Origin of the sequence: Kribbella qitaiheensis (assembly GCF_014217565.1) — a bacterium.
In the GTDB taxonomy this organism is placed as follows: domain Bacteria; phylum Actinomycetota; class Actinomycetes; order Propionibacteriales; family Kribbellaceae; genus Kribbella; species Kribbella qitaiheensis_A.
Genome location: NZ_CP043661.1, coordinates 2,511,142 through 2,566,782 on the forward strand (window position 1 = coordinate 2,511,142; position 55,641 = coordinate 2,566,782).

Below are 55,641 nucleotides of genomic sequence, written 5' to 3' on the forward strand. Positions count from 1 at the left end.
GCATAGCTCAACGCCATTACTTTCGCGCCGCCCAGCATCAACGCCATTTTGTCGGCCCACATAGACACACCCAGCGCACTAACAACCGTCATCTCGCTCAACCTCCCGTACCTCGAAGACTAGGACACGGAAGGGAGCGTCTACCGAAAGTGGACAGTGGTGGACTTCCCCGCCCCGTTCGGGCCGATGTAGCCGACCACCTCGCCGGGCTCGACGGTGAAGGACAGCCCGTCCACCGCGCGGACCTCACGCCGGGTACGCCGCAGTCCGGACCGGCTCGACACGGTGAAAGCGCGGGACACGTTCTCCAGTTCGATGACGCTCAAGCTCAGCTCCCAGTACTTCGATAGCGACGCAGACCACCACGCCAGGCGAGTGCCGCCAGCGCGATCATGACGACGGCGACGGCCGGTGCGAGCAGGCCGATCCAGCCCGGCAGCCCGAGCGGCGCCGGCTTGTCCAGCACGTAGAGCACCGGGTAGTAGTTGACGAAGGCGAGCGGTACGACGAAGGTGACGGCCCGGACGATGTTCTTGCCGAAGATCGACAACGGGTACTGCGTGAGCTGCTGGCCGCCGTAGGTGAAGGAGTTGGCCAGTTCGGCCGAGTCGATCGAGACGAACTGGAACGCGGCGCCGAGGACGAAGATCGCGCCGAAGATGACCGACCCGCTGATCAGCGAGATCGCCAGCAGACCCACCTTCGGCGCCGTCCAGTCGATCTGGAGGTTGCCGAGGGCAACCACCATCACGAGCAGCGCCTGCAGCGGGCGACCCAGCCGACGCAGGGCGAAGTTGTCCGTGACGGCCTGCAGGAACGCCGGAACCGGCCGGATCAGCCAGACATCGAGGTCGCCCGACCGGATCCGCTGCCCGATCCGCTCGACCGATCCGGTGGCGAGATCCGCCAGTCCGAGCGTCATCGACGCCGTCCCGTAGAGCAGGGCCATCTCGGCCAGGCTGAACCCGCCGAAGGACTTGAGGTGGCTGAACATCAGCAGTACGGCGATGAAGTCGGTGCCCGTGATGAGGGCCTGGCTCACCAGCATCAACAGGAACGAAGCCGGGTACGCCAGCGACGACCGCACCCACATCGCCACCAGCATCCAGTACTGCCCGGGGGCGCGTCGCAACATCTCAACCACCGGCGATCACCACCTTCCGGGTCGCGAACACGGTCGCCAGCCGGCCGGCCAGGAACAGCACGACGATCCAGAACAACTGGAACCCCAGTCCGGAGGTGGTCCCACCCGGGTTGCGCCCGAGCCAGATGTCGATCGGCACCTGCAGCGTCGCCGCCCACGGGGTCGCCCGGGCCACCGCGCCGATCCAGCCGGGGAACACGACCAGCGGCAGGATGGTGCCGGAGAAGAACAGCGACAGCACCATCGCCAGGCTCTCCAGCCCGCGCGAGTCGGTGATCCAGAATCCCGACAGCGCGACCAGGTACCGGACCCCGAAACTCACCAGGATGCCGAACGCCAGCCCGACGACGACCGCCAGCCATTGGCCAACGGACGACGGGAAGTTCAGGTCGAACACGATTGCCCCGACCAGCAGCGGAGCGCCGCCCCGGGTCAGCAACTGAAACCAGGCCCGGCCGGCGTCGACCGAGAGCCACCAGATCATCAGCTGGGTCGGCCGGTACAGATCCACCGCGATCTCACCGGTCCGGACCCGCTCGCCGAGCTCCATCGTGGTGGTCGCGCCGAAGATCCCGATCGGCGCCAGCAATCCCTGCTGCAGCCAGACGAACGTGAGCGCGTCGGACACGTCGTACCCGCCGAGGCCCGGAGAAGAATGCCACAGGGTCAGGTAGACCCCGCAGAAGATGAACCCGAACACGGTATTGGTGAACGCGCCGGACAGGGTGGCGATCCGGTACGTCGAGAATCGCCGAAACGACCGCACCGCGATCGCCCAGTACACCCCCACGCCGTACCTCCTCTCTTTCTCGAGGTGGCATCCGACGGTCCCAGCGGCACGCAGAACTACCCCGGATCCGTCGGGACCCGGGGGTTCGGACACCACTGTGGCGGCATGCTGAACATGCCGTTGTCAAGGGAAGGAGAGCGACGGTACGCCGGGGCGCGGGCGGGCGTCAACTCGATTAGCTGAGCTCCGCCTCCAGCACCTGGGCGAGCAGGGTGGCGAACTGGATCGGGTGGCTGGCATACCCGTTGTGGCCGCCGGGGAAGCTGACCACGGGCCAGCCGATGGCGTCGGAGAGCACCATCACCGGCTGGGCCGGCAGGTGTCTGGCGGCGGCCACCCCAGCAGCCGGGACCACCTTGTCCGCAACCTCCTTCAACGCTCGCAGGTCCGGCCGATAGCGGGTGAACGGCAACATCTTGTGCGCGAAGAAGTTGCCGGCGTTCGCCTCGGTCCGGTCCAGCAGCTCGCGGAACTCCGGTCGCAGGTCCTCGGGTGCAGGCAGGTCGTCCTCGTCCAGCCCGGTCCCGCCCGCGTACAGCAGCTGCGCCATCGGCACGCCCTCGCGGCGGCAGGTGTCGTACACCTCGGCGAAGAACTCCCGCGAGTTCGCCGCCTCGGCCAGCAGTTCGACGGCCGGCGGTTCGTGCGCCACCAGCATCCGGACCCGGTCCGGATACCGGCTCATCAGGTCCATCCCGGTGATCGCGCCCGTCCCGGTGCCGAAGACGAAGGCAGGGTGGTCGGGCGACAGCAGGTCCATCAGAGCCAGCGCGTCCGCCGATGAGACTTCCACCTGCTCGTCAACCGGCTCCTCGCCGACTGCCAGCCCGGCGTACGGGCTGCGGGAGTTGCCGCGCGGGTCGTAGGCGACCACCGTGTACTCCGCGGCGAGCGGGCCGACGATGCTGTCGAACGCGCCCGAGTCCGACTCGCCGTCGGCGATCAGCAACAGCAGCGGACCGGACCCGGTCACCTCGTAGTGCAGGGTCGCGCCCGGCACGGCCAGTTTGCTCAGCGTCTTGGCGCTCATCGCGCGACCTTCCCTGCCAGCACCCGCAACAGCAGGGTGGCGAACTCGAACGGGTCAGTGGTGTAGCCGGCGTGACCACCGGGGAACGCGACCACGGACCAGCCGAGCCGCTCGGACAGGGCGAGGATCGGCTCGGCCGGGAGCACCTTCGACGACTCGCTGCCGACGGCCGGGACGATCTTGTCCTCGAGCTCGGCCAACGCCGCCACGTCCGGGCGATAGGTGGTGAACGGCAGCAACTTGTGCTCGAAGAACACGTCGCTGTTGGCGTCCATCCGCTCCATCACCTCGCGGAACTCCGGTGGCAGCTCCGTCAGCGGCGGCAGCTCGTCGGCCTCGTCCATCCCGATCCCGCCGAGGAACAGCCGGTCGGCCGCGACCCGGCCGTCGCGCCGGTAGGTCTCGTACACCTGGAAGAAGAACTCCCGCGAAGATGTTGCGTCCGGCAACAGTTCGACCGCCGGCGGCTCGTGCGCGACCAGCAACCGGACCCGGTCCGGGTGCCGGACGAGCAGCTCCATCCCGGTGATCGCCCCGGAGCTACTGCCGAACACGTAGGCCGGCGAGTAAGGCGTGACCAGGTCCAGGATGGCAAGCCCATCCTCGGCCGCCTGGTCGACGCGCTCGTCGGCCGGCTCCCCGGCGTACGGACTGCGTGAGTTGCCGCGCGGATCGTAGGTGACCACGGTGTACTGCTCGGCGAGCTGTGGCACGATCCCGTCGAAGGCTGCCGCGTCGGTGGCGCCACCGGAGATGAGCAACAGGACCGGGCCGCTGCCAGTGACCTCGTAATGCAGCGTGGCGCCGGGGACGGACACCTGATTGAGCGTCTTGGTGGTCATTGCGGTCACCTTTCTTCTTCGGTGACCTCAGCCAAGACTCCCCCGCTGGCACGCCGCGCACATCCCGCTGACACGCGGATCTCAGCCGGCCCCGCGCGGTGTCAGCCGGCCCTGCCGGCCAGCCTCGGTCAGCCTGCTTCGGCGATCTCCGGAGCGGGCAGGCCGTCGGTTTCGTCGAGGGCGGCCCAGGGGTCGCGAGGTGGGGCGACGCGACGGCCCTCGGGGCAGATCCGGGCGAAGTCGCACCAGCCGCAGAGCGCGGACGGCTCGGGCGGAAAGGCTTCATCGGCTTCGGCAGGTGTCAGGCCCTGCTTCCACTCGGCCTCGGCGGCAGCCGCGTCATCGGCGATCGATTCGGCGCGGCGCCGGTGCCGGGCCAGCGACTCCTCGTCGTGGTCGGCGACCGCGATCGTGTTCGTCGGCAGGTGGTGCAACTCGACCCGCGTGCACGGGCGATGCATGACCCGGCGCGCGCCGAGGACATACAGCGCCAGGGCCAGCGACGACTTGGCATCCGCGCTGGTCAGCGGCCGGCGACCGGTCTTGTAGTCGACGATCGCGAGCTCCGTACCGCCGCTGCCGTCCCGGGCCGGGCGCTCGTCGATCCGGTCGACCCGGCCGCGCAGGCTCGCCCGCTCCGTGCTGAACGACACGGTCCGCTCCACGCCGCGCGGCTCGAAGTACGGGTCGGCGTTGTGCAGGTAGGTGGCGACCATGTCCGCCGAACGTTCGCGCCAGACGGCCGACTGCTCCGGATCGCGGAACCCCTCGTGCCGCCAGCTCGAGCGGACCAGGTTCACCGCCTCCACCCCCGTACGCCGGGAGGCGGGCCGGCGCCAGAACTCGGCCAGCACTTCGTGGACGATCGCGCCGACCGTGTTGTGCGCCCAGGGCGGACCCTTCGGCGGCCGCGGCGTCTCCAGGTAGGTGTAGCGGTACCTTCGCTTGCAGTCGGCGAAGTTGAGCAGCTTCGTCGGGGTCGCGACGAACAGCTTCGTCGGCATTCCCGGCAGCATGTCGTTCATCGGGCGATTCTCGGCATCTCGTGGATCTTCTGGACCGTCAGCCGGCGTTGATGAAATCGGTGACGGCATCGGCCACCAGCTGGACCGCGATCGCGCTCAGCAACAGACCGGCGATCCGGGTGACCAGCAGGACGCCGTTCTCGCCCAGGATCCGCATGATCACGCCGGAGAAGCGCAACGTCAGCCACATCACCACGTGGATCAGCACGATGCCGACCGAGATCGCGACGACGTCGGCCAGCTTCCCGTCGGCGCGCTGCACGAACACCATGGTGGCGACGATCGCGCCAGGCCCCGCGAGCAACGGCGTACCGAGTGGGACGAAGGCGATGTTGACGTTCTTCGTCTGGACCGGGTCCTCGGCCGTGTCGGTCAGCAACTGCAAGGCGATCAGCAGGAGCAGCAGGCCGCCCGCGCACTGCAGGGCGGGCAGCGTGATGCCCAGGTGATGCAGGATCTGCTGGCCGAAGGCGGCGAAGACCACGATCACGCCGAACGCGACCAGCACGGCCTGCCAGGCGGCCTTCTTCCGCACCGCGCGGGACTGACCGGCCGTCAGCGAGATGAACACCGGCACCGTGCCGGGCGGATCCATGATCACGAACAGCGTGACGAAAACCGAGCTGAGCAGCGAGAAATTGATGATGCTGTTCACGGCAGGTACGCCTCGGGAACGGTCGCCTCGCTGGCCGCGGCGTTCGTCTTGGCGACCTCGAGCAGCGCTTGGAACTGCTCCGGCTCGGTGCTGTTCACACCCAGCTCGTGGTTGATCTTGCCGGCGCCGTGGTGGTCGCTGGAGCCGGTGTAGATGATGCCGAGGTTCTGCGCGATTCCCCGCAGCGCAGTACGCGAAGCGGCGGAATGGTCCTGGTGGTCGACCTCGATTCCGGCGAGGCCGTGCTCGTCGACGAAGCGCGCGATGGTCTCCTCGGTGATGACCTTGTAGCTCGACCGCCCCCACGGATGCGCGATCACCGGCACGCCGCCGGCCTCGCGGACCAGGTCGATCGCGCGACCGGGGTCGATCGCGTAGTGGGACACGTGTCCCGGGCGGCCGTCGGCCAGGAACCGGTCGAACGCCTCACCGCGGTCGGCGACCACACCCTTGGCGACGAGGGCGTCGGCGACGTGCGGGCGGCCGACGGACGGCGTACCGGTCGCTTGGGCCAGCACCTCGTCGACGGTGAGCTCGACGCCCATGGCGTTGATCCGGCCCACGATCGACGGAATCCGGTCGGTCCGGCCGTCGCGGACCGTGGCGAGCTCGACGGCCAGCGGCTCGTACGACGGGTCCAGCAGGTACGCGAGGAGGTGGACGCTGATGCCGTTCAGCTTGCAGGAGATCTCGATCCCGGGGACGAAACCGACCGCGAGGTCCTCGGCAGCCCGGCGACCCTCGGCCCAGCCGTCGGCCGTGTCGTGATCGGTGAGCGCGATCACGTCCAGGCCGTCCCGCTTCGCCTGCGCGATCAGGACGTCGACCGGATCGGTGCCGTCCGAGCGGTTCGAATGGGTGTGCAGATCGATACGCACGAGCGATCGGGATCCCTTCTCTGGACAACTGTCAGCAGCGATGCTATCCGGGCGGGCTGGCAGCGCGCCGTACCGGACATTCCGTTAGCGATGGCGGTGTCCAGGTGCGTGCCCGGGCGCCGGTGGCGCAACGGAATGTCCGGTACGGCGCGTTCGACTTATGGTTCTCCACATGGATGGGGACCGCGTCGAGTGTGTCGGAGCCCTCGTGTACGACGAACAGCGCCGGTTGCTGGTCGTCCAGCGAGCGAACGAACCCGGTCGCGGGCTGTGGTCGCTGCCTGGTGGCCGGGTCGAAGCCGGTGAGGACGACCCGACCGCGCTGACCCGCGAGGTGGCGGAGGAAACCGGCCTCGCGGTCGAGATCGGCCCGCTCGTCGGCGAGGTGGAACGCGGGGCACCCGGCGGCCGGGTCTACGTCATCCGTGACTACCAGGCGTCGGCCGTCGGCGGGGTGCTGGCGGCAGGCGACGACGCCAGCGCCGCCAAATTCGTCAGCCGCGAGGAATTCGAGGACCTCCCCACCACCACTCTCCTGGCCTCCACCCTGGCCCAATGGAACGCCCTACCAGGCTGATCCCGCGCCGCTGGTTGAAAATCGCGGGACCGTCAGCGGGGTGGGGTTGCAGACTGGGCAGGTGGACGAGGCTGAGCTGGTAGAGGCGATCGAGACGAACGCGGCTGAGCTGCTGATGACGATGGGGGCAGCCGGAGGCGGGGAGCAGCGGGAGGACGGTGGGGTGCGCTGGACGATCGGCGGCTCACCGATCGACTACCACAATGCTGTTGTCGAGGCTGAGCTCGAGGACTCGGCAACTGCGGATCAGGTGGTCGGTGAGTCCCTTGCCCGGATGAAAGAGCTGGGTGTGCCCGGGTGCTGGCACGTGGGTCCGTCGATGCGCCCGGCGGATCTGGGTGAGCGGTTGGTGCGGGCGGGGTTCACGTACGGGGGCGCAGAGCCGGGCATGGCAGTCGAACTGGCCAACCTGATCGAGCCGACGGCTACGGGTGGGCTGGAGATTGTTCGGGTGGCGGACGACGAGACGCTGGCGGTTTGGGCGGAGACGTTGGGGCGAGGGTTTGGGGAGGGTGAGAAGGAAGCGCGGTGGGTGGCGGAGGTCTATCGGCGGGAGGGGTACGGGGATCCGTGGCGGCATTACCTTGGCCTGCTTGACGGTGAGCCTGTCGCGACCACCACCGTCTTCCTCGCCGCCGGAGTCGCCGGCGTGTACTTCGTGATGACCGTTCCTGAGGCGCGGCGACGCGGGATCGGGGCTGCGATCACGCTCGCCGCACTGCGGGAGGCGCGGGACTCTGGGTTCGCGTACGGCGTACTGGGGTCGTCGCCGGCAGGGAAGTCCGTCTACGAGAGCCTCGGGTTTCGCGAGTACTGCTCGATCGACCTCTATGAGTGGTCAGCCGCAACGGACTGAGTTCCACTCGACTCGAGGGCGGCGGCGGCTTCCGTCGGCTTGATGGTGCGGAAGAGGAGGTAGGCGTCGGCGGCGACGATCAGGGCGGTGAGGCCGTGGATGCCGAGGGCGGTGGCAGCGGAACCGCCGTGGGTGAAGACGGTGATCATGTCCACGATCGGGACCATGGTGACGAGTGCCATCGCGATCGCCGTCGCGCGCCGCTCACGGAGGGCGAACAGGACCAGCAGGACGATTCCCATGAACAGGTCGCGCCCCGCCTTCACGAGGAAGTAGCCGGCCGCGTTGCCCGTCGGCCAGGGGTCGATACCGAAGCCGCTCGCGGCACCGTGCGGGTCGAGCAGGAAGCGCAGCCCGAAGGAGATCGGGGCGAGCGCGAGGACGACGGTGAGGATGGAAGTGAAACGGCGAAGAGACATCGGAAGCTCCAGTTTCTAGCGTTGCTAGCATTTCGATCTACACTAGCACCTTGGTGCCAGTGGGCAATGCTATCGCTAGATTGTCTAGCAATGCTAGTTTAGGTAGATGCCAGCACAGTCGAGGAAAGAGCGGGAGCGCACCGAGCGGGAGAACATGGACGCCATCGCCACGACGGTCGCCCTCGAAGGGTTCGAGGAACTGGCCGGCGTGCTGCGTGCGGCCACCTCCGCGGCGAGTTCACCAACTGAGGCGCTAAGAAGTCTGGCGCACGCCTACTGCGCCTTCCGCCGAGCATCCTGCGCTGTACGACGCGATGTTCGTCCGGCGGACCGACCTGACGTTCGGTACCGGTGAAATCCCGGCGCCGCTGAGGGCCGCCTTCGAGGCTTTCCACCAGACGGCCGAACCGTTCGCCGGAGCCGAGCACGAAGCGCTCACCGAACTCTTCTGGAGTTCACTGCACGGGCTGATCACTCTCGGCCGCGGCAATCGGCTCCGCCCCGACCACCACGAGGACCGCATCGACCTCCTCATCGACCTGATCGTGAGTTAGGGGTCGCCGCTCTGGACTCCTGATGGCTGAGGCTGGTCGCTGAGGTCCTGGGGCCTCGATCAGCTGTTCCAGTGGTGGATTACCGGGGAGCCGCGTTCCCAGCCGAGGACTGAGACGGTCGCGGTATTCAGGACGAAGTGGCGGCCTTCGGTGACGTCGAGTTCGAGCCAGCGGGCGGTCAGGGCGCGGAGGGCGTGCGAGTGGCCGAAGACCAGGACGTCTCCGTCGACGGCGGCGATCCGGGCGTTGACGCGGTCGAGCCGGGCGGCGACCTGGGCGGGCGTTTCGCCGTTGGGTACGGACTTCGCCCAGACTGTCCAGCCGGGCACGGTCTTGCGGATCTCCGCGGTGGTGATCCCTTCGTAGTCTCCGTAATCCCACTCGACCAGATCGTCGTCGACCTCGGCAGCCGGGAAGCCGGCGAGTTCCGCCGTACGCCGCGCGCGCGTGCGTGGGCTGGTCAGCACCAGGTCGAACTGCTCGGCCGCAAGCCGCTCCTTCAGCGACGCGGCGATCCGCTCCCCTTCCGCCGTCAGCGGCAGGTCGGTCGTCGATGTGTGCCGCCCCGACTTGCTCCACTCGGTTTCGCCGTGCCGGACCAGCCAGAGCCGGTCCTCCCGTTCGCCTGACAGTCCGTGTGCGGTCACCGGCTCATCGTCGCAGACCGCAGGTGCTCACTGCTCCGAGCCGAGCGACTCCGAGCCGGACCACTCAGCGTGATGAAGGCGGCCGAGGGGTTGACCGATCGGGTCAGGACAGGGCAGGGTCGAAAGTGTAAGCGCTTCCACTTTTGCGTGGGAGCTCATCAGCAGCCAGCTCGGGAGGACTCGCCAGATGGCATCCGGGACCAGCAGGCCGACGACGATCTACGACGTCGCCGCGCTCGCGAAGCTGTCGATCGCGACGGTTTCGCGTGTCCTGCAAGGGACCGGTCCGGTGTCGGCTAAGGCGAAGGCCCGGGTCGATCAGGCGGCGCGCGAGCTGAACTACGTGCCACTGCGAGCCGCCCGAAGTCTCGCGGTGCAGCGTCATGAGGCGCACGGCCTCGTGTTGCCCGACCTCGCCGGCCCGTTCTACGGCGATCTGCTGATGGGGTACGAACGGTGGGCCGGTGAGCACGGGCAGAGCGTGATCCTGACCGTCACCCACGGCAACGCGGATCCGCAGCGCAGTCTGCGTGACCTGGCTGGACGCGTGGACGGGATTGTTGTGCACGGCAACGCTCTCGATCTGCCGGCGGTGGAGGATCTACGGCGCGCCGGCGTACCGATCGTGCTGGTGGCGCATCCGCCGGTGAAGGGTTGCGACTCGGTCCGGAGCGAGAGCGCTGTGAGTGCGGAGCAACTGACGAGCCGGTTACTGGACCACGGTCGCGAGAACTTGCTCTTCGTGGGTGATCCGGCGAGCTCGTACGACGTGTCGGAGCGGTACGCCGGGTACTCGGCCGCACTTCGTGCGCATGGGTTGCCTGTCAACGAGCCTGAGCGGGTGCCGTTGACCGAAGAGTCCGGCACCGCACAGGCCATGAAGTTGCTGAAGGCAAGGGAAAGTGGAGAAAGCCGCGCGGGTGGGTCGGGAGTCAATCGCCCGGGTGGGTTGGTTTGTGCCAATGACGAGCTGGCGCTGGCGGTCTTGAAGGGGCTGGCCGCAGGCGGGGTCGTCGTACCTGACGAGCTTGTCGTCACCGGGTGGGACGACGTGATGGCGGCGCGGTATGTGTCGCCGGGTTTGACGACTGTGCGGCAGCCGATGGCGGAGCTAGGCCGGCTGGCTGCTCAAAGACTGCATGAGCGCGTCACCGGGGAACGGACCCGGGCGCGGAACGACGTACTGGCAACAGAGCTTGTGCTGCGGGACAGCTGTGGCACCGGACCGGGGGACGCGATGACAGCAGCAACCGAGTGAGGAGACACAGAATGACCACCCTGACAACTCGCCGCCGACTGGTGATCGGCGGTGCCGCGCTCACCGCGACGGCACTGGCGCTGACCGGTTGTGGCCGGTCCGCCGACTCCCCCGATTCGGCGCCGAAGGCAACGAGCAGTGTCGGCGGCGATCCCGCCACCGGGAACATCACCATCTGGGCGATGGGCACCGAGGGCGAGAACCTGCCCAAGCTGACCAAGGAGTTCGAGCAGGCCAACCCCGGCGTCAAGGTGACGGTCACGCCGATCCCGTGGGACGCCGCGCACAACAAGTTCACCACCGCGATCACCGCGCAGTCGTTGCCGGATGCCGCGATGGTCGGCACCACCTGGATGGGCGAGTTCGCCGACCTCGGCGCACTGGACCCGACGCCGACCGGCATCGACACCTCGGGCTTCTTCCCGGGCGCACTGGACACCACGAAGGTGGGCGGCACGTCGTACGGGGTGCCTTGGTACGTCGAGACGCGGGTGGTCTTCTACCGCAAGGATCTCGCCGCGAAGGCCGGCATCACCACTCCCCCGACCGACTGGGACGGGCTGAAGTCGATGGCCAAGGCGATGCAGGACAAGGCCGGCGCGAAGTACGGGATCAACCTGCAGCCGGGCGGCACCGGGTCCTGGCAGACGGTGATGCCGTTCGCTTGGTCGGCCGGCGCGAGTATCACCAGCGACGACGACAAGCAGTTCACTCTCGACACTCCCGAGGTGCAGGAGGGGCTGAAGTACTACCAGAGCTTCTTCACCGACAAGGTGGCCGGCACCGACCTGCCGCCGAACCAGACCGAGGCGCAGTTCGTCAGCGGTCAGGTGCCGATGTTCATCTCCGGCCCGTGGATGGTCGGCTCGATCGCCAAGCTCGGCGGCGAGAAGATGAAGCAGAACATCGGTGTCTTCCAGTTGCCGAAGAACAAGTCCGCGACCTCGTTCGTCGGCGGCAGCAACTTCGTCGTCTTCAAGGGCGGCAAGAACAAGGACAGCGCCTGGAAGCTGGTCAAGTGGCTGTCCGACGCCAAGACGCAGGCCTCGTGGTTCAAGCTGTCCACCGACCTTCCGGCTGTGAAGGCCGCTTGGGACGACCCGAGCATTGCCAGCGACCCGCTGCTACCGGTGTTCGGCAAGCAGCTCGACGACGCCAAGGCGCCGCCGGCGATCGTGAACTGGGAGCAGGTCGCGACCGCCTTCGACACCGAGGTGGAGAAGATGGCCAAGTCCGGGCAGTCCCCCGCCGACACGGCGAAGGCGATCCAGACCAAGGCGTCGTCGATCGGCACGGGTAGCTGATCGGCGATGAGTTCAGCGACGCTGAAGGGACCGGCCACGCCTGTGGCCGGCCCCGCCCCCAAACCTCGCCCACCGACGAAGCGCTCCGGCGCGGTCGGCCGGCAGACGGCCGCCGCGTGGATCCTGACGCTCCCGTTCGCAGTACTGTTCCTGGCCTTCACGGCCGGGCCGGTGCTGGGGTCGCTCGGAATGAGCTTCACCGACCTGAAGCAGCGTGACCTCCGGACGCCGTTCGCGGTGAACGGGGTCGGCTTCGACAACTACGTGAAAGCCCTGTCCGACGAGACCTTCCGCAAGGCGGCGTTCAACACGGCGTACTTCGTGGTGATCGGCGTCCCGTTGACTCTCATCATGGCGCTGGCCGCGGCGGTCCTGCTGGACAAGGGCGTGAAGAAGTTCCAGAGCCTGTTCCGGGTCGGCTACTACCTGCCGGTAGTGACCTCGATCGTCGCGGTCGCGGTGATCTGGCGGTTCGTACTGGCACCCGACTCAGGGCTGCTGAACACGGTGCTCGGCTGGGTCGGCATCGACGGGCCGAACTGGCTGGCGTCGAAGACCTGGGCGATGCCGTCGCTGATCATGATGGCCGTCTGGCGCAACTTCGGCTCCGCGATGATCATCTTCCTGGCCGGTCTACAGGGCATCCTGCATACCGTCGAGGAGGCCGGGCAGCTCGACGGGGCGAGCGCCTGGCAGCGGTTCCGGTACCTGATCGTGCCGTTGCTGCGACCGACCATCCTGTTCACCAGCGTCACCACCGGGATCGGCTACCTGCAGTTCTTCGAGGAACCGTTCGTGATGACCCAGGGCGGCCCGCTGAACAGCACCATCTCGGTGTCGATGTACACGTACCAGCAGTTCGGCTTCGGCAACTACTCGCTGGCCGCGTCGATGAGCTACATCCTGTTCGTCGTCATCGCGGTGATGACCTTCATCCAGTTCCGGCTGCTGAGGGAGAAATGATGCGCCGCTGGTGGATCTACCTGATCGCCGTGGTCGGCCTGATCGCGGTCGCGGCCCCGTTCCTGTGGATGCTGCTCGGGTCCTTCAAGACCGACGGCGAGCTGCTCCGGGTGCCGCCGACCTGGTTGCCGGAGGCACCGACCAGCGGCAACTACAGCGAGCTGTTCGGCAAGGCGAACTTCCCGCGCTACTTCCTCAACTCCACGCTGGTCGCGCTCGTCGTCACGGCGGGCAATCTGACCTTCTGCTCGATGCTCGGCTACGCCCTGGCGAAGCTGAACTTCAAGGGCAAGAACCCGTTGTTCATCCTGGTACTGGGGACCTTGATGGTGCCGGGGATGGTCACCTTCGTGCCGCTGTTCGTGCTGGTCACCAACGCCGGCCTGGCGAACAGCTACCCCGGCCTGATCCTGCCGTTCCTGGTCTCGCCGTTCGGCGTCTTCCTGATGCGGCAGTTCTTCGCCGGTCTGCCGGACGACCTGATGGACGCCGCCCGGGTCGACGGGACCAGCGAGCTGGGCATCTTCGGCCGGATCATGCTTCCACTCACGCGGCCCGCACTGGCCACCCTCGGGATCCTCACCTTCCTCGGCTCCTGGAACAACTTCCTCTGGCCGCTGGTGATCGCCCAGACCGAGGACAAGTACACCCTGCCCGTCGCCCTTGCCCTGTACTCGACCGGACAGAACGCGCAGCACTACGGCCTGCTGATGGCCGGCGCGGTCGTCGTCGTAGTACCGGTGCTGGTGATCTTCCTGGCCTTCCAGCGCCACGTCACCAAGGGCATCGCCATTACCGGCCTGAAATGACCGACACCGTAAATAGGAGGCTCAGATGACCGCCACCATCAGCCGACGCACGCTTCTAGCAGCAACCGGCTCGGCCGCATTGATCAGTACTACGGGCGCCTCGTACGCCGGCGCTTCGGCAGATCCCGGCCAGCTTCTCAAAGGCGGCTGGCACCCCGATCGCCACGACCGCGCGCTGGTCGGCCGGTGGGCCCGCGACACCTGGCGCAGCCTGGTCGCGATGACCGACGAGCACACCGGCCTGCCCGCCGACAACATCGGCGAGTCGGTGAGTTCCCCCGTCCGCAGCAAGTACACCTCCCCCACCAACATCGGCGGCTACCTGTGGAGCACGGTCGTCGCCCGCCGGCTCGGCGTCATCTCGCCGCACGAGGCGCTGCGCCGGATCACCCAGACCCTCACCACGATGTCCCGCGTCGAGCACCACGAGCCGAGCGGGATGTACTTCAACTGGTACGACGAGTCGACCGGCGAGGTGCTGCACGTCGATCCGGACGGCACGAAGGCGATCACCCCGTTCGTCTCGAGCGTCGACAACGGCTGGTTCGCGGCCGCGTTGATGGTGGTCCGCAACGCCGAGCCGGGAGCGCGCAGGCTGGCGGACTCCCTGCTCGACAAGATGAATTTCGGCTACTACTACAACCCGGCAGCACGGCCGGGAGTCGCGGCCGGACTCCTCCGCGGTGGCTTCTTCGTCACTCCGCCGCCGGACGAGGAGACCGAGAAGGGCAACCACGCCGGCACCGGACCCGACGTGTACTACCGGAAGTTCCACTACGACACGTGCAACACCGAGCCGCGCATCGCGTCGTACATCGGCATCTCGCGCGGGCAGATCCCACCGGCCCACTTCTTCGCCACGCAGCGCGTCTTCCCGGACTCGTGCGACTGGTCCTGGCTGGAGCAGAAGGCTGTCGGCGTGCACCGGACCTACCTCGGCATCGACGTGTTCGAGGGCGCGTTCTCCTACCGTGGCATGCGGATCGTGCCGTCCTGGGGCGGCGACATGTTCGAGGCGTTGATGCCCGACCTGTTCGTCCCGGAGGCGACCTGGGCGCCGCGGAGCTGGGGACTCAACCACCCGCTCACCGTCCGGGCGCATCTCGAACACGGGATGGACGACGCGAAGTACGGCTACTGGGGATTCTCACCGGCCAGCAATCCCAAGGGCGGGTACTCCGTCTACGGCGTGGACGCGATCGGCATGGACCCGGGTGGCTACCCGTCCGATCTGGAGGCGACCAACTACGACATCGGGTTCGCGGGCTGCCGCGAGGGGACGAACCCCGACCCGACGTACGGCGATGGCGTGGTCACCCCGCACGCGTCGTTCCTGGCGATGCAGTACGCGCCGCGCCAGGCATTGGACAACCTGGCCCGGATCGAGTCCAACCTGCACGCGTACGGCGGTGGCGGGTTCTACGACTCGGTCGCGGTGAGGTCCGGCCTGATCGCCAAGCGGTACCTGGCACTCGACCAGGCGATGGTGATGGGTGCCATCGGCAACGTCTTCGGCGGTGACGTGATCCGGCGCAACTTCAGCGCCGGCGACGTCGCCCGCCGGATCCGCCCGCTGATCGCCCAGGAACAGTTCTCCGCCGGCCTCGACTGACCACCCCTTACCTCCGAAGAAGCGGAGGGACGTGCCGACCACTTCTTCGGACGTAAGCAACTGACTTGGGAGATTTGGATGCAGCGCGACGCGAAAGCCGACTGGGACGCGCGGATCTCGGTCCGGAGCGACGAGCACCGGGAGTTCGGGTTCCCCGATCTCGATCCGCCCAAGGAGGTCCGGGCGGTCGGCGGGGTCGGTCAGGTGACGATCGAGTGGTCACCGGTCGACGGTGCGGTCGGCTACCTGATCCTGCGAGCGACGGAGGACGGACCGCTGGAGCCGGTCGACCATCACAGTGGCGACATCCTGTCGGTGCCTGCGTCGCCGTACGTCGACACCACCTGCACACCCGGTACGCCGTACCGGTACGCCGTGGCGAGCGTGCCGGAGGTGACCGCGGCGGGGCGGGCAAGTGAGGTCGTCGGCGCGGTGCCGTTGGTTGCGGACGGCACCGATCCGGTCGTCGCGGTGATGGTGGATGCCGTTGCTGAAGGCAATGAGCTGCCACGGCCTTGGGCTCCGATGATCGGCAGTGAGCGACTCAGTCAGCTGCTCTGCAAGGACCTCACCGGCGGCCGTGAGATCGGCGCCGAACTCGAGCAGGCGCTGCGCCGGACGCACGACGAGATCGGCGTCCGGACCGTCCGGGCGCACGCGATCTTCCACGACGACACCGGGGTCTACACCGAGGTCGACGGCGAGCCCGTCCACGACTTCACGGTGGTGGACGCCATCTACGACAAGCTGCTGGAGATCGGGCTGCGGCCGGTGGTCGAGCTCGGCTTCATGCCGCGCGACCTGGCTTCAGATCCGTCCAGGACAGTCTTCGAGTACGGCGCGATCATCTCGCCGCCGAAGTCCTACCAGCGATGGGGCGACCTGGTCCAGGCGTTGGTCCAGCACCTGGTCGACCGGTACGGCCTGGACGAGGTACTGGGCTGGGACTTCGAGGTCTGGAACGAGGCCAACCTTTCGGTCTTCTGGTCCGGCACGAAGGCCGAGTGGATGGGCCTGTACGACGTGACGGCGGCCGCGGTGAAGTCGGTGGATCCGCGGCTGGCCGTTGGTGGCCCCTCGTCGGCAGCAGCGGGCTGGGTCGACGACCTGCTCGCGCATGCGGCGTCGACCAACTCACCGGTCGACTTCGTCTCGACCCATCTCTATGGCAGCCCGCCGCTCGACGTACGGGCGTCGCTGGAACGGCACGGGTTCGGCGACGCACGGATCCTGTGGACCGAGTGGGGCGTCACGCCGCGGCACTTCAACCCGATCAACGACTCGGTCTTCTCCGGAGTCTTCGTACTGCGCGGGATGCGGTCAGCGGCGGGTCGCGTCGACGCGCTGTCCTACTGGGTCGCCTCAGACCACTTCGAGGAGCTCGGTCGCCCACCACGCCTTCTGCACGGCGGCTTCGGCCTACAGACGGTCGGCGGACTGGCCAAGCCCCGGTACCACGCGCTGTCGCTGCTGAGCCGCCTCGGCCCCGTCGAACTGCCAGTGACCCTCACCGGCGACGGCGGAGGCAGCCTGGTCGAGGCCTGGGCGTCCCGCGACCGCGACCGCATCGCAGTACTGATCTGGAACCTCACCCTCGACCAGACCAAGGCCGACGGCTCCTACGACCTCACCAGGTCGGTCAAGGTGTCGCTGCCCGGTGTAGACCCGAGCTGGCAGGCCACCGCCACTTACCTGGCCATTGGGGTTGGAGACCTGGCGACAGCGGCAGGGCAACTCGGAGTCGGTGACTGGCCGACCGACGACCAGTGGCGCGAGCTGGCCGAGCGGAGCAAGCTCGTCAGCGAGCCGCTGACCTGGAGCGGCTCGACCTTCGACCTGACCCTGCCGATGCCGTCGGCCGTCTTGCTGGAGCTTCAGCCGGCCCGGGGTTGAGCGCGTCCTGGATCCATCGCTCGACGCCGGCGATGTGGACCGTCGCCCAGGATCTGGCCACCTCCGGCTGCTGTTCCGCGATCGCGTCCAGGATCGCGCGATGCTCGGCGACCGTGCGCGCGACCGCGTCGGACTGGGTCATGCCGCGCCAGATCCGGGCCCGGTAGGTCTGCTGGCGAAGGCTGTCGATGATGGAGGCAAGCGCCCGGTTGCCGCTGCCGACCGCGATCAGGCGATGGAACTCCACGTCATTGGTGAGCAGGTCCTCCACGGACGGCTCCGGTCCGAGTTCGTCCAGCAGCGCCCGTAGTACGGCGACGTCGGCGGCGGTCATCAGGACCGCTGCCCGGGCCGCGGCGGCCGGCTCCAGGATCCGGCGGACCTCGAAGAACTCCAGCACCGACGCGTCCTGGTGCAGGTCCAGGACGAAGCCCATCGTTTCCAGCAGCAGAGACGGGTCAAGGCTCGTCACGTAGGTGCCGTCGCCCTGGCGGACGTCGAGGACCCGGATCAGCGCGAGCGCCTTGACCGCTTCGCGCAGCGAGCTGCGGGACAACCCCAGGCGGGCCGCCAGGTCAGGCTCGCGCGGCAGCCGGTCGCCGGGGCGCAGCTCACCGGCGACGATCATCTCCTTGATCCGGCCGATCGCTTCGTCCGTGACCCGCATGGGCTTCGCCTCCTGAAGGCATACATCGGATGTCTATCTTGGCCAATATAGGACGTGAGAGCGTATAACGCGGGTTCGAAGTCTTGACCATCGCCCACAAAACCCCTAAAGATCGGATGACTACATAGTCTGTCATGGAGGTCCGGATGAACCGAACACAGGCAGGGCGGCGGCTGGTGGCCGTCGCCGCGGCACTCGCACTGGGAGTCCTCACCGCTTGCGGGGGTGGTGGCAACTCAGGCGGCGGGTCGGGATCGGCGGACAAGGCCGACCTGGTCTGGCAGTTCTGGGTCGGCGGCACCGAGGACCAGGCTGCCTGGCAGAAGGTCGGTGACCAGGCCAAAGCCGACCACGCCGGGATCACCGTCAAGCTCCAGGGCACCGACTGGAACAGCTACTGGTCGAAGATCGGCACCCTGCTGGCCAGCGGGAAGGCGCCCTGCATCATCGGCATGCAGAGTCTGCGGACCGCGTCGTACGCGAGTGCGATGCTCCCCCTCGACGACCTGATCACGAAGTACGGCCTGAAGACCGAGGACTTCGACAAGCCGATCATGGACGGCCTGAAGGTGAACGGGAAGCAGATCGCCATTCCGTACGACTCCGGCCCGATGGTGATCTTCTACAACCGCGACCTGTTCACCCAGGCGGGGGTGCCCGAGCCGAAGCCGGGCTGGACGATGGACGAGTTCAAGGCGGCTGCCAAGAAACTCACCACCGGCGGCCGGACCGGTCTCGTGACCACACCCGGCGACCTGAGCGTGGCGTCCTGGGTGCGGACCCTGACCGGAGCCGAACCGCTTGCCGACGGCAAGCTCGCCTTCACCGACCCGAAGTTCCAGCAGGGTTTCGCCGGCTACTCCGACTTCGTGCACACCGACAAGATCGCTCCGGCGGTGCCGTCCGGCAACGCCGACTTCGAGACGACGCAGTTCACCGCCGGCAAGGCGGCGATGCAGCTGAACGGGCCCTGGTCGCTGATCGACACCAAGGGCAAGGTCAAGTTCAAGCTCGGCATCGCGCCGATCCCGGCCGGTCCGGACGGCTCCAAGACGTACACCGCCGGGTCGGGCTTCGGGATCTCCCGATCCTGCAAGACCCCGGACGCCGCCTTCCAGGCGATCATGTCGATGACCAGCGAGAAGCCACTCACCACGCTGGCCGCGGCCGGCCGGGCCTACCCGGCCCGCACCGCCGCGCACCCGGCCTGGTTCACCGCCGCCGGGATCGACGGCGCGAAGGAGACGCTGGACTACGCCTCCGAGCACTCGGTCCCGCTCGTCACCTCGAAGAACTGGGTCCAGGTGTCCGACCTGCTCACCCGGTTCGGCACCCAGGCGCTGAACGGCGAGGTCCCGCCCGACCAAGCGCTGAAGACCATCCAGGACCAGGCGGGCGCTGGGTCCTGATGGCCACGGACACCACGACCGTCACCTCGCCGAGGGACGTCCCGCCGGGCAAGGCCCCGGCGGGACGGCGGCCCGCGCTGCGCCGGGACGGCCGGAGCGCCGGCGTCTTCCTGGCCCCGGGCCTGGCCGGCCTGGCCCTGTTCACGCTGTTCCCGACCGCGATGGCGTTGGGGATCAGCCTGTTCGACTGGCCGGTGTTCGGCGAGCGCTCGTTCCTCGGCCTCGACAACTACTCTCACCTGCTGCACGACCCGGTCTTCCGCCGGGTGGTGCTGAACACCGCGCTGTTCGTGGTGCTCTACGTGCCGCTCAACGTGGTGGTGTCGCTCGGGCTCGCGGTCTGGCTCGGGCCGAAGATCAAAGGCCGGCAGGCGTTCCGGGTGTTGTTCTTCATCCCGGTGATGACGCCGATGGTGGCCAACGTGATGGTCTGGCGGTTGCTGTTCCAGCCGGACGGACTGATCGACAGCGGCCTGCAGACCTGGTTCGGGGTGCACGCGCCGAACTTCCTCGGCTCGTCCAGCTGGGCGATGCCGGCGATCGTGGCGATGTCGATCTGGCAGGGCTTCGGCTACAACTTCCTGGTCTTCTCGGCCGCGCTCGACCAGGTGCCGCAGTCGCAACTGGAGTCGGCGCAGATCGACGGCGCCGGCGCACTGCACCGGTTCCGGTACGTCGTCTGGCCGATGATCACCCCGTCGATCTTCTTCGCCACCACGATGACGCTGATCACCTCGTTCCAGGTGTTCGCGCAACCGTTCATCCTCACCCAGGGCGGTCCGGGCGTCTCCACCCAGACCATCGTCATGTACGTCTACAACCAGGGCTGGCAGTTCCTCAACATGGGACTCGCGGCGGCCGCGGGCTGGGTGCTGTTCGTGATCATCATGGGCCTCAGCGCGATCCAGTTCATCGGCCAGAAGCGGTGGGTGCACCATGACGTCTAAAGAGGCATCCGACACCAACAGCTTTGCCCGCAAAGCGCGCAGCGGGATCTCCCACACCCTGCTGATCATCGTCGCGATCGTCTTCCTCGGACCGTTGCTGTACGCCGTATCGACGTCGCTGAAGCCCGCCGACGAGGTGTTCACCCCGGCGCCGCATCTGTTCGGCTCCGAGATCCGCTGGCAGAACTACGCCGACGCCTTCAAGTTCGCGCCGTTCGGCCGGTACTTCCTGAACAGCCTGTTCGTCGCGGTGGTCGGCACGCTGGTGGTGCTGGCCGCCTCGAGCCTGTCGGCGTACGCGTTCGCGCGGCTGCGGTTCTGGGGCCGCGACCAGCTGTTCGTGGTCTTCCTCGGCACGCTGATGGTGCCGCAGGAAGTGCTGATCGTGCCGATGTACTGGCTGATGCAGTCGCTCGGTTGGGTGGACAGCTACTGGGCGCTGATCTTCCCGTGGGCCTTCACCGCGTTCGGCACGTTCCTGCTCCGGCAGTTCTTCCTCACCGTCCCGGCCGAACTGGAGGAGGCCGCCCGGGTGGACGGCTGCGGCCCGTTCGGATCCTTCTTCCGGATCATGCTGCCGCTGGCGCGGCCTGCGCTCGCAGTACTGACCGTCTTCACCTTCATCTCCTTCTGGGGCAGCTTCCTGTGGCCGCTGGTCATCATCAACAGCGTCGAGGACAAGGGCACGGTGCCACTCGGGCTGGCCCAGTTCATCGGCCAGCAGGGCACCCAGTGGAACCTGATGATGGCGGCCTCGATCCTCGCCATGCTGCCCACCGTGCTGCTGGTGATCCTGCTGCAGAAGCACCTCGTCCGCGGTCTGCTCGTCACCGGCCTCGGCGGCCGGTAAGCCTCTACACCGAATGGATTCGTTGCGATGACCGATCTGACCTCCTCCGTCACCAAGTTCAAGGACTGGCGCTTCGGCCTCTTCGTCCACTGGGGGCTGTACTCCCTGCCCGCCCGGCACGAATGGGTGAAGAACCGCGAGCGGCTCACCGACGAGGACTACCAGCCGTACTTCGACCACTTCGAGCCCGACCTGTACGACCCGCGCGCCTGGGCCCGGGCCGCTCGCGAGGCGGGAATGCGGTACGCCGTACTGACGACCAAGCACCACGAAGGCTTCTGCCTGTGGGACTCAGCGGTGTCGGACTACACCGTCGCCGGCACGCCGTGGGGCAAGGACCTGGTCGGCCCGTTCGTCGAGGCGTGCCGGGCGGAGGGACTCGGGATCGGCTTCTACCATTCGCTGATCGACTGGCATCATCCCGAATTCCCGGTCGACGGCGTTCATCCGCAGCGAGACGATCTGGAGGCCCGAGCCAAGTCGGCCGGTCGGGACATCCAGGTGTACGCCGACTACCTGCACGCGCAGGTCCGCGAACTGCTGACCAACTACGGGCCGATCGACATCATGTGGTTCGACTTCTCCTACCCCGGCCGCCCGTACGACGACGGAACGCCGAGCGGCAAGGGCAAGGACGACTGGCGCTCCGAGGAGTTGACGGCGATGGTCCGGGAGTTGCAGCCGGGCATCCTGATCAACGACCGGCTGGACATCCCTGGCGACTTCGTCACCCCCGAGCAGTACCAGCCCAGCGGGCCGATGATGCGCGACGGCGAACCGGTGGTCTGGGAGGCGTGCCAGACCCTCAACGGCAGCTGGGGATACGACCGCGACAACCTGGACTGGAAGTCACCGGACCTGCTCGTCCGGATGCTCGTCGACTCGGTCTCCAAGGACGGCAACCTGCTGCTCAACGTCGGTCCGACCGGGCGCGGCGAGTTCGATCCGCGGGCGGTGGCGACGCTGGCCGAGATCGGTCGCTGGACCAGGCAGCACAGCCGATCCGTGCACGGCTGCTGCCCGAGCGAGCTGGCACCGCCTCAGGATTGCCGCTTCACCCAACGCGGCAACCGCCTCTACCTGCACGTGTTCACCTGGCCGATGCAGCACTTGCACCTACCTGGCATGGCGGGGAAGGTCCGCTATGCGCAGTTCCTGCATGACGCGTCCGAAGTACGCCGTACTGTCACCGACCCCGACCAGGCGGCCCAGAACACCACCATGGGCGGCCTCGCCCCGGGCACCCTGACGCTCGAACTCCCGACCCAGCGCCCCGACGTCCTGATACCGGTGATCGAGCTCTTCCTGGATTAAGCCTTGGCGGGTGGCTCGACCGGCGTGGGCCGGCCGGGCTGCTCGCCGCCGCGGGCTTGAAGGTAGGAGTTCTTCGGGACCATCACCTTGCGCTTGAAGAGGCAGACGACGGTGCCGTCCTGCTTGTAGCCCTTGGTCTCGACATAGACGACGCCGCGGTCGTCCTTGGACTTGGACTCCCATTTGTCCAGCACGACGGTCTCGCCGTAGATGGTGTCGCCGTGGAAGGTCGGCGCGATGTGCCGCAGCGACTCGACCTCCAGGTTGGCGATCGCCTTACCGCTGACATCGGGGACCGACATGCCGAGCAGGAGCGAGTAGATGTAGTTGCCAACTACAACGTTCTTGCCGAACTGGGTGGTCTCCCCGGCGTAGTTCGCGTCCAGGTGCAGCGGGTGGTGGTTCATGGTGAGCAGGCAGAACAGGTGGTCGTCGTACTCGGTCACCGTCTTGCCGGGCCAGTGTTTGTAGACGGCACCGACCTCGAACTCCTCGTAACTGCGCCCGAACTGCATCCGCACTCCTCCTGGCTCCGGCCCCGGAACCCCCATGCTGCCCAATCCCCCGCGATCCCGGCAGTACCCGGAGGCGTGGCCTACCTCTCAAACCGGTGACGGTCGCCGAGAGATGCGTCACCCGGCGGTGCGTCATCGGCGCGTAAGTCATCTGTAAGCGGCACCTGTTTGGCTGGAGTCTCTGGGGACAGGGGACAGGACTCATGCTGCGAATTCATTTCACTGCGGACGACTACGCCAGGACCACCCTGGCGGCCGGACCGGACCCGATGTGGGAGATGCTGCTCAGCCTGCACATGCTGCAGGTGGACGACGGCCCGCTCGAGTACGGCGGCTGGCGGCAACGGATGCGGCGTCGGCTGCCGCGCGAGACCGTCGGGCCGTTGGCAGTGCTCGCTCCGCCGGTCGGGTACTCCCCCGACTTCCTGACGCCACCTAGCCGGCCCGGTGAGTTCGACGGTGTGGTGGACCAACTGCTGGCGGTCCCGCGCCAGCAGTTGCAGACCGACCTCTCCATGCTGACCCCACGCAACAGTGCGGTCACCTGGGTCCGGCAGCTCTCCGAGGCCCGGCCGGAGTCGTTGCAGCGGCTCGGGCACGCCATCCGGGTCTACCACCGGTCCGCGCTCGCGCCGTACTGGCCGTCGTTGAAGTCGGCTGTCCAGGCCGACAACCGGCACCGGATGGACCAGCTGACCACAGGCGGTATCGCAGCGGTGCTGGAAGGCATCCACCCGCAGGCCAAGTGGCGCGACAACGTGCTGGAGATCGGCGCCTTCTCGGACAACGACCTGCACCTGAACGGCCGTGGCCTGCAACTGCAGCCGTCGTACTTCTGCTGGCAGAAGCCCACCAAGCTTGCCGACTACGAACTGCCGCCCGTGCTGGTCTTCCCGATCAAGACCGCCTCCGGCCTGCTCCACGGGGAACGGGCCTCCGACCACACGCAGGCGCGCCTCGCAGCGCTGGTCGGCAAGACCAGGGCAACCGTGCTCGGGCTCACTGTCGACGGCACCACCACGACCCAGTTGGCCGCCGCCTGCAACATCACCCTGGCCACCGCGAGCCACCAGACCGCCGTACTGCGGGAAGCCGGGTTGATCGAGTCGCACCGGCGCGGCAAGTCTGTGGTCCACCTCGCCACCCGGCTCGGACACGCACTGCTGGAAGGGACCTCCCCAGGCACGAGGGACACTGAGGTCCATGAGTCCCGACTTCCGCATCCTGGGCCGTATCACGGTCCTTGAAGAGGGACGGGAGATCCCGATCGGCGCGCCCCGGCTGCGAACGCTGCTGGCGGCCCTGCTGGTGAACGCGAACCAGACGGTCAGCGCAGCGGAGCTAATCCAGTGGCTGTGGGATGGTGAGCCGCCCACGCAGCCGCTGCGGGCGCTGCATACCGCTGTCTCACGGCTGCGCGGTCTCATAGGTCCCGGGCTGGGCCTCCGGCATCAAGCAGGGGGCTACCGGCTCGAGGTACCCGCCGGAAGCTTGGACCTCTGCCGGTTCCGCCTACTGATCGAGACCGGTACTACGGATGCGCTGACCGAGGCGGTGCGGCTCTGGAGGGGTGAACCGCTCACGGGAGCGCACGACTCCGCAGTGGTCCGGGACAGGCGAGCGGTGCTGCAAGAGGAGTGGCTGCGTGCGGCCGAGCAGCTCGTGGATGCCCGGCTCGCCTTGCGAGAGTACGCCGAGCTCGTCCCCGAGCTGACGTCGCTGACCAGGCGGTACCCGCTGCGGGAGCGGTTCTGGGCGCAGCTGATGCTCGCGCTGCAGAGCTCCTCCCGGCAGGCGGAGGCGCTGGCGGCGTACGAGGAGCTTGCCGCCTTGCTGCGGGACGAGCTCGGTATCGACCCTGGCGAGGAGATCCGCCGGCTGCACCTCGCAGTACTGAACGGTGCTGTCGAGGCTCCGTGGCAGGTGCACCGCCAGCTTCCGGCCGACATCGGGGACTTCGTCGGCAGGCAGGACGAGGTCAGGGCCATCGTGGCTCATCTGACCGAGGCCGCCGTACCCGTCATCACCATCAGTGGCCCGCCCGGCGTGGGCAAGACAGCCCTTGCTGTACGGGTGGCGCACCTGCTGAAGGACAGCTACCCGGACGGCCAGTGGTTCCTCCGAGAGGCCGATGCAGCACCGCTGGCCGACAAGCGGGTGCTGATCCTGCTGGACGATGCGGTGGACTCGGACCAGGTACGCCGGTTGTTGCCGGGCTCGCGCAACAGCGCAGTACTGGCTACGAGCCGGAACGAACTGGCTCTGGACGGCGCCTTCGGTACGACGCTCGCAGTACTCGGACTGGACGAGGCAGTCGAGCTCCTACGGGCCGTGATCGGTGCAGACAGGGCGGATCAGGAGCCACAGGCAACCGCGGACCTCGCAGCCCTCTGCGGCTGTCTACCGCTGGCCCTGCGGATCGCAGCCGGCCATCTGGCGCTCAGGCCGGGCGAGCCGATCGCTGCCTACGCGGATCATCTGCGCGCCAGCAGCAACAGGTTGCTCGCCCTGGCCGTTCTCGGTGATCACGATGCCGCCGTCGAGGCGGCCTGGACTCCTTGGTGACTCAGCTGGACTGCTCCGGCAGCCGCGGCGCGACCTCGCCCTTGAGTGCCAGCTTGGCGAGGTGGTTGCGGGCCTCTTCGGCGAACTTGTGGTCGCACAGCACGTCGTACGTCGTCGCCACCACCGCCGTGCGCGAGGTGAAGTCGCGGCGGCCGCCCAGCTGCGCGTAGCCGATCGCACCGAACGCCATCCCGAAGATCGCACCGAGCACCACACCGGTGAGCAGTGCGGCCAGCCAGCCACCGTTGCTGGTGAACAGGCCGAGCAGGACGCCGACGAACAGACCGAACCAGGCACCACTCGCGAGCCCGGCGGTGAGCGCGCGGGCCCAGGTGAGCCGGCCGGTGATCTTCTCCACCTGCCGCAGGTTGTTGCCGACGATGGTCGTGTGCTCGACCGGGAACTTCTCGTCCGAGAGGTAGTCGACCGCGCGCTGCGCCTCCCGGTACGTGTCGTAGGTCCCGATCGTCAGGCCGGTCGGCCGGGGGTCCAGCGAGGGCATGCCCTGGGTGGTCATCGTCGATCCTCTCGTCTTGCGTGCATGTCCATCATTGCCGACGGCTGGTGACCGCACATTGATAGCCTCGCGTCGATGACCGGGCGGAGGTGGGACATGGGCGCGACACGCCGGGTGGGACGCGTGTTCGCGCGCCGCGCCGGCAGCGGACCGGCGCCGCTCGACCTGGTCGGCAGCGGCAAGCTGGACGGTGCCCTGGTCGACTGGGCGTTCTACCGCGACGGGCGCCGCGACACGAAGATCGGCTCGTACGTTGACGCGCTCACCCGGGCCCGGCGGGACGACGGCTTTGTCTGGATCGGCCTGTTCCAGCCGAACGAGCAGCAGCTGGCCGTGATCGGCTCCGAGTTCGGACTGCATCCCCTGGCCCTGGAGGACGCTACCGAGGCACACCAGCGGCCGAAGCTGGAGCGGTACGACGACACGCTCTTCGCAGTACTGAAGACCGTTCGGTACGTGCCGCACGGGACCCTCACCGCGACCAGCGAGGTGGTCGAGACCGGTGAGGTGATGATCTTCTGCGGGCCTGGCTTCGTGATCACCGTGCGGCACGGCGACCACGGCGAGCTGAAGGGTCTCCGGCAGCACCTGGAGAAGGAACCCAAACGGCTCGCCGCCGGCCCGGGTGGCGTCCTGCACGCGATCACGGACCACGTGGTGGACAGCTATCTGGAGGTCGCCGACGCGGTCCAGGCCGACATCGACGTGATCGAGACGGAGATGTTCAGCCCGCGCGGCTGGCGCAACATCGAGCGGGTCTACCAGCTCAAACGCGAGGTGCTCGAGCTGAAGCGGGCGGTGGCCCCGCTGACCGGGCCGATGCGGGCACTGTCGACCGGGCGGCATCCCTTGATCGCCGACGAGACCAGGAACTACTTCCGCGACGTCGACGATCACCTGCTCCGGGTGAAGGAGCAGGTGATCTCGTTCGACGAGCTGCTCAGCTCGATCCTGCAGGCCGGTCTCGCCCAGGTGCAGGTCGCGGAGAACGAGGACATGCGCCGGATCTCTGCCTGGGTCGCGATCCTGGCCGTGCCGACGATGATCGCGGGCATCTACGGGATGAACTTCGACTACATCCCGGGGCTCAATTCGCCGTCGGGGTACTTCGTCTGTCTCGCGGTGATGGGAGCGGCGTGCGCGCTGCTCTACGGACTGTTCAAGCGCAACCGCTGGCTGTGACAGTTGCGCTGAGTGGCACCTGTTCGCCAACTGCCGGTCAATTTCTGTCCCCACTACTCCTTCAGCGGTGAGTTGGCAACCTCTTGCCATGGCCGCCAATACTCTCTCCGGTCGGCCGGAGAACGGTTGTGGATGCTCTCAAGCACCTGATTCAATGCCGTCATCGCGTTCGGTCAGTGGTCCGCCACGTTCTGCTACCGATCGGCATCGGGGGATGCCGAGACGATCTTGACCTGGGAGGTCTCCGTGCTTCGCATTCACTTCACGCCGCGTGACCTCGCGCGCACGACGATCTCCCCATCGCCTGCTCCCCTCTGGGAGATCCTCCTCAGCCTGCACATGCTCCAGCACTCAGACGGCCGGCTGGTCTTCGAGGACTGGCGCCGCAACGTCCGCACCAAGGTGGCGCCGGACCAGATGCGGCTCCTGCTCGAGCTGACCCCCGTGAAGGGATACTCGCCCGACTTCCTCACCCCGGCCGAGTCCGCACCAGACTTCGAGACCGCGCTGGAGATGACGCTGTCGACACCACGGCAGCAGATCCGCAGCCAGCTCGACCTGCTCAGCAAATACCGTCCGGTCTCGCCGTGGACCCGGGAGCTGGCCGAGGGCGACCGCACCTCGCTGCGCAAGCTCGGCCGGGCGATCAAGACCTACCACGACGCCGCCATCGCGCCGTACTGGAAGTCGATCGGCACGCACGTGACCGCCGACCACGCCCATCGCGGTGACGCGCTGGCCCGGCACGGCCTCGACCGGCTGCTGTCGTCGCTGCACCCGCGGGTCCGCTGGGTTGCGCCGGTGCTGCAAGTGCTCGACATGAACGACCGCGACCTCTACCTGGACGGCCGCGGGATCGAGCTGCAGCCGTCCGCGTTCTGCTGGCAGGTGCCGACCAAGCTGCGCGACCCGGAGCTCAAGCCGATCCTGGTCTACCCGATCCAGCACGCACCCGACATCCTGCGGCAGTCGTCGATGGAGCCGGCCCTGCCCGATGACGCCCTCGGCTCCCTGCTCGGCTCCACCCGTGCGGCCGCTCTGGAAGCCGCGGTGAGTGGCTGTACTACGACGGAGCTTGCCAGGCGCTGCAACATCTCTCCGGCGGCAGCGAGCCACCAAGCGACCGTACTGCGGGAAGCCGGGCTGATCACCACGCGGCGAGCCGGTGCATCCGTGCGGCACGAGGTGACCCAGCTCGGCATCTGGCTGCTCTCCGGACACGGCTCCGGCGGCCTCCGCCAAAGCGCCGTCCAGACCGTCGCCAGCTGACGTCCCGGCTGCCTCAGGGCTTGTAGCGGCTCAACGCCAGTAGCCGCTCAGAGCTTGTAGTCCTCGAGGAGGCGGCGGCCGATGATCATCCGCTGGATGTCTGCCGTTCCCTCCCCGATCAGGAGCATCGGGGCCTCGCGGTAGAGGCGTTCGATCTCGTACTCCTTGGAGAACCCGTAACCGCCGTGGATCCGGAACGAGTCCTCGACCACCTGTGAGCAGTACTCACTGGCCAGGTACTTCGCGACGCCGGCCTCGAAGTCGTTGCGCGAACCGGAGTCCTTCTTCCGGGCCGCCTTCACCATCAGCTCGTGCGCCGCCTCGACCTTGACCGCCATATCGGCCAGCCGGAACAGCACGGCCTGGTGTTCCGCGATCTTCTTGCCGAACGCCTCGCGCTGCTGGGCGTAGGAGATGCCGAGCTCGAACGCGCGCCGGGCCACCCCACAACCGCGGGCCGCGACGTTCACCCGGCCGACCTCGACGCCGTCCATCATCTGGTAGAAACCCTTACCCGGTACACCGCCGAGCACCTGGTCGGCGGCGATCTCGTACCCGTCGAAGATCAGCTCGGTGGTGTCGACACCTTTGTAGCCCATCTTCTCGATCTTGCCCGGCACGGTCAGGCCCTTGTCGACCTCGCCGAACCCGGGTTCCTTCTCGACCAGGAAGGTGGTCATGTTCTTGTAGACCGAGTCGGAGCCTTCGTCGGTCTTGGTGAGAACGGCGACCAGGTTGGCGGAACCGCCGTTGGTCAGCCACATCTTCTGGCCGTTGATCGTGTAGCTCTCGCCGCCACCCCCCTCGCTTTCCTTCCCTTGCTTGTTCTTGGTGGCTTTGGTCTTGATCGCCGCGACGTCGGAGCCACAGCCTGGCTCGGACATCGAGAAGGCACCTCGTACGTCGCCGGTCGCCATCCGCGGCAGGTACTTCTGCTTCTGCTCGTCGGTGCCGTGCTGGAGCAGCATGTACGCCACGATGAAGTGGGTGTTGATGATGCCCGAGACACTCATCCAGCCGCGAGCGATCTCCTCGACGCAGAGCGCGTAGGTGAGCAGCGACTCGCCGAGGCCGCCGTACTCCTCCGGGATCATCAGCCCGAACAGGCCGAGCTCCTTGAGGCCCTCGACGATCTTCGTCGGGTACTCGTCCTTGTGCTCCAGCTCGGTCGCGACCGGGAGGATCTCGGACTCGACGAAGGCCCGGACCGTCTTCAGGATCTCCTCCTGGATGTCGGTCAGTCCCTCGGTCTGCTGCAACCTGCTCATCTGCGGCTCCTTGCTCGGCGACTACTCGCGAGTATCGCGGTACCCAGCATCGCGGTACACACCCGACACCCGCTGTGACACCGGCCACCCCAAAGCCGTCAGGTGCCTCACTCCGAGCCCCCAGCCTTTTTGCTTTTTACTCGTTGTTGTTGTTGCCCGGCTGGTGTTCGGACCTGGGCATCGTCCTGCTGAGCGTGTTGAAGAGCACGACGATCTGCGGCGTCGCCTGCCAACGGCCCTCTCGCTGAGCGTTGACCAGCCGCTGCCGGGCATCGTTGAACTTCTCCGCGGCCTTGTCGTCGTCACCGTCGGCCAGCGCCTCGGCGGCGCTGTCGAGATCCTTCGCCGCCTCCCGGGCCGTCCTCGCGCCCTTACCCTCCTGGGTCTGCCGCAACAGCCCGGCGAGCGCATGCAGCTGGCTGACCCGCGTCTGCGGAGTCGGTGTGGCCTTCGGCTTCTTCGTGGGCGTCTTCGATGGTGTCTTCGACGGCGTCGGGGTGGGCTTCGGCTTCGTCGTCACCTTGGTGACGGCAGGCGGAGTCGGTACGTCGCGCGCCTGGGCCGTCGAGTCACCGACACCTTCCTTGAGCAGCGCAGCGATCACCACGCCGACCAGGACCACCGCGACCGCCACGATCGACTTGGCGAGCGGGAACCCCCGCCGGCGGTGGCTGCGCTCAGGCTCTGATTCAGCTTCCAGCTTCAGCCCCGGGACAAGATCCGCCCCGGGCTCAGCGTCTGCCGCATCGGCTGAGGCGCCGTGGGCTTCAGCAGCAGGCAGGACGGCCAGTACGCGGGTGCCTTCGTCCGCGGCGGGCTGGTTGAGGTAGCGGATCACCTCGGCGGCAGAGCCTGGCCGAGCGCCAGGTGCCTTGGCCAGCAGCCTTGTCACGAGGTCCCCGAGACCAGCGCTCACCTCGGGACGGCGTACGACGATCGGTACGGGCACGTCTTCCAAGTGCTGACGCATTACGGCTTCGAAGTTCTCACCGACGAACGGCGGCAATCCTGCGAGCAGCTCGTAAAGCACGCAGCCCAGCGAGTACCAGTCGCTGGCCGGCGTCGCCCGCTCGCCCTTGACCTGCTCGGGCGACACGTAAGCGGCTGTGCCGAGCAGCACTGGTCCGGTGGCACCATCCAGGCCAACTGCCTGCGCAATACCGAAGTCGGTGATCTTGAGGGTGCCGTCCGGCGCCAGCAGCAGGTTGCCCGGCTTCACGTCCCGGTGCACGATCCCGGCGGCATGCGCCGCGTCGAGCGCACGCGCACCCTGTACTGCGATGTCCGCGACCAGCTTGACCGGTGGGAGACCGCCGCTGCGCAGGAGCTTCGCCAGGTCGGGTCCGTTGACGAGCTCCATCACCAGGAACACCTGGCCGTCCGCAGTACCGACGTCGTAGGTCGCGACCACATTCGGGTGCAGCAGGCGGGCAGCGGACTGGGCCTCGGTGCGGAACCGCTCGGTGGCGTCCATCAGGTCGCCTTCCAGTCGCCGCAGCAGCTTGACCGCGACCGGCCGGGCCAGCACCTGGTCCTCGGCCTGCCAGACCTCGCCCGCACCACCTTGCCCCAGCAACGTCAGCAACCGGTAGCGCCCTGCGAGAACCTCGCCGCTCACACCCACACCCCACAACACCTCAGCTGCCGACGGACCGCCTCACCTTAGGCGGCTACCGGTGTGTGTGCGAGTGGACGGTGAATCTCTTCAGCCAATCCAGCGGAAGTTGTCGACGGTGCGTATTAGGTTGGTCGCATGAAGCGATCATTCATCCCTGCCCTGATCGTGACGACGCTGGTCGCCGCCACGCTGACCACGACCACCGCCTCGGCCGCGCCCGCAGTACGGGGTGGTCATAAACAGCCGACCGTGCAGTGTCAATTCACGCCGACTCCGGAGAATCCGGCGGCCAAGCCGGTCACCGTGCCACCGGCGACGGCGCTCGCGAAGGGCACCGTCGATGTGTACTTCCTGACGAACTTCGGGCCGTTCGTGGTCCGGATGGACCGGGCGAACGCGCCCTGTGGCGTGGCCAGCTTCGTGCATCTGACCACGAGCGACTTCTACGACCGGACCCAGTGCTTCCGGCTGACCAACTCCGCGCGGCTCGGCGTCCTGCAGTGCGGTGACATCTACCGCCAGGAGGAAGGCGGACCGGGGTACAAGTTCGCCGACGAGGTGACCGGCCAGGAGACCTACCCGCGCGGCACTGTTGCCATGGGCAACCAAGGTCCGGGCACGAACGGCAGTGAGTTCTTCGTCGTGCACTCGTTCGCCAACATCCCGCCGAACTACACCGTCCTCGGCCATGTCGTCTACGGGATGGCCACCTTCGACCGGATGGTCAAGGCCGGCATCGCCGACCCGGACCAGGACGGCCCGCCGGTCCACCCGATCCGCCTGCTGAAGGTCTTCACCCTCGGCTGATCGTCCCGGCTGCAAGGGAGGGCAATTCACCGGCGCCCGGCGTACCGTGACAAAGGATCCAGGTCGCCAACGCACTGCTGAAGCGCCGGTGAATTCAGCCAAGGAGGTCCCATGGCGGTCAAGCTAGGAGCGATCGGGCAAATCTCCCGCCCGGTCAGCGACATCACGGCAGCAGTCGAGTGGTACCGCGACGTGCTCGGCCTCCCACACCTCTACACCTTCGGCGACCTGGCCTTCTTCGACTGCGACGGCACCCGGCTGTACCTCAGCGCCGCAGAGAACCCGGACCGGGTCGAGGAGCCTTCAGTCCTCTACTTCCGCGTCGACGACATCCGAGCGGCGTACGACGCCCTCACGTCCCGGGGCGTCACCTTCGAGACCGACCCGCACCTGATCCACAAGCACGACTCCGGCATGGAGGAATGGATGGCCTTCTTCCCCGACCCCGACGGCCACCTACTCGCGCTCATGTCCCAGGTGCACCCACCCGCCGACTGACCGCTTACGTCCGAAGAAGTGGAGTACACGTCCCTCCGGTTCTTCGGACGTAAGGAGCGGGAGTCAGTCTTCGGGCTTCCAGACGTCGGTGCGGGCCATGCCTGCCGCCCGGCCCTTGGCGGAGATGACGAGTGCCATCTTGCGGCTTGCCTCGTCGATCATCTCGTCGCCGAGCATCACCGCGCCGCGGGCGCCGCCGGCGGCCGAGGTGTAGTGGTCATAGGCGTCGAGGATGTTCTCGGAATGGTCGTAGTCCTCCTGCCGCGGCGAGTACACCTCGTTCGCCGCCGCGATCTGGTCCGGGTGCAGCACCCACTTGCCGTCGAAACCGAGCGCGGCGGATCGGCCGGCGACCCGGCGGAACCCTTCCAGTTCCTTGATCTGCAGGTACGGCCCGTCGATCGCCTGCTTGCCGTACGCGCGAGCCGCCATCAGGATCTGCATCAGGATGTAGTGGTAGGCGTCGCCGACGTCGTACCCGGGCGGTTGCTCCCCCACCACCAGCGACTTCATGTTGATCGACGCCATGAAGTCGGCCGGCCCGAAGATGATCGTCTCGACCCGCGGCGACGCGGCAGCGATCGCGTTCACGTTCGTCAGCCCGAGCGCGTTCTCGATCTGCGCCTCGATCCCGAGCCGGCCCTGCTCGAGCCCGTGCACCTTCTCCAACTGGGTCAGCAGCAGGTCGAGCGCGACCACCTGCTCGGCGGTCTGCACCTTCGGCAGCATGATGCAGTCGAGATTCGCACCGGCTCCCGAGACGACCTCGATGACATCGGCGTAGGTCCATTCGGTGCTCCAGTCATTCACCCGGACCACCCGCGTCTTCGAACCCCAGCCGCCTTCGTTCAGGGCCGCGACGATGTTCTTCCGGGCGTCCACCTTGGCGATCGGCGCGACCGAGTCCTCCAGGTCGAGGAACACCTGGTCGGCGTCCAGCCCCTTCGCCTTCTCCAGGAACCGCGGGTTCGACCCCGGGGTCGCCAGGCAGGAACGCCTGCTCCGGAAGGCCTTGCCGGTGCTCTTCTCGTCAGCCATCGCCGCAGTCCTTACCTCGGTTACCGGTCAGTCACCGGCAGCGTACGGCGAAACCGCCCGTCGCAGCCCGGTGACATCCCTCACCTCCCGCCTCGGTTGTGGTGAGCCTCACCGTGGGCCGTACCGCCAACACTCGGTATCGAGCCGAAATCGGCTGTCAGGCGCCGGGGGCAGGCGTGATTCGGCTACTGCGGGGAGCGGCTCGGGTGCTTGGTGAGTGTTGGCGGTTCGGGTCTGTGGGACGCTGTCGCGGTGACGAGTGACGAGGCTGTGGCGGAGATCGCCGGGGTGATGAAGAAGGCCGGGCTCGTCTGGCTGGCGTGGGGCGGCGGGCGTTCGTTGCCGGCCTGGTTCGCCACCGTCGACGGCTCGTACGTCGTACTCGCGGATCGCTCCGGAAGCGCGGAGCAACCGCTGCCCGGATTGGCCGACGCCGCGAGCGTGCAGGTCGTCGTACCGGCCAAGCCGGCCACGAACCGGCTCGCCGGGTGGAGCGCGACCGTACGCCGGTTGGAGCCTGGCAGCGAGGAGTGGACCGCGGCCGCGCAGGTGCTGCGGACCGAGCGACTGAACGCAGCCGGTCTCGACACCCAACTCGACCGCTGGAAGACGGAAGCCGACCTGCTCGTCCTGGAGCCGAACGGCGCCGTCAACGAGTCGGCCGGCCAGTGGGACGACCGCTCCCGAATGGAAACTCCCGCAGGCAGCCCGGCCACGACCCGCGGCAAACGCCCGATCACCCTCCACCGCCGCTCCAAGCGCAGACCGAAGCTCACCTGACGGGCAACTTGAGCCGGTCAGCGGGTCGGGAAGCGGGCTCGCGGCGTACTGGCGGTTAGCCTTCGAACATGAGTGGCTCACCGTCGCGCGTCTATATCGCCCGGCTGGCCGGTCTCCCGGTGTACGACCCGAACGGGGACCAGGTCGGCAAGGTTCGCGATGTCATCGTGATGCTCAGACAGGGCAACCAGCCGCCGCGGGTCCTCGGGCTGGTGGTCGAGGTGTTCACCCGGCGGCGGATCTTCCTGCCGATGACCCGGGTGACGTCGGTCGACGTCGGGCACGTGATCACCACCGGGCTGGTGAACATGCGGCGATTCGAGCAGCGGGCGACCGAAGTACTGGTGCTCGGTGAGCTCCTGGACCGCACGGTCACCATCCGCGAGACCGGCGCCTCCGCTGTCGTGTTCGACCTGGCGATGGAGCAATGGCGGACCCGCGACTGGGTGCTGTCGAAGGTCGCTGTCACCGAGGGCGCCAAGCGGTTCCGGCGACGCGGGCAGTCGCACGTGCTGGACTGGGTGGACGTCAGCGATCTCGGTCAGGCCGAGGAGGGTCAGGGCGCCACCCACATGCTGGCCGCGTTCGAGTCGATGAAGCCCGCCGACCTTGCCGGCGTACTGCACGAGCTTTCGCCCAAGCGGCGCAAGGAGATCGCGGCCGCGCTGGACGACGAGCGGCTGGCCGACGTACTGGAGGAACTGCCCGAGGACGACCAGGTGGAGATCCTGGCCGGCCTGGACACCGAACGTGCGGCGGACGTGCTGGAGGAGATGTCGCCCGACGACGCCGCCGACCTGATCGCGGAACTGCCGACCGAGATCGCCGAGCGGCTGCTCACGCTGATGGAGCCGGACGAGGCCGAGGACGTCCGGCGGCTGCTGACGTACGAGGAGCGCACGGCCGGCGGTCTGATGACCTCCGAGCCGGTGATCCTGCCGGCCGACGCCACTGTCGCCGACGCGCTGGCGCACGTCCGCAATGCCGAGTTGAGTCCTGCGCTGGCCGCGATGATCTACGTCTGCCGGCCGCCGTTGGAGACGCCGACCGGGCGGTTCGTCGGGGTCGGCCACATCCAGCGCCTGCTGCGCGAACCGCCGTCCGCGTTGGTCTCGGGGGTGCTCGACACCGATCTCGACGGGCTGCGGGCGGACGACAGTCTGCATGCCGTGAGCAAGTACCTCGCGACGTACAACCTGGTGGCGGCGCCGGTCCTGGACGACGAAGGCCGGCTGCTCGGCGCGGTCACGGTGGACGACGTACTCGACCATCTGCTCCCTGCCGACTGGCGCGACTCCGAGAAGCAGGAGGTGGACCACCATGCCCCGTGACGACCGCAGTACCGATGACCGCAGGCTGATGCGCCCCGCCGACCGGCTGGACATCCCGCGCGAACTCCGCCGCACGATCGTCCGGCGGCGCGCGTACGACGCGGACGCGTTCGGGCGGATGTCGGAACGGATCGCCCGGTTCCTCGGCACCGGCCAGTTCCTGGTCTACATGACCGCGACGATCCTGCTCTGGGTCGGCTGGAACATCTTCGCGCCGGAGCACCTGCGCTGGGACCAGTACCCGTTCATCTTCCTGACCCTGGCGCTCAGCCTGCAGGCGTCGTACGCCGCGCCGCTGATCCTGCTCGCCCAGAACCGCCAGGAAGCCCGCGACCGGGTCCAGTACGAACGCGACCGCGACGTCGACGCCCGCAGCCGCGCCGACATGGAGTTCCTGGCCCGCGAGATGGCCGCCCTCCGGATGTCCATCGGCGAAGTGGCCACCCGGGACTTCCTCCGCTCCGAACTCCGTTCCCTGCTCGCCGAACTGGACCGGACCCCCGAGGACGACCGCGTCTGACTGGCACGGATCAGACGGTAGGTCACTGACATCGGGCGGATCTCCAGCACATCAGTGGCCAGTGAACTGCTGCGGACGGGTAGTGCACTTGAGCCTGAGCACCATCCGCGTGTACGGAGTACGCAGGTGCACTGAGGTGCTGGCCGTCCGCTCCACCTCAATCTGGACCTCGAAGTCACGAGGAAGCCACGCCTGAGGCAGTACGCCGGCGGACGTCGCGGCGGGTAGGTTTGCCTTGCCGGGGGTAGGTCACAGTGGACTGCGGTCCGGGGTTAGACGGGGAGCACGTAGCCTGGGGGCATGGGTCTTACTGCTGATCAGGTGACGGTTGCGCTCGGTTCCGTGATGGATCCGGAGATCAAGAAACCGATCACCGAACTCGGGATGGTCGACTCCGTCGTCGTCCGCGAGGACGGCGTCGTCGCGGTACGGATTCTGCTGACCGTCTCGGGTTGCCCGATGAAGGACACGCTGCGGCGCGACACGACCGCCGCGGTGAGCGCGCTCGACGGCGTCACCGGGGTGGAGATCGACCTCGGCGTGATGTCGACCGAGCAGCGGGCCGCGTTGCAGACGCAGTTGCGTGGCGGCGTGGCCGAGAAGGAGATCCCGTTCGCGCGGGCGGACTCGCTGACCAAGGTGTTCGCGATCGCGTCCGGCAAGGGTGGCGTCGGCAAGTCGTCGGTGACGGTGAACCTGGCGGTCGCGATGGCGGCCAAGGGGCTGAGCGTCGGCGTACTGGACGCGGACATCTACGGGCACTCGATCCCGGCGATGTTCGGCGTCGCGGACGAGCGGCCGACCGCCGTGGACGACATGATCATGCCGGTGCCCGCGCACGGCGTGAAGGTGATCTCGATCGGCATGCTGAAGCCCAAGCGCGACCAGGTGGTCGCCTGGCGCGGCCCGATCCTGGACCGCGCGCTGGTGCAGATGCTGGCCGACGTCTACTGGGGCGACCTCGACGTCCTGCTGCTCGACCTGCCGCCCGGTACCGGTGACATCGCGATCTCGGTCGGCCAGCGGCTGACCAGCGCCGAGGTGATCGTCGTGACCACCCCGCAGGAGGCCGCCGCCGAGGTGGCCGAGCGGGCCGGCACGATGGCGCAGATGGTGCACCAGCGGGTGGCCGGCGTGATCGAGAACATGTCCTTCCTGCCCTGCCCGCACTGCGGCCCCGAGCACCGGATCGAGATCTTCGGCTCCGGCGGCGGCACCCGGGTCGCGGAAACCCTCTCCAAGCGCCTCGGCTACGACATCCCGCTGCTCGGCGAGATCCCGCTGGACGAGCGCCTCCGCAGCGGCGGCGACGACGGCAACCCGCTCTCGGTCGCCAACCCCGAAACCCCCGCCGCCCAGGTCCTCGACCAGATCGCCACCCGCCTGGGCGGCAAACCCCGAGGCCTCCTCGGCCGCCAGCTAGGCCTCTCCCCCGTCGGCCGCTGACGCCTGCAACTAGCCACCGCCTGTGGATAACCCGCTCCACAGGCGCCTCCGGCCAGTAAACTTTGCAAGGAAGGACAGGGGGCAGCGGGTTGGTGTTGACTTGGGCGGTGCCGTTTCCGCCTGAGCATCCGGTCCTGACCGATGGCGTGGTGACGCTTCGGGCGCCGGGTCCCGATGACCTCGCCGGCGCGATCGAGCGCTATCTCGAGTCGCCTGGTGGGAGTTTCGGCGCGGAGGACGCGCGCCGGTGGGTGACTTATGGCATCACCGAGGCGTGGGCCGCGGGGAGCCAGCTCGTGTTCGTCATCGAGTACGACGGCCGATACGCCGGGTCGGTCGGGCTGAAGCCTGACTCGATGGGGAACGCGAGTGTTCATTTCGGGTTGGCCGCATGGGCTCAGGGTGCTGGGGTTGCCGCGCGGGCGGTGCGGTTGGTGCTGGAGTTCGGGTTCGAGACTTGTGGGTTCCACGTCATCCACTGGTGGGCAGCAGCCGGGAACTGGCCGTCCCGCCGGGTGGCCTGGGCGACCGGGTTCCGGGCGGGCCCGACGATCGAGGGACTGGCCGAGATGGCGGGGCGTCGTACGGATGCTTGGACCGGGTGGATCCTGCCTGGCGATCGGCGCGAGGCGCGGCAGCGCTGGTTGGAGGTTCCGGTGCTCGAGACGTCGCGGATCAGACTACGGACCTGGCGCGACGACGAGATCGACCGGATCACGACGGCGAGGACCAATCAGGCGACAGCGCATTTCCTGCCGTTCATCCCGCAGCCGTTCGCCGCGGAAGATGCGCGCTGGTGGTTGAAGGACATGGCCGAGCAGGCGGCAGCGGGCCGACGGTTCAACTGGTGCATCGCGGACGCCTCGACCGACCTCGGACTCGGCAATCTCACCCTGTTCAACCTCGGCCCCGACGGCGACGGCGAACTCGGCTACTGGGCCCACCCCGACGCCCAGGGCCGCGGCATCATGACCGAAGCAATCCGCACTGTAGCCTCCTGGTTCTTCGCGGCACCCGCTGACAACTCAACCGCCGCCGACCGGGCTCCCGTCGCGGGGAGCGGCTTCGGCGGCGCCCGTCTCGTGATCCGTACGGCGGCAACGAACAAGGCCGCCCGTAAAGTCGCCGAGTCAGCCGGCTTCCGCCACGCCGGCACCGAACGCGAGGCATTCCGGTTGTCCACCCACCCCGACGACCGAGTCACCTACGACCTCCTGGCCTCCGACCAGGTCGCGAGCAGTGGTGCCATGCCTTCTTCGACGTAGTCGGCGATCGGCTGTTCGCCTCCGTCGAGGTACCACTGCTCCAGGGCCGCGAAGTACCCGAAAACCAAGGTATTGGCCGCCACCCGGGCCTGGGTCTCGGTCAGCTCTCCGCCGGCGCGTGCCAGCAGCGGGGCGATGCGCTGACTCGCGCGGTCGAGCGCGGCGCAGGCGGCCATCCGGACGAACGGCTCCGGGAAGAAGTAGCGCACCCGGCGCCAAGGACTCAGCTCGACCTGCGAAGCAGGTTCGCCACTCTGCGAAGCCGTGATCGTGAAGGTCTCCGAGGCCGAAGCGAGCGCTGAGTGCGCGGCGTCTTCATCCGGCGCGGCTTCGTACCTGGCACGATCTGCAGCATGCTCTCGACCGGGTCGTTCACGTCGAGGATCTCATCGAGGGCCTGCTCGCTCATCGTGTCTCGAACTCGTCGGCGACCAGGGTCCCTTCTTTGGTCCCGAAGTACCGGTAGACCGACGACGGCGAGACCTCCGCCGCGCGGGGCCGCGATCTCCTCGATCGTGACGGTACCGACGCCGCGCTCGTCGAACTGATCGAGCGCGGCGTCGCGGTGGTCAACGTGTTGCTGTGGTTGCTAGTGACCGGAGTGGCCCGCGCTTCGGCGACGAACACCCGCGGGCCTTCCGGCACACACCAACGCACCGCCGGAGCCCTGGCAGGTACTGATGGTCCTGACCAGCGCAGGTCTCGCCGTCGTCCTCCTGGCGTCATCCGAGTACGGCGTCCGCACCTTTCACCACTGTGGGGGCTCCTCGGACTCCTGCCAGCCGTAGCCGGCCTGATCGCGGCCGCACTTCTACTCCGCCGACAGAGCTGAGACCGGCCGCAGGATCAGGTGGATTCGGGGTCATACGGGGCGCGTTGGCCGACTGGTAGGCGCTGCGGGGTGTCCATCGTGTCCATCGAGTTGGAGACGGGCTTGTCGAAGTCGTCGTCGTCCATGCCCTCGAGGAGATGCTTGCGGACGAAGCTGCGCGGGTTCAGGTCGCGGACGTCGAGGTCGGCGAACTCCGGGCCGAGTTCTTCGCGCAGGTCGTTCTGGGCGTTGTTGACCATCTGCCGGACCTGGCGCAGCAGCTTGCCCGCCGTCCGGGCGAATTCCGGCAGCCGGTCGGGGCCGAAGACGAGCACGGCGACGATCGCGATCACGACGAGCTCAAGTGGCCCCACGCCGAACATGTCCCACCTCTCCCAGTACCTTCAGATGCACCGCGGACAGCGTAGCCCGCACCCGGTCGACCCGCCCGCCGGGTCAGCCATTCGGCCGCTCGGCGGGAAGGCCGTCAGCCCGTCTGCTGGCCGAGGGTGATGTTGACCTGGGTCGGCCGTCCGCCGCGCTCGAAGTCGAGCCGGACGCGCTCCCCCGGGCGATGGGTGCGGATCGCCACGATCAGCCCTTCCGCGGTGTCCACCACCAGGCTGTTGATCTTGGTGATCACATCGCCGGTCCGCAGCCCGGCGCGCGCCGCCGGCGATCCCGCGGTCACTTCACTCACCCGCGCACCGCCTTCGAACTGCATGTCCACGTTCGCGCCGATCACCGGGTAGAACGCCTTGCCGGACTCGATCAACTGCTGCGCCGTCCGCCGGGCCTGGTCGATCGGGATCGCGAAGCCCAGCCCGATGCTGCCGCTGGTCCCTTCCTCGGCGCCACGCACGGTCGCGATCGCGGAGTTGATCCCGATCACCCGCGCGTTCATGTCGACCAGCGGCCCACCCGAGTTGCCCGGGTTGATCGCCGCGTCGGTCTGCAGCGCGTTGATGTACGAGATCTCGCCCTCGCCGCCGGCCGTGACCGGACGGTTCTTGGCCGAGACGATCCCGGAGGTGACGGTACCCGCCAGGCCGAGCGGCGACCCGATCGCGACCACGTCCTGGCCGACGACCGCGAGCTCCGACTGGCCGAACTGGACCGAAGGCGCTTCCAGCCCGATCACCTGCACAACAGCCAGGTCGTACGCCGGTGAGCGGCCGACGAGCCGGGCGGTCGCCGTCTTGCCCTTCTGCGTCACCACCTGGATCGAGCCACCTTTGGCCGCGGCCGCGACGACGTGGTTGTTGGTCAGGATGTGGCCGGCGTCGTCGATCGCGAACCCGGAACCGGTCGCGCTCGAATTGTCGGACCCATCGACCTTCAGCTGGACGACGCTCGGCAACAGGGTCGCAGCGACGGCCGAGACCGAGCCGGTGCGGATCTTCGGGTCGGTGCCAACGCCGATCGCGGGGCCGCTCGGGTTATCGATGGGGCCGCTGTTGTTGTCGAGCGCGACCACGCTCACGGCCGCGCCGGTGCCGGCAATCAGGCCGACGATGAGCGCGACGATCGCGGCGATGAGGACGGTCCGGTTGCCCTTCGGTGGCGCCACCGGGGTGTACGCGCGAGCCTGCTGCTGGTGCCAGTCGAGGGGCGGAGGCGGCGTGTACGTCGGCTGCCGGGTCGGCCAGGCCTGGCCCGGGTACGCCGGGCGGAACCCGCTTTCGACCGGCTCGGGGCGTCCGAAGCTCCGCTGCGTCACGGACCGCGCCGGAGACTGCCTGTACGGCGCACTGCTCCCCGGCGTAGGAATCGGCGCACCGCTCTGAGGCGCACTCGTCTGAGGCGCACCGCTCTGAGGCGCACTCGTCTGAGGCGCACCGCTCTGAGGTGCGCCGGCCTGAGGTGCGCCGGCCTGAGGTGCGCCAGTCGGCGTTGCAGGGAGCGGTGCCTGAGTTGCAGGGGGCGGTGGGGGTACGACAGGGCCCGCTAGGGGCCGCTCGGGCGGCAGTACGCGGGTGGGTTCCGGGTCCGCCGGATCTCTCGGCGTTCGGACTGTCGGCTCGGCGTCATCCCAGTTCACGGTGGCCGCCTCACGTCGTCGTTGGTTCGGTTGGTGCAGTCCCCGCCGGGGAATCCGGGAGGGACGGTATTGATTATCCCAGCTTCCAGGAGAGCGCACCCATCGGCGTGAGCCACTTCGCCATTTTGGCCAGTCCGGTTCCCACCCGTTGGACAGCTGTCACCGTCGGTGGCGGCTGGTGCGGGAAGGCGGCGACCACCTTGGTGAGCTGGTCGTACGGCAGGTCGCCGACCAGTGTGTAGACGATTCCATCGGAGGACCACATGGCGTACGACGGCATCCCGTAGCGCTGGTAGACCCGCGCTCCCTCCTCCGTGGTGATCCCCGTGTACCCGGCGACGGCCGACGGATCCAGCTCCCCACGCTGCTCGAAGAGGGACACGTTGAACAGCCCGTCGGAGTACGAGAACTGCAGGGACTTGCTGGCGGTGTCCTGATGTACGTCGTACAGCTGCAAGTCGGACGGCAGCGAAGGGGAGCATGTCCAGCCCTGCGAGCGAAGGCTGTCGACCTTGTTCATCCCGACCGCCTCCACCCCACCCGGCGCCATCGGCGGCAGATGCCCGATGAACTCGGAGTCCTCGATGTCCAGATCGGTGAACACGGTCGCCCGGACCATCGTCTTGCCGTCCGGACCGAACAGTTCCCGCTGCAGCAGCAACCCGGTCGCCTTGTCGATCCAGAAGCGCGCGGCCAGCGTCTTGTCGCCTCGCAGCGCCTCCACCAGTACGGCGGCCCGCCCGATCGTGTCGGTGCAACACTTGTAGACCAGCTCGTACGTCGCTCTGAGCAGCGCGAGCGGGCCGCCATCGACAGTGGGACCCTCTGTGTGATTCGCCCGCTGCACAAACGCCTTGGCGCCTGGTGACGACCCAGAGCCGACCACGCTGATCTCTGATCCCTGCGAAGCGGCGTGCACGATGTCGAGCATCGCCGAGCTCGCCCCGGTCGGTCCCCAGGACGTGATGATCTGCGTGCCGTGGTACGAAACCCGGTCGGGCGCGGCCGCGGCACGTTCCAGCCAGTTGACCGCGGTCGGCGAATCCTCACGGGCAGCCAGCGGTACGACGGCCGCTGCGGGCATGGGCAGGCCGAAGCCGATCAGTGCGGTGCTGACCAGGACGGCGAGCCGGGAGAGGCTCACTGCTCAGCGCCCCGTGAGGGCCACCGGCTGGAGCGTGGGGCTCAACCCCGCGTATCCCGCCCCGTTGAAGGAGTTCAGCATGGCGACCGGATCGGTGAACGGCGTCCCGTTGGTGGCGGCGGCGTGGTCGGCCGAGAAGCTCGCTACGGGCGGCTGCAGCACCGGCGGCTGCTCTGTCCGCGCCGGGTCGCCCAGGACGAACGCAGTACCGAGCAGTGAAGCGACTGCGGCAGCAGAGCCGGCTGCACCCAGCACGCCCGTACGCCGACGGGTGCGGCTGACACGGGAAGCCGGCCGAGTGGCGCCGGTCCGGGCAGCCGGGAACGCCGAGCGCTGCGGGAACAGGGAGACGACCGGAGTCAGCACCGGACGCACCTCTTCGCGCGGCTCGGTCGAGAACGAAGGCACGCCCATCAGGCGCTGCATCAGGTCGCTGGGCGGCTCGATCGGATCGGCAGCGGCCAGCCGGGCCTTGAGCCGGCGCTGGGCGTCCACCTCGCCGCGGCACGTCTCGCAGCTGACCAGGTGACTCAGAACCTTGTCGCGCGAGTCGTGGTCCAGTTCGCCGTCGACGACGGCGCTCAGCTTGTCCAGGGGATGTTGCAGTGTCACCGGTCGTCACCTCCGGCAAGGGACGGTCCGTCCGCGGACGGACCACTGACACGGGTCTGACCCTCCCGGGGCGCGCGGTGCTCGAGGTGCTTGCGCAGCATCGAGCGGCCCCGGTGGATCCGGCTCCGGACGGTCCCCAGCTTCACGTCCAGCACATCGGCGATCTCGTCGTACGTCATGCCCTCGATGTCGCAGAGCACCACGGCCGCACGGAAGTCCTCCGGCAGCGCGTCCAGTGCTCCCTGCACATCATGGTCGAACAGGTCCTGGTCCAGCTTCTCGGCCGGGCCAGATCCCTTCGCGGGCAGCCGGTCGTGCGCGTCGTCGGGCAGCCCGTCGAAGCGGATCCGCTGCCGGCGGCGGGCGCCGTCCAGGAAGAGGTTGGTGGTGATCCGGTAGAGCCAGCCCTCGAAGGTGCCCGGCGTGTACGACGACAGCGAGCGGAAGACCCGGACGAACACTTCCTGGGTCAGGTCCTCGGCGTCGTGCTTGTTGCCGGTCAGGCGGTAGGCCAGCCGGTACACGCGGGCGGAGTGGGCGCGGACGATCTCGTCCCAGGACGGCAGCGCCTCGGCCTCCGGCTGCTGAGCTTCCGGCTGAAGGCGCGGGGCCTGGGGAGCGGGCGCCACGGAGGTGTCGATCGGCTTCACGACAACGCCTCCCTGGGTCCGCTCGGCAACGAGTGAGAACACCATGGTGCCGCGTTCACCGTCCTCTTCGCACGTCGGGTACACCCTGGTTCGACCCTGGGATGCCAGTACGACGAGTCAACGGGCCCCGCGACCGGGAAGTTCCCCGGCGCGGTGGTCGCTCTCGTAGTACAAGACGTATGAGCGGGCATTCTGGTTGAACGCCAGCGGTGTGTCTCGTGGAGAGCCACCGCTAGTTCTCTTCGATCACGGCGATGGGGTCGCCGTCGCGGACGACCTCGCCCTCGGCGACCTTCATCTCGGTGATGGTGCCGGCCACCTCGGCGAGGACCGGGATCTCCATCTTCATCGACTCGAGGATGACGAGGGTGTCCTCCGGGCCCACGATGTCGCCGGCCTTGGCGGTGATCTTCTGGACGTTGGCCACCAGCTCGGCCACCACGGTGTGACTCACGCGCGTCCCTCCTCCGCCCAGGTGTTCCCCGGGTCTGTCCGAGGATCCTAGTTCTCCTTACTGAGAATTTGCCTAGCCCGGTACGACGCGACCCGGGTGCGGCTCGAGCAGGTCGGAGTACAGAACCGGCGCGGGCGACGTTCGGCGGCGTTGACGAAGACCCGCTCGCAGTCGGGAGCCGCGCAGCTGTCTATCGCCTCGAACCCATGGCCGGCGGCGAACCCCGCGAGACCGAGCGCGGCTCCGGCGGCCATCCACTCGGCCCAGGTCGCCCCGGGCTTGGCCACATGCAGGTGCCACGGCGACTCGTCGTGATCCGACAGATAGGGCCGTACGGCGTAGTCGGCGAGCAGGTCGTTGAGGATGCCGGCCGCCTCGCGTGGCTCGGCATGGAAGACCGGGCGGAGGCGTTCACGGACCGCCTTCACGGCCATCAGATCGCGCTCGTCGACCGTCACCGACGGCTCGCCGTGGTCGGCCAGGAATCGCTCCAGGTCGGCCGGCGACGTCAGCGCCTCCGGATCGAGGGACTTGGTGTTCACCAGGTCCACGGCGATCCGGATCATCCGGTCCGGGGTCGTCAGACTCTCCACTCGACCGAGCGTAACGCCTCTGTTAACGTAACGCGTAACTGCCAAATATGCGTTACAGAGGAGTTCTGATGCCGGCCCGCTACCTGACCGCCGCGACGCTCGCGCGGCTCGGGGACGAGATGGTCGCCTTCACGCTCGTCCTGCTCGTCCTGGAGCGCACGGACAGCGCGGCGCTGGCCGGTGTGACCGGGGCTGCCTACGCACTGCCGGCAATCGTGACCGGCCCACTGCTCGGCGCATGGCTCGACAGGACGCAGTACCGGCGTACTGCGTTGGCTCTGAACCAGGCTGTCCTAGGTGCGGTGATGGTCTCCATGCTCGCCGTGGTCGGGCATAGCGCTCACTGGGTGACACCGGTGCTCGCGGCAGTCGCCGGTACGACGCTGCCGCTGGTCAGTGGCGGCTTCACCAGCATGCTGCCGAGCCTGGTGCCGTCGGAGCTTCTCCCCCGGGCCAACTCACTGGAGGCAGCCAGCTTCGGCGTAGCCACGATCACCGGCCCGGCAGCGGCCGCCACGATCACCGCAGCGGTGTCGGTGGAGGCGGCCGCACTGGTGATCGCCGTGACGGCGGCTCTCAGCATCCTGGCCATCACCCGCCTGCCCGCACTCCCGGCAGTTCACGGAAGCCAAGAGTCCTTCCTGGGTTCAGCAGTAGCCGGCTTGGCTCACCTGGCCCGTACTCCGCGCCTGCGGGCGTCAACAGTGACCACGACTTTGCTCATGGGTCTTACCGGGATGCTCCTGATCACCCTGCCGCTACACATGGCGTCGCTCGGCATGCCCCGATCGGCGGCAGGCTACCTGTGGGCGGTGTTGGAGTTGGGCAGTGTCACTACAGCCCTTCTCTTGGGCAACTTCCAGACCCGCTGGCGCCCGGAGCACGTCGTCATGCTGTCGGTGGCCGCTTACGGGCTGGCCTTCACCGCTTGGCCACTGGCGGGCAGCTTTGCCGTACTGCTGGTGCTGGCTGCGGCTACCGGCCTCCTGGAAGGGCCGATGCTCCCAGCGATGTTTGCTGCTCGTCAGGTGTACAGCCCGTTGGAACTGCAAGGCCGGGTGAGCACAACTGCGGCCAGCCTCCGAGTGGGCGCGGCAGCCCTCGGCCAAGCGACAGCAGGGCTTGTGGTGCCGCTTGTAGGCACCCACACTGCGCTCCTGCTGATCGCCGCAGGTCTGCTCGCGGCCTCAGCCGTCGGCTACGCCTCCAGCTACAACAAGAGGAGGGTGGCACATGCTGGTTAAAGCCTGGGCGGAGGGCTGGGCCATAGCCCGGGGAACAGCTGCACCAGTGGAGGTAGCCGACGGCTATCGCATCGACGTCGGCTTGCCAGGCCACGTCGCGCGCTATGTACTCCCAGCTCACTCGCCGGCGCTGGCGGCTCGCCTGACGACCCCCGGTACGTGGATGAAGATCTGCGGCCCCGCGCCCGTGCTCGACGAGCGCTGGCAGGTGCAGGCGCTGGAGTACCTGATGAGCGCGCAGCTGACAGCGGAGCCGCCGCGTCACCGGCCGGAGTACGAACTCCAGTTGACGCGGGTCGGCAGCGTCCTCGACGTGGTCGTCAGCAGCCAAGGTGAGCCTGCCGCGCGCGGCAGGGCGGGCCTCGCCGGGGAGTACGCCGTGATCGACCAGGTGGTCACCGAACCCGGCCACCGACGCCGGGGGCTCGGCACCACCGTCATGCGCGCGCTCAGCCAGGCGGCCAGCCACAGCGGCGCCCGTACCGGAGTACTGGTCGCTACAGCTGACGGCCTAGCTCTCTACAGCCGCCTGGGGTGGGCACTGGTATCTCCTGTCACCGCTGCTCGACTGTGAGCGCCAGGAGACCAGTAGTCGTCAGCCGAGGATGACCGAGCGGCTCAGGCTGCGGGGCTGGTCCGGGTTGAGGCCGAGCGCGAGCGACTTGGCTACGGCGACCCGCTGGGCGACCACCAGGGACGCCATCGGGTCGAGGTCCGGGTGGTGCACGATCGTGGCGCCGGTGGCGCGGACGTCGTCGAGCAGACCCTCCGGGGCTTCGCCGAAGATCCACACCCCACGGCCGGGCTCGGCAATCGCGATCGGGCCGTGCCGGTAGTCCATCGCCGGGTACGCCTCGGTCCACGCCGACGCCGCTTCACGCTGCTTCAGGCCGGCCTCGTGCGCGAGCCCGATGGTCCAGCGAGTGCCCAGGTAGGTGAGCTGCTCCAGCTTCGCCAACTCGTCGACATCGATCGTCAGCGCCTTCTCGGCATCCGCCGCGGCGTGCGTGAGGTCCTCCCCGAGCGAGGCGCGCAGCAACGCGAGGGTGGTGGTCGCGAACCTGGTCTGTACTACGGACTGCTCGTCGGCGAAGTCGAGCATGATCGTGTGATCCGCCAGCTCCACGATCGGCGAATCCGGGGTCGCGGTGATCGCGATCGTCGGCAGGTCGGTGTTGCGGACCAGGTCGAGCACCTCGGTCGTCGTACCCGAGCGGCTGATCACCACGACGGCGTCGTACTTGCGTCCGGCCGGGAACTCCGACCCGGCGAACGCGTCGGTCTCACCCTGGCCGAGGTCCTCGCGCAGCGCGGCGTACGCCATCGCCATGAACCACGAGGTGCCGCAGCCGACGGCTGCAACGCGTTGCCCAGGCTCGGGCAGTGCGCCACCGTACTGCGCGAAACCGGCCGCGACCTGCCGCCAAAGGTCCGGCTGAGTGGCGATCTCAGTGCTCACGAAGGACGTATCACTCAAAACGGGCGTGTCGGTCATGTCGTCTCCGGACTTGTAATGGTCGAAACTGCTCGAACGTGATCGAATGGTGCCAACCGGCAGCCGTCCGGCTGACCGATTGTGTGCGGTGTGATCTTCTGTAGGAGGAGCCCCGGTTGAAGCGTTATGAACGGCTGAACACGTTGCTCGAGTCGCTTGCGGAAAAGGGCGCCATCGATGTCGACGAGCTCGCCGAGCAGTTGCATGTGTCGGCGGCGACGATCCGGCGGGACCTCGACCACCTGGGCAAGCAGCAACTTCTCACCCGGACCCGCGGCGGCGCCGTCGCCAACGCGGTCTCGTACGACCTGCCGTTGCGCTACAAGACTGCGCGTTTCGCCTCCGAGAAGCAGCGGATCGCGCAGGCCGCGGCCACCCTGGTCCGGCGCGGCATGGTGATCGGCATGAACGGCGGCACCACGATCTCCGAGGTGGCGCGGACGCTGGCGACCCGGCCGGAGCTGTCCGCCGAGCACGGCGAGCCCGCCTTCACCCTCGTCACCAACGCGCTGAACATCGCCAACGAGCTGATCGTCCGGCCGCACGTCAAGATGGTGCTCACCGGCGGCGTCGCCCGGCCGCAGTCGTACGAGATGATCGGCCCGCTGTCGCACCGGATCCTGGTCGACCTGTCGCTGGACATCGCCTTCATCGGCGTCGACGGGATCGACGAGACCGGCGCCACCGCCCATCACGAGGGTGAGGCCAACATCAACCAGCTGATCGTCAGCCGGGCCGCCAAGGTGGTCGTGGTGGCCGACTCGTCCAAACTCGGCCAGCGCGCCTTCGCCCGGATCTGCGAGCTGAGCGAGATCGACACGCTCGTCACCGATGCCCAGGCCGACGAGTCCCAGCTGGCCGTCTTCAAGGAAGCCGGGATCGACGTCATCCGGTCCTGACACCCCGCACCTCCCTGTCTCGCTTCTTTCCGTTGATCCGCCGGGTGGCCCTGAGGCTGCCCGGCGGCTCCTTTCTGCGTGCTCAGGTAGATCATATCTGCTCAGGGCCAGAAGTTACGAGCAAGAGTGCGCAGTGCTCGCGCGGGAGACGCAGAAACGGGACCCGGGGACGCTAGGCTTCGGGTCAGCAGCGACACCGATCAGGGAGGGCATCATCGCCACGGGCATCGACCCCACGTCCTGGGCCTACGCCGAGGACTACACCGGTGAGAACGAGGTCGTCACCGGTGCACGGGCGAGCGCTGAGTACAGCGGCGTGTCCCCGATCGGTCCCGGCGCGGCCTCCGCGCTGAGCCTGCTCGCGGCGGCGGTCGGCGCCAAGGCCGTGGTCGAGATCGGCACCGGGACCGGCGTCTCCGGGCTGGCCCTGCTCCGCGGGATGCGCACCGACGGCACCCTGACGACGGTCGACATCGACGCGGAGAACCAGCGCCTGGCCCGCAAGACCTTCCTCGACGCCGGCGTACCGTCCAACCGCTTCCGGCTGATCGCCGGCTCCGCGCTCGACGTGGTCACGCGGCTGACCGACGGCCACTACGACCTGGTCTTCTGCGACGCCGACAAGCGCGAGAACACGGCGTACCTGCACGAGGCCCTGCGCCTGCTCCGCCCCGGCGGCGTCGTCGCCTTCGCCAGCACCCTCGCGCACGGCCGCGTCGCCGACCCGGCCCACCGGGACCCGGACACCACCGCCGTCCGCGACGTCATCCGCGCCATCCGCGACGACGACGACCTCGTCTCCGCCCTACTCCCCGTCTCCGACGGCCTCCTAGCCGCCGCCAAACGCTTCCCGTAGACCTCCGCCCTCCCCGTCACTCAACGAACCCGAGAGCTACGGGGTGTAGCTGGAACGTGGTAGAACTACCTAAAAAAACCAACAATGGCGCTAATTCGATCATCGATTAGTATGATTGTTGATTTTTTAGGGGGTTTGAGATGCGGTCCTTCGCCGACCTGGATCGACTGATCGGTCAGGTGCCCGCCCAGGTCGTCATGCGGCTACGCGACATCGACACCGGGCGCGGCAGCGAGGCGCTCTACCGCCATCAACTACCGGCTCTACTCACCGAGCTCGCCAGCCGGGCCCGGGTCGAGAGCATTATCGCGTCCTCGGCAATCGAAGGGGTCATCGTCGCCGACCCGCAGCGAGCGCGGCGGATCATCGATGGTGATGCCGGCGTTCTCCGGACCCGCAGTGAGCAGGAGTTGGCCGGCTACCGGAAGACCCTCGACTATCTCTTTCAGGAGGACTGGCGGCCGCTCAACGTCGGGCTGGTGTTGCACCTCCATCGATTGCTGTGGTCCGAGACAGCACTGGACGGCGGACACCTCAAAACCGATGACAACCTTGTGGTGGACCGCTCACCCGACGGCACGGTCACGGTCAGGTTCAAGCCGGTTCCGGCAGCGAAGACCGAGAGCTACCTGGCTGATCTTCTCGCCCGGTATCGGTCGGCGCAGGCTGCCGCCAAGCATCACCCGATCCTCCTGGTCGGGCTGGCTGTTCTGGATCTCCTGGTCATCCACCCCTTCGCCGACGGCAACGGCCGAGTCGCCAGGGCCCTGACCAACGGCCTGCTCGTCGACGCCGGCTACGAGGTCTGCAGGTGGGTGTCGCTCGAGCAGTCGATCGCCGACAGCGCGGACCAGTACTACGACACGCTGCTGCGCTCCACTCACGACTGGCACCAGGATGCCGCCGACCCCTGGCCATGGCTCGGGTACTTCGTCGCGACCCTCGCCTCGGCGTACGAGACCTTCGCCCGTAAGGCGGCGGCCGATCGATCTGGCAACAACAAGCAAGCCAGAGTCCGCACCCACGTCCTCAAGCACGCGGCTCCGATCTTCAAGCTCGCCGATGTCCGAACCGCTCTGCCGGGAGTCAGCGACCAGACGATCCGGCTGGTTCTCGACCAACTCAAGTCGGAGGGAGTGCTGGCACCCGAAGGCACCGGCCGGGCGGCCCGCTGGCGTCGCGCGCCCTCTCTCCCCTAGCCGCTGAACGCTTCCCTAGATAGGGCTAGCTCGTCAGTAGGTGGGTCAGGCGGGTGATGGCGGTGGGGACGGCTGGGGTGGTTGTGAAGCAGAGGCGGTAGTAGCCGGGGGTGGGGGTGTGGAAGGTGGCGCCCGCGGGGAGGTGGAGGCGGGCGTCGGTGAAGATGCGGGTGGCGAGGGTGGACTCGGCTTCGAAGGTTGGTTCGGGGAGGAACTGGCGGAGGTCGAGGTAGAGGAAGAGGCCGGCGGTGGCGGGGAGATAGCTGAGGCCGGCCGCGTCCAGGGCTTCTGTCGTACGCCGGTACGCCGTTGCCAGGCGGGACCGGGATTCGGTCAGGAAGGCGTCGGTCCAGGCAGTGTCGGCCAGGAGGTCCCGGAGGAGCACCTGGGTGTCGCTTGATGGGGTGGCGAAGCGGCCGAGTCGTTCCGCGATCGTGCGGACGTCGGGATTGCGCGTTTGCAGTACGCCGACCTTGTAGCCGCTGAGGCCGAAGTCCTTGGCGAATCCCCACGCGAGGTGGAGCCGGTCGGCCGGGAACTTCAGCCGGGACGCGCTGACGAAGGATCCGTCATGGACCGATCCGGCGTAGATCTCGTCGACGATCAAGTGCAGGTTGTGCCGCGCCGCCACATCCGCGAGGGCCTGCAAGGTGCCGGCGTCGTACACCAGGCCAAGCGGGTTGCCGGGCGACAGCAGGCACACGGCCCGCGGTCGCTCACCACGATCGAGTGCCTCGGTGATCGCGGCGTCTACTGCCTCCGCGCTCAATACGAAGTCCGGACCAGGCTGTGCGGGAATCACCCGTACGCCGGCCCTTCCACCGAATGCGCCATCCACACCCGGGAAGTACGGAGCCGGCACGACGATCGCCTCCCCGGGGTCGCACAAGGCATATGCGAGCGCCTCCAGGACCGGCCCGACGCCCGCCAGCACCACCAGCTCCCCCGCATCAACCTCAACGCCCTGCAGGCCCGTCAGAAACCGGGCGAGCTCCACCCGAAACGGCAGCGACCCGGCCAGCTCCTGGTACTGCGTGTCCTCGGCCGTCACCCGCCGAGGCGCTGTGAGCCGTGGTTCGAGGAGGTCGAAGACGAGCCGGTTCTCCGCGGTACCGAGGTCGATGTAGCCGTCCGGGTTGTCCGCCGACCACGGATCCGCGGCCATCACGGCATAGACATCCGGCCCGGGCCGTCCCAGCTGCTGCGCCCGGTGGGACACGCTCACCCGGAGAACCTCGTCAGCTCCGCCGTCACCTGGTGCCACGCATCGGCCAGCGGGTCGATCACCTCGTAATGCCCGGCTCCCTTCACGAGCACCAGCCTGGCCGTCGGATGCGCGGTGAAGTATGACTCCGCGACCGAGACCGGCACCCGCGTGTCCGCGGTCCCGTGCACGATCGCCACCGGCATGATCGGCGCCGGCAGACGCACCGGGTCGAGATCGTTGCGGACGCCGCTACCGACGAAGTCCTGTACTGCGCCGTCGTCCAGCCCCAGCTGATCCGCCAGCAGCAGATCCGCCACCGGGGCCAGCGCGAGCGTCCCCCGCAGACGCACCGGGTTGAGAGTGGCGGCCGCCCACAACGCCAGGTGCCCGCCCGCCGAATGCCCGATCAGCAGGAACCCGGCATGCACGTCCATCAGGTCCGGTAACCGATCCAGGGCAGTGCGTACGTCGGCCGTGGTCAGATCCGGCTGCCCTGGCTCCCGCCTGTACTCCAGCGAGGCCACCGGCCAGCCCTCGTCCGCGAGCGCCTCGCCGAGCGGCCGGGCGTGGGTCCGGTCGTACTCCGGCCGCCAGAACCCGCCGTGGATGAACACCACCAGCGGCCGATAGTCCTTGGCGTGCCAGACGTCCATCACCTGGTCCGCGTGCTCGCCGTACCGGAGCAGCTCGTCGGGCTCGCGCGCCGCACGGGTCAGAACGGAACGGTCCTCGCTCATCCAGACCTCCTAGTGCCCCGTGTCGAAAGTTCCGTCAGCGATAGCGGTGTCGAGGTGCGTGCCTGGGCACCGCTAGCGCAGCGGAACTTTCGACACGGGGCACTAACGGAGAGGTCAGGACCTCCCCAGGTAACGCAGTGCGTTCGCGGACAGCAGTTTCTGCTGCTGCCCGCCGGACAGGAAGCCGGCCTTCCGAACCACCTCGCCGACCGGCCGCTCGCCCAGCGGATACGGGTAATCACTGCCGAGAATCAGTTGGTCTTCTCCAAGCGTATCGACCAGCAACCGCAACGCCGCGGTCTCGAACACCACTGTATCCACGAAGAACCGGTCAAGATAAGTGCTTGGCGGATGCAACGACCGGCCCCGTACGACGTCACCGCGGCGCTGCCAGGCGTTCTCCACCCGGCCCAGCCAGAACGCGAAACTCCCGCCACCGTGGGCGAAACAGATCCGTAGCGACTCGGGCAGCTGATCGAACGCGCCACCGAGGATCATCGCGAGTATCGAGAGGTGCGTCTCGCCCGGCATCCCGGTCAGCCAGCGCGCCATCCAGCGATCCAGCCGCGGCCCGCCCGGCATGTCCCACGGATGCACCAGAACCGGGGCGCCGACCTCGGCACAGTGCTTGAGGAAGGCAACGATCCCGGCATCGTCGAGGTCGCGATCGCCGACATGGTTGCCGATCTCGACACCTACATGCCCGGCCGCGAGGCAGCGGTCGAGCTCGGCGCAGGCCGCGTCCGGGTCCTGCAACGGCACCTGACAGAAAGGGATCAGCCTGTTGTCCCCGGCAAGCGTCTCCAGGGTGAGATCGTTGAAGATCCTTGCCACCTTGACCGCCTGGTCGGCAGGCCGGTCGTAGGCGAAGAACACCGGCGTCGGCGAGACGACCTGGAGATCGATGCCGTCGGCATCCATATCCTCGCGCCGGACCACCGGATCCCACGTCTGCGGGCCGATCGGGCGGAACTCGGTCTCGCCGACCATGATCATCGCGGCGCGCTCGGAGTCGATCCGCAGCCACGGCCAGCCGTCCCCACCACAAGCCGCCGCGAGGTCGGGCCATCCCTTAGGGACGAGGTGAGTGTGTACGTCGACAATCGGCCCGGTCACCCGAGCCGCCGACCGGCGTACGGCGGGGAGCCGGGCGTCTCACGCCGGCAGACCGCAGGTACGCAGTACTGGGTCATCCGGCCTTGCCCGGGTGAAGGGTGCCGCAGGTCGGGCAGGTTCTGGCATCTTCGCTCTCGTAGAAGGCCTTGAAAACCGGTGGGAGGTCCTCGACTATGTCGTTCACCTGCAGCTCGACCTCGTGCACGATGCCGTCGCAGTTCGCGCAGTACCAGCGGAACTTCTCCAGCGTGCCCTGCTCGCGGACGCGCTCCATCACCAGGCCGATCGAATCCGCGTCGCGCTGCGGCGAATGCGGCATGTTCCGCGGCAGCACCCACATCTCGCCCTCGTTGATGTCCACCCGGGCCGGCCCGTCGTCGGTCATCACGTCGACGTGCATGGTGCCCTTGATCTGGTAGAAGAACTCTTCGTACGGGTCGACGTGGAAGTCGTTGCGGGAGTTCGGCCCGCCGACCACCATCGTGATGAAGTCGTCCCCGGTCGGGAACATCTGCTTGTTGCCGACCGGCGGCTTCAGCAGGTGCTTGTTCTCCTCGATCCAGTTCGGGAAATTCGTCGACTCCAGGTTGACCATCGGGCTCACCTCTCCGTTGAAGTGGGCGGCAGTACTGCGACCGCCTGGATCTCTATCAGCAGTTGCGGATGCGGCAGCTGGTGCACGGCGACCGTCGTACGAGCCGGGCCTGTCTCGTCGAAGTACTCCGCGTACACCTCGTTGTACCCCCCGAAGTCGTTCATGCTGACCAGGTACGACGTCAGGCTGACCACATCGTCCAGGCCCGCGCCGACCGCCGCGAGGATGTCCCGGATGTTCTCGATCACCGCCCGCGTCTGCTCCCTGATGTCCAGCGTGGTGGTCCCGAACTCGTCCACGGACGCACCCGCGATCGTGTTGTCCGCCCGCCGGCTCGACGTCCCCGACACGTACGCGAACCCGCCCGCCACCTTCACATGCGGAAACTTTCCCCGCGGCTGCGCCTTCCCCGCCACCAGCTTGCCGCTCATGAGAGCTCCACGCAGACGTTGGTGAGTTCGGAGTAGAAGTGGAGGGAGTGGGTGCCGCCCTCGCGGCCGAGGCCGGAGAGCTTGGTGCCGCCGAAGGGCGTGCGGAGGTCGCGGAGGAACCAGGTGTTGACCCAGACGATGCCGACGTCGAGGGCCGCGCCGGCGCGGTGGGCGCGGCCGACGTCGCGGGTCCAGACCGTTGCGGCGAGGCCGTAGCGGCTGTTGTTGGCCAGCGCGAATGCCTCGTCCTCGGCGTCGAAGGGGGCGATGTGGCAGATCGGGCCGAAGATCTCCTCGGTGTTGGTGCGCGCGTCGGCGGGTAGCCCGGTGACGACCGTCGGTTGCACATAGCAACCACCGTCGCGGGCATCGCCGAACGACGGTACGCCGCCGCCCACGAGCACCGTGGCGCCCTCGGAGCGCGCGAGGTCGTAGTACCCGAGGACCTTGTCGCGGTGCTGTTTGGAGATCAGCGGCATGTTCATCGTGGCCTCG

61 protein-coding genes and 1 pseudogene (2 of these 62 cut by a window edge) are annotated in these 55,641 nt (G+C 68.0%); 29 read left to right on the forward strand and 33 right to left on the reverse strand.

Annotation, left to right across the window (positions count from 1 at the left end):
- From F1D05_RS11450 to F1D05_RS11490, 9 genes and pseudogenes are all read right to left on the reverse strand, one after another.
- Positions 1-92, reverse strand: partial view of a recombinase family protein gene (locus tag F1D05_RS11450; RefSeq protein ID WP_246486851.1) — the start only. 1,480 nt of this gene lie to the left of the window's left edge; 92 of the gene's 1,572 nt are visible here — the first part of the coding sequence; its start codon is at positions 90-92; its stop codon lies off the left edge, out of view.
- Between the two features lie 60 nt (positions 93-152).
- Positions 153-284: pseudogene (locus F1D05_RS11455) on the reverse strand (ATP-binding cassette domain-containing protein); the annotation flags it as partial.
- Positions 285-328: 44 nt separating this feature from the next.
- Entirely contained in the window at positions 329-1,135 is an 807-nt protein-coding gene (locus F1D05_RS11460; RefSeq protein ID WP_206686336.1) for an ABC transporter permease, read from the reverse strand.
- Position 1,136: 1 nt separating this feature from the next.
- Positions 1,137-1,934, reverse strand: a complete 798-nt coding sequence (locus F1D05_RS11465; RefSeq protein WP_185447482.1) for an ABC transporter permease — start codon at positions 1,932-1,934, stop codon at positions 1,137-1,139.
- Between the two features lie 175 nt (positions 1,935-2,109).
- The gene (locus F1D05_RS11470; protein WP_185447484.1) at positions 2,110-2,964 is read right to left on the reverse strand and encodes an alpha/beta fold hydrolase; all 855 of its coding nucleotides are present in this window, start codon (positions 2,962-2,964) and stop codon (positions 2,110-2,112) included.
- Positions 2,961-3,806: an alpha/beta hydrolase gene (locus tag F1D05_RS11475; RefSeq protein WP_185447486.1), complete on the reverse strand. Its 846-nt coding sequence runs from the start codon at positions 3,804-3,806 to the stop codon at positions 2,961-2,963. The genes F1D05_RS11470 and F1D05_RS11475 overlap by 4 nt, the downstream gene beginning before the upstream one ends.
- Before the next feature lie 128 nt (positions 3,807-3,934).
- Complete coding sequence (locus F1D05_RS11480) at positions 3,935-4,831, reverse strand: RecB family exonuclease (protein WP_185447488.1); 897 nt, start codon at positions 4,829-4,831, stop codon at positions 3,935-3,937.
- A gap of 37 nt (positions 4,832-4,868) precedes the next feature.
- Positions 4,869-5,486 (reverse strand): MarC family protein, encoded by a 618-nt coding sequence (locus F1D05_RS11485; protein WP_185447489.1) that lies wholly within the window; start codon positions 5,484-5,486, stop codon positions 4,869-4,871.
- A complete protein-coding gene (locus F1D05_RS11490) occupies positions 5,483-6,364 on the reverse strand; it encodes a PHP domain-containing protein (RefSeq protein ID WP_185447491.1) in 882 nt (293 codons plus the stop codon). The genes F1D05_RS11485 and F1D05_RS11490 overlap by 4 nt, the downstream gene beginning before the upstream one ends.
- A 172-nt stretch (positions 6,365-6,536) precedes the next feature.
- Here F1D05_RS11490 and F1D05_RS11495 point away from each other — a divergent pair, with 172 nt between their 5' ends.
- Together F1D05_RS11495 and F1D05_RS11500 are read left to right on the forward strand one after the other, a co-directional pair.
- The gene (locus F1D05_RS11495; RefSeq protein ID WP_185447493.1) at positions 6,537-6,941 is read left to right on the forward strand and encodes an NUDIX domain-containing protein; all 405 of its coding nucleotides are present in this window, start codon (positions 6,537-6,539) and stop codon (positions 6,939-6,941) included.
- A gap of 61 nt (positions 6,942-7,002) precedes the next feature.
- Positions 7,003-7,797, forward strand: coding sequence for a GNAT family N-acetyltransferase (locus tag F1D05_RS11500; protein WP_185447495.1), 795 nt, complete (start codon positions 7,003-7,005; stop codon positions 7,795-7,797).
- Here the strand turns inward: F1D05_RS11500 and F1D05_RS11505 are convergent.
- Positions 7,770-8,216, reverse strand: coding sequence for a DUF4267 domain-containing protein (locus tag F1D05_RS11505; protein ID WP_185447497.1), 447 nt, complete (start codon positions 8,214-8,216; stop codon positions 7,770-7,772). The genes F1D05_RS11500 and F1D05_RS11505 overlap by 28 nt on opposite strands.
- A gap of 314 nt (positions 8,217-8,530) precedes the next feature.
- Between F1D05_RS11505 and F1D05_RS38800 the strand changes: the two genes are divergently transcribed.
- Positions 8,531-8,770, forward strand: a complete 240-nt coding sequence (locus F1D05_RS38800; RefSeq protein WP_206686176.1) for a WHG domain-containing protein — start codon at positions 8,531-8,533, stop codon at positions 8,768-8,770.
- Positions 8,771-8,829: 59 nt separating this feature from the next.
- On the opposite strand, the gene F1D05_RS11515 is transcribed toward F1D05_RS38800, so the two are convergent.
- Positions 8,830-9,417 carry a histidine phosphatase family protein gene (locus tag F1D05_RS11515; protein ID WP_185447499.1) on the reverse strand — a complete coding sequence of 196 codons (588 nt, stop codon included), beginning with the start codon at positions 9,415-9,417 and terminating at the stop codon, positions 8,830-8,832.
- Positions 9,418-9,604: 187 nt separating this feature from the next.
- Between F1D05_RS11515 and F1D05_RS11520 the strand changes: the two genes are divergently transcribed.
- The 6 genes from F1D05_RS11520 (at position 9,605) to F1D05_RS11545 (ending at position 17,256) form a co-directional block, all read left to right on the forward strand.
- Complete coding sequence (locus F1D05_RS11520; protein ID WP_185447501.1) at positions 9,605-10,675, forward strand: LacI family DNA-binding transcriptional regulator; 1,071 nt, start codon at positions 9,605-9,607, stop codon at positions 10,673-10,675.
- A gap of 11 nt (positions 10,676-10,686) precedes the next feature.
- Complete coding sequence (locus tag F1D05_RS11525; protein WP_185447503.1) at positions 10,687-11,979, forward strand: sugar ABC transporter substrate-binding protein; 1,293 nt, start codon at positions 10,687-10,689, stop codon at positions 11,977-11,979.
- A gap of 6 nt (positions 11,980-11,985) precedes the next feature.
- Positions 11,986-12,942, forward strand: coding sequence for a carbohydrate ABC transporter permease (locus F1D05_RS11530; RefSeq protein ID WP_185447504.1), 957 nt, complete (start codon positions 11,986-11,988; stop codon positions 12,940-12,942).
- Entirely contained in the window at positions 12,942-13,751 is an 810-nt protein-coding gene (locus F1D05_RS11535) for a carbohydrate ABC transporter permease (protein ID WP_246486608.1), read from the forward strand. Before F1D05_RS11530 ends, F1D05_RS11535 begins: the two co-directional genes overlap by 1 nt.
- Before the next feature lie 25 nt (positions 13,752-13,776).
- Positions 13,777-15,363: a glucoamylase family protein gene (locus tag F1D05_RS11540; RefSeq protein ID WP_185447508.1), complete on the forward strand. Its 1,587-nt coding sequence runs from the start codon at positions 13,777-13,779 to the stop codon at positions 15,361-15,363.
- A gap of 78 nt (positions 15,364-15,441) precedes the next feature.
- The gene (locus F1D05_RS11545; RefSeq protein ID WP_185447510.1) at positions 15,442-17,256 is read left to right on the forward strand and encodes a GH39 family glycosyl hydrolase; all 1,815 of its coding nucleotides are present in this window, start codon (positions 15,442-15,444) and stop codon (positions 17,254-17,256) included.
- Here F1D05_RS11545 and F1D05_RS11550 read toward each other — a convergent pair.
- Positions 17,162-17,923, reverse strand: a complete 762-nt coding sequence (locus F1D05_RS11550; protein ID WP_185447512.1) for a FadR/GntR family transcriptional regulator — start codon at positions 17,921-17,923, stop codon at positions 17,162-17,164. The two genes, F1D05_RS11545 and F1D05_RS11550, sit on opposite strands and share 95 nt — an antisense overlap.
- 146 nt (positions 17,924-18,069) lie before the next feature.
- Here F1D05_RS11550 and F1D05_RS11555 point away from each other — a divergent pair, with 146 nt between their 5' ends.
- Genes F1D05_RS11555 through F1D05_RS11570 form a run of 4 tightly spaced genes read left to right on the forward strand, consistent with a single transcriptional unit; the run spans position 18,070 to position 22,443 of the window.
- On the forward strand, positions 18,070-19,332 hold the full coding sequence (locus F1D05_RS11555) for an ABC transporter substrate-binding protein (RefSeq protein WP_185447514.1): 1,263 nt from the start codon (positions 18,070-18,072) through the stop codon (positions 19,330-19,332).
- A complete protein-coding gene (locus F1D05_RS11560) occupies positions 19,332-20,279 on the forward strand; it encodes a carbohydrate ABC transporter permease (RefSeq protein WP_185447516.1) in 948 nt (315 codons plus the stop codon). Before F1D05_RS11555 ends, F1D05_RS11560 begins: the two co-directional genes overlap by 1 nt.
- Positions 20,269-21,129, forward strand: coding sequence for a carbohydrate ABC transporter permease (locus F1D05_RS11565; RefSeq protein ID WP_185447517.1), 861 nt, complete (start codon positions 20,269-20,271; stop codon positions 21,127-21,129). Before F1D05_RS11560 ends, F1D05_RS11565 begins: the two co-directional genes overlap by 11 nt.
- A gap of 27 nt (positions 21,130-21,156) precedes the next feature.
- Positions 21,157-22,443: an alpha-L-fucosidase gene (locus F1D05_RS11570; RefSeq protein WP_185447519.1), complete on the forward strand. Its 1,287-nt coding sequence runs from the start codon at positions 21,157-21,159 to the stop codon at positions 22,441-22,443.
- On the opposite strand, the gene F1D05_RS11575 is transcribed toward F1D05_RS11570, so the two are convergent.
- The gene (locus F1D05_RS11575; protein WP_185447521.1) at positions 22,440-22,958 is read right to left on the reverse strand and encodes a MaoC family dehydratase; all 519 of its coding nucleotides are present in this window, start codon (positions 22,956-22,958) and stop codon (positions 22,440-22,442) included. The two genes, F1D05_RS11570 and F1D05_RS11575, sit on opposite strands and share 4 nt — an antisense overlap.
- A 203-nt stretch (positions 22,959-23,161) precedes the next feature.
- Between F1D05_RS11575 and F1D05_RS11580 the strand changes: the two genes are divergently transcribed.
- Together F1D05_RS11580 and F1D05_RS11585 are read left to right on the forward strand one after the other, a co-directional pair.
- Positions 23,162-24,205, forward strand: a complete 1,044-nt coding sequence (locus F1D05_RS11580; protein ID WP_185447523.1) for an ArsR/SmtB family transcription factor — start codon at positions 23,162-23,164, stop codon at positions 24,203-24,205.
- The gene (locus F1D05_RS11585) at positions 24,162-25,523 is read left to right on the forward strand and encodes an AfsR/SARP family transcriptional regulator (protein ID WP_185447525.1); all 1,362 of its coding nucleotides are present in this window, start codon (positions 24,162-24,164) and stop codon (positions 25,521-25,523) included. Before F1D05_RS11580 ends, F1D05_RS11585 begins: the two co-directional genes overlap by 44 nt.
- 1 nt (position 25,524) lies before the next feature.
- On the opposite strand, the gene F1D05_RS11590 is transcribed toward F1D05_RS11585, so the two are convergent.
- Positions 25,525-26,040, reverse strand: coding sequence for a general stress protein (locus tag F1D05_RS11590; RefSeq protein WP_185447527.1), 516 nt, complete (start codon positions 26,038-26,040; stop codon positions 25,525-25,527).
- A gap of 75 nt (positions 26,041-26,115) precedes the next feature.
- Between F1D05_RS11590 and F1D05_RS11595 the strand changes: the two genes are divergently transcribed.
- A complete protein-coding gene (locus tag F1D05_RS11595) occupies positions 26,116-27,222 on the forward strand; it encodes a magnesium and cobalt transport protein CorA (protein ID WP_185447529.1) in 1,107 nt (368 codons plus the stop codon).
- Between the two features lie 246 nt (positions 27,223-27,468).
- Positions 27,469-28,491: an ArsR/SmtB family transcription factor gene (locus F1D05_RS11600; RefSeq protein ID WP_185447530.1), complete on the forward strand. Its 1,023-nt coding sequence runs from the start codon at positions 27,469-27,471 to the stop codon at positions 28,489-28,491.
- Between the two features lie 47 nt (positions 28,492-28,538).
- On the opposite strand, the gene F1D05_RS11605 is transcribed toward F1D05_RS11600, so the two are convergent.
- Together F1D05_RS11605 and F1D05_RS11610 are read right to left on the reverse strand one after the other, a co-directional pair.
- Positions 28,539-29,759 carry an acyl-CoA dehydrogenase family protein gene (locus F1D05_RS11605; RefSeq protein WP_185447532.1) on the reverse strand — a complete coding sequence of 407 codons (1,221 nt, stop codon included), beginning with the start codon at positions 29,757-29,759 and terminating at the stop codon, positions 28,539-28,541.
- Positions 29,760-29,895: 136 nt separating this feature from the next.
- Positions 29,896-31,377 (reverse strand): serine/threonine-protein kinase, encoded by a 1,482-nt coding sequence (locus F1D05_RS11610; protein WP_185447534.1) that lies wholly within the window; start codon positions 31,375-31,377, stop codon positions 29,896-29,898.
- 135 nt (positions 31,378-31,512) lie between these two features.
- Between F1D05_RS11610 and F1D05_RS11615 the strand changes: the two genes are divergently transcribed.
- Complete coding sequence (locus F1D05_RS11615; protein WP_185447535.1) at positions 31,513-32,184, forward strand: peptidylprolyl isomerase; 672 nt, start codon at positions 31,513-31,515, stop codon at positions 32,182-32,184.
- Between the two features lie 111 nt (positions 32,185-32,295).
- Positions 32,296-32,682: a VOC family protein gene (locus F1D05_RS11620; protein ID WP_185447537.1), complete on the forward strand. Its 387-nt coding sequence runs from the start codon at positions 32,296-32,298 to the stop codon at positions 32,680-32,682.
- Between the two features lie 63 nt (positions 32,683-32,745).
- Here the strand turns inward: F1D05_RS11620 and F1D05_RS11625 are convergent, their stop codons facing one another.
- Positions 32,746-33,720, reverse strand: coding sequence for an HpcH/HpaI aldolase/citrate lyase family protein (locus F1D05_RS11625; protein WP_185447539.1), 975 nt, complete (start codon positions 33,718-33,720; stop codon positions 32,746-32,748).
- A gap of 252 nt (positions 33,721-33,972) precedes the next feature.
- Between F1D05_RS11625 and F1D05_RS11630 the strand changes: the two genes are divergently transcribed.
- The 5 genes from F1D05_RS11630 (at position 33,973) to F1D05_RS11650 (ending at position 39,062) form a co-directional block, all read left to right on the forward strand.
- Positions 33,973-34,500 (forward strand): hypothetical protein, encoded by a 528-nt coding sequence (locus F1D05_RS11630; protein WP_185447541.1) that lies wholly within the window; start codon positions 33,973-33,975, stop codon positions 34,498-34,500.
- A 68-nt stretch (positions 34,501-34,568) separates the two neighbouring features.
- A complete protein-coding gene (locus tag F1D05_RS11635; protein WP_185447551.1) occupies positions 34,569-35,831 on the forward strand; it encodes a magnesium transporter MgtE N-terminal domain-containing protein in 1,263 nt (420 codons plus the stop codon).
- Positions 35,821-36,351, forward strand: coding sequence for a DUF1003 domain-containing protein (locus tag F1D05_RS11640; RefSeq protein ID WP_185447552.1), 531 nt, complete (start codon positions 35,821-35,823; stop codon positions 36,349-36,351). The genes F1D05_RS11635 and F1D05_RS11640 overlap by 11 nt, the downstream gene beginning before the upstream one ends.
- A 300-nt stretch (positions 36,352-36,651) precedes the next feature.
- The gene (locus tag F1D05_RS11645) at positions 36,652-37,797 is read left to right on the forward strand and encodes an Mrp/NBP35 family ATP-binding protein (protein ID WP_185447554.1); all 1,146 of its coding nucleotides are present in this window, start codon (positions 36,652-36,654) and stop codon (positions 37,795-37,797) included.
- 107 nt (positions 37,798-37,904) lie between these two features.
- Positions 37,905-39,062, forward strand: coding sequence for a GNAT family N-acetyltransferase (locus tag F1D05_RS11650; RefSeq protein WP_246486609.1), 1,158 nt, complete (start codon positions 37,905-37,907; stop codon positions 39,060-39,062).
- Here the strand turns inward: F1D05_RS11650 and F1D05_RS11655 are convergent.
- The 9 genes from F1D05_RS11655 to F1D05_RS11695 form a co-directional block, all read right to left on the reverse strand.
- The gene (locus tag F1D05_RS11655) at positions 39,002-39,271 is read right to left on the reverse strand and encodes a hypothetical protein (protein ID WP_185447556.1); all 270 of its coding nucleotides are present in this window, start codon (positions 39,269-39,271) and stop codon (positions 39,002-39,004) included. The genes F1D05_RS11650 and F1D05_RS11655 overlap by 61 nt on opposite strands.
- Positions 39,272-39,467: 196 nt before the next feature.
- Positions 39,468-39,707 carry a TetR/AcrR family transcriptional regulator gene (locus F1D05_RS11660; RefSeq protein ID WP_185447558.1) on the reverse strand — a complete coding sequence of 80 codons (240 nt, stop codon included), beginning with the start codon at positions 39,705-39,707 and terminating at the stop codon, positions 39,468-39,470.
- 201 nt (positions 39,708-39,908) lie between these two features.
- Positions 39,909-40,256, reverse strand: a complete 348-nt coding sequence (locus tag F1D05_RS11665) for a sec-independent translocase (protein ID WP_185447560.1) — start codon at positions 40,254-40,256, stop codon at positions 39,909-39,911.
- 104 nt (positions 40,257-40,360) lie between these two features.
- Entirely contained in the window at positions 40,361-41,593 is a 1,233-nt protein-coding gene (locus tag F1D05_RS11670) for a S1C family serine protease (RefSeq protein ID WP_246486610.1), read from the reverse strand.
- A gap of 394 nt (positions 41,594-41,987) precedes the next feature.
- Complete coding sequence (locus tag F1D05_RS11675; RefSeq protein WP_185447563.1) at positions 41,988-43,058, reverse strand: transcriptional regulator; 1,071 nt, start codon at positions 43,056-43,058, stop codon at positions 41,988-41,990.
- Between the two features lie 3 nt (positions 43,059-43,061).
- Entirely contained in the window at positions 43,062-43,670 is a 609-nt protein-coding gene (locus F1D05_RS11680) for an anti-sigma factor family protein (protein WP_185447565.1), read from the reverse strand.
- Positions 43,667-44,365, reverse strand: a complete 699-nt coding sequence (gene sigE, locus F1D05_RS11685; RefSeq protein ID WP_185447566.1) for an RNA polymerase sigma factor SigE — start codon at positions 44,363-44,365, stop codon at positions 43,667-43,669. The genes F1D05_RS11680 and sigE overlap by 4 nt, the downstream gene beginning before the upstream one ends.
- 187 nt (positions 44,366-44,552) lie before the next feature.
- Positions 44,553-44,774, reverse strand: a complete 222-nt coding sequence (locus F1D05_RS11690) for a biotin/lipoyl-binding carrier protein (RefSeq protein WP_185447567.1) — start codon at positions 44,772-44,774, stop codon at positions 44,553-44,555.
- A gap of 47 nt (positions 44,775-44,821) precedes the next feature.
- Complete coding sequence (locus tag F1D05_RS11695) at positions 44,822-45,367, reverse strand: CGNR zinc finger domain-containing protein (protein WP_185447568.1); 546 nt, start codon at positions 45,365-45,367, stop codon at positions 44,822-44,824.
- 68 nt (positions 45,368-45,435) lie between these two features.
- On the opposite strand from F1D05_RS11695, the gene F1D05_RS11700 reads away from it, so the two are divergent.
- Entirely contained in the window at positions 45,436-46,611 is a 1,176-nt protein-coding gene (locus tag F1D05_RS11700) for an MFS transporter (RefSeq protein ID WP_185447569.1), read from the forward strand.
- The gene (locus tag F1D05_RS11705) at positions 46,601-47,185 is read left to right on the forward strand and encodes a GNAT family N-acetyltransferase (protein ID WP_185447570.1); all 585 of its coding nucleotides are present in this window, start codon (positions 46,601-46,603) and stop codon (positions 47,183-47,185) included. The genes F1D05_RS11700 and F1D05_RS11705 overlap by 11 nt, the downstream gene beginning before the upstream one ends.
- Positions 47,186-47,206: 21 nt before the next feature.
- On the opposite strand, the gene F1D05_RS11710 is transcribed toward F1D05_RS11705, so the two are convergent.
- On the reverse strand, positions 47,207-48,070 hold the full coding sequence (locus F1D05_RS11710) for an SIS domain-containing protein (protein ID WP_246486611.1): 864 nt from the start codon (positions 48,068-48,070) through the stop codon (positions 47,207-47,209).
- 152 nt (positions 48,071-48,222) lie between these two features.
- Between F1D05_RS11710 and F1D05_RS11715 the strand changes: the two genes are divergently transcribed.
- The 3 genes from F1D05_RS11715 (at position 48,223) to F1D05_RS11725 (ending at position 51,060) form a co-directional block, all read left to right on the forward strand.
- Positions 48,223-49,005, forward strand: a complete 783-nt coding sequence (locus F1D05_RS11715) for a DeoR/GlpR family DNA-binding transcription regulator (RefSeq protein WP_185447572.1) — start codon at positions 48,223-48,225, stop codon at positions 49,003-49,005.
- 226 nt (positions 49,006-49,231) lie between these two features.
- A complete protein-coding gene (locus F1D05_RS11720) occupies positions 49,232-49,861 on the forward strand; it encodes an O-methyltransferase (RefSeq protein WP_185449117.1) in 630 nt (209 codons plus the stop codon).
- A gap of 140 nt (positions 49,862-50,001) precedes the next feature.
- Positions 50,002-51,060 (forward strand): Fic family protein, encoded by a 1,059-nt coding sequence (locus F1D05_RS11725; RefSeq protein WP_185447573.1) that lies wholly within the window; start codon positions 50,002-50,004, stop codon positions 51,058-51,060.
- 25 nt (positions 51,061-51,085) lie between these two features.
- On the opposite strand, the gene F1D05_RS11730 is transcribed toward F1D05_RS11725, so the two are convergent.
- The 6 genes from F1D05_RS11730 to F1D05_RS11755 all read right to left on the reverse strand — a co-directional run.
- On the reverse strand, positions 51,086-52,285 hold the full coding sequence (locus F1D05_RS11730) for an aminotransferase class I/II-fold pyridoxal phosphate-dependent enzyme (RefSeq protein WP_185447574.1): 1,200 nt from the start codon (positions 52,283-52,285) through the stop codon (positions 51,086-51,088).
- The gene (locus tag F1D05_RS11735; protein ID WP_185447576.1) at positions 52,282-53,004 is read right to left on the reverse strand and encodes an alpha/beta hydrolase family protein; all 723 of its coding nucleotides are present in this window, start codon (positions 53,002-53,004) and stop codon (positions 52,282-52,284) included. The genes F1D05_RS11730 and F1D05_RS11735 overlap by 4 nt, the downstream gene beginning before the upstream one ends.
- Positions 53,005-53,118: 114 nt before the next feature.
- Positions 53,119-54,120 (reverse strand): amidohydrolase family protein, encoded by a 1,002-nt coding sequence (locus F1D05_RS11740; RefSeq protein ID WP_185447578.1) that lies wholly within the window; start codon positions 54,118-54,120, stop codon positions 53,119-53,121.
- 73 nt (positions 54,121-54,193) lie between these two features.
- The gene (locus F1D05_RS11745) at positions 54,194-54,715 is read right to left on the reverse strand and encodes a 3-hydroxyanthranilate 3,4-dioxygenase (protein WP_185447580.1); all 522 of its coding nucleotides are present in this window, start codon (positions 54,713-54,715) and stop codon (positions 54,194-54,196) included.
- Between the two features lie 5 nt (positions 54,716-54,720).
- Entirely contained in the window at positions 54,721-55,146 is a 426-nt protein-coding gene (locus F1D05_RS11750; RefSeq protein WP_185447582.1) for a RidA family protein, read from the reverse strand.
- Positions 55,143-55,641 carry the 3' portion of a 2-hydroxymuconic semialdehyde dehydrogenase gene (locus F1D05_RS11755; protein ID WP_185447584.1) on the reverse strand. The gene runs 1,007 nt beyond the window's last position, so the window shows 499 of its 1,506 coding nt (coding positions 1,008-1,506); its start codon lies beyond the right edge, outside the window; it ends in the stop codon at positions 55,143-55,145. Before F1D05_RS11755 ends, F1D05_RS11750 begins: the two co-directional genes overlap by 4 nt.

Bases quoted from the DNA above. Each gene is read 5' to 3' on its own strand.
- F1D05_RS11625 (WP_185447539.1), bottom strand. From the start codon at position 33,720: ATGGCTGACGAGAAGAGCACCGGCAAGGCCTTCCGGAGCAGGCGTTCC.
- F1D05_RS11535 (WP_246486608.1), top strand. From the start codon at position 12,942: ATGCGCCGCTGGTGGATCTACCTGATCGCCGTGGTCGGCCTGATCGCG.
- F1D05_RS11585 (WP_185447525.1), top strand. From the start codon at position 24,162: ATGAGTCCCGACTTCCGCATCCTGGGCCGTATCACGGTCCTTGAAGAG.
- F1D05_RS11735 (WP_185447576.1), bottom strand. From the start codon at position 53,004: ATGAGCGAGGACCGTTCCGTTCTGACCCGTGCGGCGCGCGAGCCCGAC.
- F1D05_RS11550 (WP_185447512.1), bottom strand. From the start codon at position 17,923: ATGCGGGTCACGGACGAAGCGATCGGCCGGATCAAGGAGATGATCGTC.
- F1D05_RS11635 (WP_185447551.1), top strand. From the start codon at position 34,569: ATGAGTGGCTCACCGTCGCGCGTCTATATCGCCCGGCTGGCCGGTCTC.
- F1D05_RS11520 (WP_185447501.1), top strand. From the start codon at position 9,605: ATGGCATCCGGGACCAGCAGGCCGACGACGATCTACGACGTCGCCGCG.
- F1D05_RS11700 (WP_185447569.1), top strand. From the start codon at position 45,436: ATGCCGGCCCGCTACCTGACCGCCGCGACGCTCGCGCGGCTCGGGGAC.
- F1D05_RS11565 (WP_185447517.1), top strand. From the start codon at position 20,269: ATGACGTCTAAAGAGGCATCCGACACCAACAGCTTTGCCCGCAAAGCG.
- F1D05_RS11620 (WP_185447537.1), top strand. From the start codon at position 32,296: ATGGCGGTCAAGCTAGGAGCGATCGGGCAAATCTCCCGCCCGGTCAGC.
- F1D05_RS11580 (WP_185447523.1), top strand. From the start codon at position 23,162: ATGCTGCGAATTCATTTCACTGCGGACGACTACGCCAGGACCACCCTG.
- F1D05_RS11750 (WP_185447582.1), bottom strand. From the start codon at position 55,146: ATGAGCGGCAAGCTGGTGGCGGGGAAGGCGCAGCCGCGGGGAAAGTTT.
- F1D05_RS11530 (WP_185447504.1), top strand. From the start codon at position 11,986: ATGAGTTCAGCGACGCTGAAGGGACCGGCCACGCCTGTGGCCGGCCCC.
- F1D05_RS11555 (WP_185447514.1), top strand. From the start codon at position 18,070: ATGAACCGAACACAGGCAGGGCGGCGGCTGGTGGCCGTCGCCGCGGCA.
- F1D05_RS11725 (WP_185447573.1), top strand. From the start codon at position 50,002: ATGCGGTCCTTCGCCGACCTGGATCGACTGATCGGTCAGGTGCCCGCC.
- F1D05_RS11645 (WP_185447554.1), top strand. From the start codon at position 36,652: ATGGGTCTTACTGCTGATCAGGTGACGGTTGCGCTCGGTTCCGTGATG.
- F1D05_RS11745 (WP_185447580.1), bottom strand. From the start codon at position 54,715: ATGGTCAACCTGGAGTCGACGAATTTCCCGAACTGGATCGAGGAGAAC.
- F1D05_RS11560 (WP_185447516.1), top strand. From the start codon at position 19,332: ATGGCCACGGACACCACGACCGTCACCTCGCCGAGGGACGTCCCGCCG.
- F1D05_RS11705 (WP_185447570.1), top strand. From the start codon at position 46,601: ATGCTGGTTAAAGCCTGGGCGGAGGGCTGGGCCATAGCCCGGGGAACA.
- F1D05_RS11480 (WP_185447488.1), bottom strand. From the start codon at position 4,831: ATGAACGACATGCTGCCGGGAATGCCGACGAAGCTGTTCGTCGCGACC.
- F1D05_RS11495 (WP_185447493.1), top strand. From the start codon at position 6,537: ATGGATGGGGACCGCGTCGAGTGTGTCGGAGCCCTCGTGTACGACGAA.
- F1D05_RS11595 (WP_185447529.1), top strand. From the start codon at position 26,116: ATGACCGGGCGGAGGTGGGACATGGGCGCGACACGCCGGGTGGGACGC.
- F1D05_RS11460 (WP_206686336.1), bottom strand. From the start codon at position 1,135: ATGTTGCGACGCGCCCCCGGGCAGTACTGGATGCTGGTGGCGATGTGG.
- F1D05_RS11545 (WP_185447510.1), top strand. From the start codon at position 15,442: ATGCAGCGCGACGCGAAAGCCGACTGGGACGCGCGGATCTCGGTCCGG.
- F1D05_RS11590 (WP_185447527.1), bottom strand. From the start codon at position 26,040: ATGACCACCCAGGGCATGCCCTCGCTGGACCCCCGGCCGACCGGCCTG.
- sigE (WP_185447566.1), bottom strand. From the start codon at position 44,365: ATGGTGTTCTCACTCGTTGCCGAGCGGACCCAGGGAGGCGTTGTCGTG.
- F1D05_RS11525 (WP_185447503.1), top strand. From the start codon at position 10,687: ATGACCACCCTGACAACTCGCCGCCGACTGGTGATCGGCGGTGCCGCG.
- F1D05_RS11570 (WP_185447519.1), top strand. From the start codon at position 21,157: ATGACCGATCTGACCTCCTCCGTCACCAAGTTCAAGGACTGGCGCTTC.
- F1D05_RS11505 (WP_185447497.1), bottom strand. From the start codon at position 8,216: ATGTCTCTTCGCCGTTTCACTTCCATCCTCACCGTCGTCCTCGCGCTC.
- F1D05_RS38800 (WP_206686176.1), top strand. From the start codon at position 8,531: ATGTTCGTCCGGCGGACCGACCTGACGTTCGGTACCGGTGAAATCCCG.
- F1D05_RS11575 (WP_185447521.1), bottom strand. From the start codon at position 22,958: ATGCAGTTCGGGCGCAGTTACGAGGAGTTCGAGGTCGGTGCCGTCTAC.
- F1D05_RS11475 (WP_185447486.1), bottom strand. From the start codon at position 3,806: ATGACCACCAAGACGCTCAATCAGGTGTCCGTCCCCGGCGCCACGCTG.
- F1D05_RS11640 (WP_185447552.1), top strand. From the start codon at position 35,821: ATGCCCCGTGACGACCGCAGTACCGATGACCGCAGGCTGATGCGCCCC.
- F1D05_RS11540 (WP_185447508.1), top strand. From the start codon at position 13,777: ATGACCGCCACCATCAGCCGACGCACGCTTCTAGCAGCAACCGGCTCG.
- F1D05_RS11665 (WP_185447560.1), bottom strand. From the start codon at position 40,256: ATGTTCGGCGTGGGGCCACTTGAGCTCGTCGTGATCGCGATCGTCGCC.
- F1D05_RS11470 (WP_185447484.1), bottom strand. From the start codon at position 2,964: ATGAGCGCCAAGACGCTGAGCAAACTGGCCGTGCCGGGCGCGACCCTG.
- F1D05_RS11615 (WP_185447535.1), top strand. From the start codon at position 31,513: ATGAAGCGATCATTCATCCCTGCCCTGATCGTGACGACGCTGGTCGCC.
- F1D05_RS11605 (WP_185447532.1), bottom strand. From the start codon at position 29,759: ATGAGCAGGTTGCAGCAGACCGAGGGACTGACCGACATCCAGGAGGAG.